Genomic DNA, 53,299 nt, shown 5'->3' on the forward strand with positions numbered 1-53,299 from the left:
TCGGCGTTGCCCTTCTCCACGCGAATGTCAGGGACGTTCATGGATTCAGTCTCCGTGAGAGAGGTTTCCGCAGGATTACTGCGGGGGGTTGCCGTGCTTACGGGACGGCAGGTCGGCGTGCTTGGTGTGCAGCATCGCCAGCGACTTGGCGAGCACCTCGCGGGTCTCGGCCGGGTCGATGACGTCGTCGACCAGGCCGCGCTCGGCCGCGTAGTAGGGGTGCATGAGCTCGGCCTTGTACTCCTTGACCATCTTCTGCCGCATGGCCTCGGGGTCCTCGGCGGCGGCGATCTGCCGACGGAAGATCACGTTGGCCGCGCCCTCCGCGCCCATGACCGCGATCTCGTTCGTCGGCCAGGCGTACGTCAGGTCGGCACCGATCGACTGGGAGTCCATGACGATGTAGGCACCTCCGTACGCCTTGCGCAGGATCAGTGAGATCCGGGGCACGGTCGCGTTGCAGTAGGCGTAGAGGAGCTTCGCGCCGTGGCGGATGATCCCGCCGTGTTCCTGGTCGACACCGGGGAGGAAGCCCGGTACGTCCAGGAAGGTGACGATCGGAACATTGAAAGCGTCACACATCTGAACAAAGCGCGCAGCTTTTTCACTCGCCTCGATGTCCAGGACGCCTGCCAGCACCTGCGGTTGGTTGGCGATGATGCCCACGACCTGGCCGTCGATCCGGGCCAGCGCGCAGATGATGTTCCGCGCCCAGCGCTCGTGGACCTCCAGGTACTCGCCGTCGTCGACGATCTCCTCGATCACCTTGGTCATGTCGTACGGCCGGTTGCCGTCGGCCGGGACCAAGTCCAGGAGGGCGTCGCCGCGGCGGTCCACGGGGTCCGTGGAATCGACCCGGGGCGGGTTCTCGCGGTTGTTCTGCGGGAGCAGCGAGAGGAGGTAGCGGACCTCCGCGATGCAGGTCTCCTCGTCGTCGTACGCGAAGTGACAGACGCCGGAGGTCTCCGCGTGCACGTCGGCGCCGCCGAGGCCGTTCTGGGTGATCTCCTCACCGGTGACCGCCTTGACGACGTCCGGGCCGGTGATGAACATCTGCGAGGTCTCGCGGACCATGAAGACGAAGTCCGTGAGGGCGGGGCTGTAGGCCGCGCCGCCGGCGCAGGGGCCGAGCATCACGGAGATCTGCGGGATGACACCGGACGCCTTGGTGTTGCGCTGGAAGATGCCGCCGTAGCCGGCGAGGGCGGAGACGCCCTCCTGGATACGGGCGCCGGCGCCGTCGTTCAGGGAGACCAGCGGGGCGCCGGCCGCGATGGCCATGTCCATGATCTTGTGGATCTTGGTGGCGTGGGCCTCGCCCAGCGCGCCGCCGAAGATCCGGAAGTCATGGGCGTACACGAAGACCGTACGGCCCTCGACCGTGCCCCAGCCGGTGATGACGCCGTCGGTGTAGGGTTTCTTGGCCTCCAGGCCGAAGCCGACCGCGCGGTGCCGGCGCAGCTGCTCGACCTCCTGGAAGGAATCCGGGTCCAGGAGCAGCTCGATACGCTCCCGGGCCGTCAGCTTGCCCTTGGCACGCTGCGCCTCGGTCGCCTTCTCGCTGGGCCCCGCCACGGCCGCCGCACGGATCTCGTGCAGCTCGGCGACCCGCCCGCGCGCGTCCGTCGGCTCGCCGGTGGGCTCACCCGTCGTCTCTTCCAAAACGGTCATGTAGCGACCTTACGAAGGACACCAAGGATTACGAGACGTCGACTCCGTACAGTCTCCGACCCGTTTTCCTGGAACCACTGAACAGAACCAGAGCGACATGCAGCCGTTCCGACTGCTCAGAGGGCTGTGGCGTTGTAGGGGTGCCACAAAGACGGGGCCTGAGACGCGCCTCACATTCATGGCCGGTCCATACCACCCCAGGGGTGACAGGGCCCCCGGACGGCGGTCCCCCCGCCCCTCCGACCCCACTCCCTTCCGAGCCTAACCGCACCCGCGCCATCCGCTCCCGTCGTGTCGCGATTCAGCCCGGACGGTATTACCGTGCGTAATGAGCGCGATACGCGAGCGGATGATGTTGAAGGTTGTACGGAATAGGGCTACGGTGGGCGTCGTTGAGTTCGTTGAACGTTAAACATCAACGGTCCGCGCCTACGGCATCCACCGCTCCTAGGCCGCGACCCGTCCCCCTCAAGGAGCACGTCATGGGTATCTTCGGCCGCAAGAACGACGAAACCGCCACCGTCCCCAGCGCCGACACGGCCGCGCTGACCGGCGACTACACGATCGACCCGGCGCACAGCACGCTCGGCTTCGTGGCCCGCCACGCGATGGTCACCAACGTCAAGGGCAGCTTCCAGCAGTTCGAGGGCTCGCTGCACCTGGACGGCTCGGACCCGGCGAAGTCCACCGCCACCCTCGACATCACGATGGAGAGCATCACCACGGGCAGCCCGGACCGTGACGGTCACCTGAAGTCGGCGGACTTCTTCAAGACGGACGAGTTCCCGACGATGACCTTCCGCTCCACCAAGGCGGAGGCCCTCGGCGGCGACGACTACCGCATCACCGGCGACCTCACCATCCTCGGTGTCTCCCGGCCGGTCACCATCGACCTGGAGTTCAACGGCGCCGCCAAGGACCCGTTCGGCAACGAGCGCGTCGGCTTCGAGGGCAAGGCCGAGATCAAGCGCTCCGACTGGGGCGTGACCTGGAACGCGGCGCTGGAGACCGGCGGCGTCCTGGTCTCCGACAAGATCAAGCTGAACTTCGACATCTCCGCGATCAAGAACGCGTGAGCCCGCGGCGCCGGACCGCCGGCCCCGATCACGCCCGCTGAGCGCCCGCCCTCGACTCCCCTGAGGGCGGGCGCTCGGCCGTGTCCGGATGTCCCGCGGTGTCCTAGTAGTCGATGGTCGGATACCAGTCGCCGCGCCCTTGCGGGGTCAGGTCGAGCAGGTGCCAGACGGGCGTCAGCAGGTCGATGCCGCGCTCCTGGATGTCGTCGGCCATGCGCGGATGGGCGGAGTAGGCGTGCCGGACCGTGCCGTCTCCGTCGCGGGTGAAGACGGAGACCGTGGAGTCCTGCTCGCCGTCCTCGTCCTCGCTGCCCAGGTCGTACTTGAACGTACTGTCACCACAGCTGAGCAGCCGCAGCCGGTGCCAGCCGCGGTCGCGGGCGTACCGGCGGAGGACGGGCGGGTCGGCGGCCGCGACGATGACGAAGTCCGCGTTCCGGGCCACGTGGTGGGCGATGCCGTTGTAGCCGTCGATCCACATCGTGCACATGGGACAGGCGCTGGTCTGGAGCTTGCCGTACATGAAGTGATAGACGATCAGCGGGCGTTCGGGGCCGGAGAACAGCTCGCTCAACGCGACCTCACGGACCGGGGTGTCACCGGCGCCGAGGTCGCCGGGCCCTTCGAGGAAGACGTAGTCGTCGACGGCCGGCCCCGGCGGAAGCGCCCGGCGCAGCGCCGCGACCTCCTCCCGGCGCCGCATCAGCTCGATCTCGGCCAGCCGCAGCTCCTCGCGGGCACCGAGATACTCGCCGGACTCCCCGACCAGCCTCGTCTGCCGCACCATCGCGTCCTCCTGGAGTGGGGCCCCTCCCGGGCCTCAAGTCTAGGCCGGTGACCTGGCTCACTCACCTGCGTAGAGACGCGCCAGGTCGACAGGCCCTCTCTCTCCCGAGGAGAGCGTGCGTCTCTTGAATGGACTGCCGCCACCTGGACCGCATTCCTCGGGCATACGACCAAGTGACCGTCTCCTGACTAGGCCTCGCTCGGCCGTACCTCGGGACGTGCCGTCGTCCTTCTGCGGGGTACCGGCAGCAGCCACCACGCCGAGGCCACCGAGAGGGTCGCGCCCACCGCGATGGCTGCCAGGCGGGTCGGCAGCAGGGATTCCGCGTTCTGGCCGAAGTAGCCGAGGAGCAGGGAGAGGGCCGTGGTCATGCCGGCTGCCCAGTACGCGTAGTTGAGAGGGCGCAACCACAGGGCGACGGCCAGGACGGCGAACATCAGGACCACGGCGGTGTGGCCCGTGACGCCCGCCTCCGCCACCGCCGTCGCCAGGACTGTGCCCACGCATGCCCCGGCCAGCCGTTCAACCCCCTTGCGCAGGACGTCGGTCCGGCCTCGGTTGCCGCTCGCCGCGACGTACGCGGTCAGGACGGCCCACGGCCAGTGGTCGTCGAAGAGGACACGGCCCAGTACGAAGGCGGTTGCGATGGCCGCCGCCATCTGGAGGGCCATGCGGGTGCTGGGGCGTGGGTGGAGGCGCGAGCGGCGTGGGGGCGGGTCGGGGGTCGGGGCCGCGTGCCAGGGGCTGTGGCGGTCGCCGAGTGCCTGCACCAGCCAGACCGAGCCGCATGCCAGCACCCCGATCAGCGCCGACCAGCCCCAGGTCACCAGGCCGCTCTGGGCCGCCGCCGGCAGCGCGGGGCCGGGGACCACCAGCAGGGCCACCAGGGGGAGGGCGATCAGCGTGCCCGCCTTGGTGGAGACCGGGCCGTACCGGCGGATCCAGATGGCCAGCGCCATCCCGGCCGTGTAGACGGCCGCGCCCGCCGCGTAGTGCGAGGCGAGCAGCCGGCCGACGAAGATCGAGGCGGCGGCGGTCACGGGCAGCAGCACCAGCGCCATCAGCCGCCTGCGGGTGTCGGCGGTGCGCTGGGTGGCGGCGAGGGTCAAGGTGAGGGCGACCGCGAGGACCAGCACATCGGTGTGCAGCCCGGCGGCCCCCTCCAGCCCCAGCGCGGCTCCCCAGGAGAGCAGCACGGCCGTCATCGTCAGCCCTGCTTCGTACGCGTTGCGTATGAGCGTGGTGGTCACTGGACTGAGAATACGGGCATAGCAGGGCCGTAGGTAGTAAGTAACCGCGTATGATCTGACCTATGGAGCACCTCCCCGAAGCCGCCCGCATCCGTCGTGCCGTCCTCCGGTTCAACCGTCGGCTGCGGCAGGAACGCGGGGACGGCAGCCTCAGTCCCAATCAGCTGTCGGTGCTCGGCCATCTGTACCGGCACGGGCCGTCCACGCCCGGCGAGGTCGCGGCCGCCGAGCGGCAGCGGCCGCAGTCGCTGACCCGCGTCTTCGCGGAGCTGGAGACGGAGGGGCTGGTCGGGCGGGCGCCGGACCCGTCCGACCGCCGGCAGTCCGTGCTGAGCCTGACCGGAGCCGGGCGGCGCGCGCTGGAGGCCGACATGGACCAGCGGGACGCCTGGCTGGCCGGGGCGTTCGGGACGCTGAGCGAGACCGAGCGCGGGGTGCTGTCGCTCGCGGCCGCCGTGCTGGAGCGGCTGGTGGACGCGGAGTAGGTCAGAAACCGCCGCCGAAGTCCCCGCTGTCCCCGCCCCCGCCGCCGAAGTCTCCGCCGCCGCCACCGAAGTCGCCGAAGTCCCCGGGGTCGAAGTCCGCGCCCGACAGGTCGCCGCCCTGGTAGCCGCCGGTGTCGAAGTCGCCGTATCCGGTGCCGTAGTCGGCCGCGTAGGCGGGGGCGGACATCCAGCCGCCCAGGGCCGTGCCGATGAGCAGGCCGGGGAGAAGGCCGCCGCCGAAGTAGCCGCCCGCCCAGGGGCCGTAGGCCGGGCCCGCGTCCCAGTAGGGGCGGCGGCCGTGGTCGGTGTCGACCTCGCGGATCGCCGGGTCGCGGCCGTCGGCCAGCCGGGTGGCGTCGGCCGCGCAGACCGGGACCTCGCGGGGCGAGCCGCCGGCCGGGGTCCAGGTGGCGTCCGTGACCGAGGGGCCGTGCCGGGGGTCGAAGAAGCACGGCGGCCGGCGCTCCGGGAGCGGGCGGCCCTCGCGGCGGGCGGCGAGCTGCGCCAGCGAGAAACGGCCGTCCTCCAGGGCCTGGGTGACGGACCGCACGTCCTCCGGTCTCCGGGCGTCGGCCATGTACTGCTTCGCCTGGTCGTAGGCGTTCAGCGCGCGCTCGTAGTCCGCGCGCATGGCGTCGTCGGCCCGGGGCTCGGCCGGGTGGAAGTCGAGGCGGTCCAGTTCCTCGCCGAAGGCGGTGATGTCCTCGTCCACGACCACCCGGAGCCGGTCCAGGGCGGCCCGCTGCTCCTCCTGGTGGCGCCGGCGGTTGCGGCGGACCAGGGTGTAGGCGCCCGCCCCGCCGGCCACGATCACCGCGCCGATCGCGATCAGCGCCGTACTGGAGACGCCGGAGCCGTCCGCGCTGCCGCCGCCCCAGCTCGCGGGCGCCTTGCCGCCCAGGTTGGTCAGGGCGCGGTTCGTGAAGTCGGTCAGCTGGGTGCTGGCGGTCTCGCCCTGGACGCTGGTGACCAGGTTCCGCACGGCCGTCCGGGGCAGCACCGAGGAGTCGGCGCGGGCGTCGAAGCGGTCGCCGAGCCGGACGGCGTACAGGCCGGTGACGCCGGTGGCGGTGCGCAGGTCCGTGAAGAGGTCCTGGGTGGGATAGCCGGTCGGCAGGACCGCGATGAACAGGGGTTTGTTCGCGTTCTTGATCTGCCGGGCCAGGGTGTCGGCCTCGGCCGTGGACAGCTGGGCGGCGGCCGCCGGGTCGACGTACACCGGGCTCTTGCGCAGGGCGTCGGCGATCGTCGAGACACCGGTGGCCGCCGTGGCCCGCGGAGCGAACGCCGTGAGGGCGATCACCAGCAGGGCCAGCAGCAGGCCTGGGAGGCTTCGGGTCCGGGTCCGCGGCACGGCCTTCATGTTCCGCAATTTACCCGAAACCCCCCATAACCTGTCATTTCTTATGCTGCTTTGTACGCCTCCGTCAGCTTCTCCACCGCCGCCTCGTACTTACCGGTCAGCAGCAGGTGGTCGGCGTCGGCGAAGGGCTTGGAGACGGCTGCCGTGATCGACTGTCCGATCTCAGCCTGCACCAGCAGTCGCGCCTTGGTGACCAGTTTCCGGCCGGCCGAGGCGGCGCCCGTCCGCTCCGCGGCCTTCGCCGCGACGCCGAGCGCCCGCAGGGTGGCCTCGCCGCCCTTCGACGGCTTGGCCAGGGTCGTCAGACCCCAGCCGTACGGGTACTGCGGGTCGTACGACGCGTCGCCCACGTTGATCGGCAGCTGGGCCTCGGACTTCGGCCAGGTGACCGGGAGCTGGCCGGTGAAGGCCTTCTTCCCGTAGAGCACGTCGGCCACGCCGTCGCCCTCGGTGCCCGGCAGCCAGGACGCCACCAGGGCGTCGATCTCCCCGAGCCGGTCCCCGATCAGCTGCGGGCGCCCGGAGACGATCAGCACCGCGCACTTCATGGCCGCGCACACCTTGTCCACGGCGGCCTGGTCGGCCGGGGTCAGCGCCAGGTCGTTGCCGTTGCCGACGTCTCCGACGCCCTCGGCGTACGGGGTCTCGCCGACGACGACCACACCCACGTCGTAGCCGCTCGTCGGCGCCGAGGCGTCCTTGGAGTACGTGACGTCTCCCCCGGCGTTCTTCATGCCCTGGAGGATGGTGGTGCCCGTGGTGTGGGTGCCGGAGGCGCCCTGCCAGGTGATGGTCCAGCCGCCGGTCTGGTTGCCGAGGTCGTCGGCGTTGGACCCGGCGACGTACACCTTCTGCGACTTCTTCAGGGGCAGGACGCTGTCGGAGTTCTTCAGCAGGACCTGCGACTCGGCGGCCGCCTGGCGGGCCACCGCCCGGTGCTTGGCGGAGCCGATCTTCGAGGCGCCGGAGGTGTCGGCGTACGGGTGCTCGAAGAGGCCAAGCCGGAACTTCTGGGTGAGGATGCGGGAGACCGCGTCGTCGATGCGCTGCTCACTGACCCGGCCTGCGTTCACCTCGTCGGTCAGGGTCTTGGTGAAGTCCTGGTAGCTGTAGGGGACCATCATCATGTCGACGCCGGCGTTGACCGACGTGCTGACGTGGGCCGCGTAGTCGCCGGGGAGCTGGTCGATTGCGTTCCAGTCGCTGATCACGAAGCCGTCGAAGCCCATCCGGCCCTTGAGTACCCCGTTGATCATGTCGGCGCGGGCGTGCATCTTCACCGGGCCCTGGCCGTCACCGAGGATGTCGAGCGAGGAGTACGAGGGCATGACCGTGCCGATGCCCCGGTCGACCGCGGTCTGGTACGGCGCCAGGTGGACCGCCTCCAGCTGCTGCCGGGTGACCTTGGTGACGCCCTGGTCGATGGTGTACGACCCGGTCGTGGAGGAGCCGTACTCGGTGCCGCCGTCGCCGACGAAGTGCTTGGCGGTGGCCAGGACCTTGTCGTCGTCCTTCAGGTCACGTCCGTCGGCCCGGCCCTGGAGGCCCTGGATCATGGTCTCCATGGACTTCACCAGGGCGGGGTCCTCGCCGAAGGACTCATAGGAGCGGCCCCAGCGCTCGTCGCGGGTGACGCAGAGGCAGGGGGCGAAGTCCCAGGGGATGCCGGTGGCGCGGACCTCGGCGGCGGTCACCGCGCCGGTGTCCTCGGCGAGCTGGGGATCGCGGGTCGCGCCGATGCCGATGTTGTGCGGCATGATCGTGGCGCCGGCCAGGTTGTTGTGGCCGTGCACCGCGTCGACGCCGTAGATCAGCGGGATCTGGAACCGCGTCGCCTGCGCGCGCAGTTGGAAGCCGTCGATCATCTTCGCCCAGGCCGCGGCGGTGTTGGGGGTGGGCGTGGAGCCGCCGCCGGAGAGCAGCGAGCCGAGGTCGTAGGCGGCGACGTCACCGCCGTTGCCCACGGCACCGCGCTCGGCCTGGGTCATCTGGCCCACCTTCTCGGCCAGGGACATCCGGGAGAGGAGGTCGGCGACCCGCTCCTTCACGGGCAACTTGCTGTCCAGATACGGCAGTCCGTGCGCGTCGATGACGACCTGCGGGGTCTCGGCGGGGGCCTTGGCGCCGGTGACGGTGAGCTTCAGCGGGACGGTCTCGGCCGACTCGCCGGAGTGGTCCTTCAGCGTGCGCACCTTGATGGTCTGCGTGGCCCCGGAGACCGTGCCGGCCGGGAAGGTGAGGGTGCCGGAGACCGGGGTGTAGTCCTTGCCGGAGGCGGCGGTTCCGGTCGTGGCCGTCTCGTAGGCGACGGTCACGGGCTCGTCGAGCGGGGCGGAGCCGGTGGTGCCGACGGAGACCTTCACCGCGGCCGTGCGGCCCTCCTGTACGGGGTAGACGGCCGCGTCCGTGGTGACGGAGGCGCGCAGGGCCTGGTCGGCCTTGCCGTACAACTCCACGTCGTCCATGGCGAACCGGCCCTGGAGCCCGACGGGCAGGGTGAGCGCGTAGCCCCACATCTGGGTCAGGCCGAGGACGTGGTCGATACCGCCGACGGGCTGGTAGTCGGTGCGGTAGACGAAGTCGCCGAAGGGGATCTCGACCTGCTTCCAGCCGGTGAAGTCGTCGGTGAAGGACGTCGTCCACAGCTCGGAGGCCTCGCCGCCCGCGCCGCCGTCCTTGATCTCGAAGTTGATCTTCTTGCCGTTGTCCTGGCCGTCCCACCAGAAGCGGATGCCCTTGTGGGCGGACCAGTCGTGGGCGGGCTCGGCGGCGGCGAAGTCGTGGGTGAAGCCGCCGTAGCCGCTGATGTCGTACGTCCCGGAGAGGACCTTGGCGCCCTCGGGGGCGTCCGCCCGGTCGGCGAGCTGGAGGGTGGGCGGGTCGTCGCTGTCGCCTCCCCAGGTGAAGATGCCCTCGGCGGGCTGGGAGGCGAAGGGGACCTCGCCTTCGAAGCGGTCGACGGGAGTGGGGGCTGGGTCGTCGACGGCGCGGGCCGCCGACAGGGGCATCAGGGCTGCGAGTAGGGCGGTGGAGACGAGCAGGGCGGCTCTTGGCATGGACCTTCCCTCGACTCTCTGGTTCACTCGGGGCTCTCACAGTTCACTCATGACTTAGATCACGACGTGAGTTAACTAACGGCTCGCACCCCCGTCAAGACATCCGTCAGGAAGGGCGATGTGTCCATGAGAACCACCCCCCACACGGTCCGGCTGCTCTTGGCCGGGCTGCTCACCGTGGCCGGCCTCAGCGCGGTCGCGCCGTCCGCGCACGCGGCCGGCGAGCAGGTCACCGCGTACCTCACCACCACCGACGACTCCGGCGGGCGCCATGTCACCCGCGGGCTCCAGGCGCAGACGCCGTTCGCCTTCCAGTCCGGGAGTGGCGGCAGCGGCGAGAACATCACCGTCGACGAGAACACCCGCTACCAGACCTTCACCGGCGGCGGCGCGTCCTTCACCGACACCGCGGCCTGGCTGATGAACAGCAGCGGGGCGCTGTCCCAGGCCACCCGGGACGCCACCATGAAGAAGCTGTTCTCCCCCACCGACGGGATCGGGCTGTCGTTCCTGCGCAATCCGATGGGCGCCTCGGACCTGGCTCGGTACGGGTACACGTACGACGACATACCCGCCGGGCAGACCGACCCGAACCTCAACAGCTTCTCCATCTCCCACGACCTCGCGGATGTCGTACCGCTCACCAAGCAGGCGCTCCAGCTGAACCCCTCTCTGACTGTCATGGCCTCGCCATGGACGGCGCCGGCCTGGATGAAGGACAGCGGCTCGCTCAACGGGGGCTGGCTGAAGTCGGAGGACTACGGGGCCTACGCCTCGTACTTCGTGAAGTACCTCCAGGCCTACCAGGCACAGGGCGTGAAGGTCTCGTACGTCACCCCGCAGAACGAGCCGACCTGCTGTTCCGGCTACCCGTCGATGAGCTGGAACGCCTCGGGCCTGCAGTACTTCCTCAAGAGCGAGCTGCTGCCGAAGCTCCAGGCCGCCGGGCTGTCCACCAAGGTCCTCGCGCACGACTGGAACTGGGACGTATACGACTCCTACGCGGCCGCGAGCGTCGACGACTCGGCGATCCGCAACCACCCCAACTTCGGCGGGATCGCCTGGCACGGCTACGGCGGTGACATCAACAAGCAGACCACCGTGCACAACCAGTACCCCACGCTGGACGCCTTCGGCACCGAGCACTCCGGCGGCACCTGGATCGCCAACCAGCAGCGCGAGGACATGAACAACATCATCGACTACACCCGCAACTGGGCGAAGTCGGTGACCAAGTGGTCGCTGGCCGTGGACCAGAACATGGGCCCGCACAACGGCGGTTGCGGCACCTGCACCGGGCTGATCACCGTGCACAACGGGGACGGGGCGAGCGGGACCGTCGACTACACGGTCGAGTACTACACGATGGGGCACCTGACGAAGTTCGTCCGGCCCGGTGCGCAGCGGATCGCCTCCACCGCGTCCACCGCCGTGCCGAACGTGGCCTGGCGCAACCCGGACGGCTCCAAGGCGCTGATCGCCTACAACGACTCGTCCGCCGCCAAGACCGTCACCATCAACTGGGGTTCCCAGCACGCCACTTACTCACTGCCCGGCAAGACCTCGGCGACCTTCACCTGGGCCGGCACCCAGTCGGGCGGCGGCAGCCAGACCGGCGCCTTCGTCGGGCTCGCCAGCAAGTGCCTCGACGTGGCGGGCGGTTCGAGCACCAACGGTACGGCCGTGCAGCTCTACGACTGCAACGGCAGCACGGCCCAGCAGTGGACCGTGCAGTCCGACGGGTCGGTGCGCGCGCTCGGCAAGTGCCTCGACGTCACCTCGGCCTCCACGGCGGACGGCGCGAAGGTCCAGTTGTACGACTGCAACGGCACCGGAGCACAGCAGTGGTCGTACAACGCCTCGACGGGTGACGTGGTGAACGCGGCGGCGAACAAGTGCCTGGACGTCACGGGCAACTCGTCGGCGAACGGGACACGGGCCCAGATCTGGACGTGCACGGGCGCCGCGAACCAGAAGTGGCACCTGCAGTAAGGCGGTACCGCGGAACGAGCCGGGGGCTGTGAGCCCAGCCCCCGGCTTCACCGCCGCTACTCCGCCGGCTCCACGCCCGCCCGCAGCAGGCCGTAGGTGTAGGCGTCCTCCAGGGCCTGCCAGGACGCGGCGATCACGTTCTCCCCGACGCCGACCGTGGACCATTCGCCGCTGCCGTCGGACGTGGAGATCAGCACGCGGGTGATGGACTCGGTGCCGTGCTTGCCCTCCAGGATGCGCACCTTGTAGTCGACCAGGTCGAGCTTGGCCAGCTGGGGGTAGATCTTCTCGAGGGCGACGCGCAGGGCGCGGTCGAGGGCGTTGACCGGGCCGTTGCCCTCCGCCGTGGCGACGATCCGCTCGCTCTTGGCCCAGAGCTTGACCGTGGCCTCGTTGGCGTGGGTGCCGTCGGGGCGGTCCTCGACGATGGCCCGCCAGGACTCGACACGGAAGTAGCTGCGCCGCTTGCCCTCCACCTCGGCGCGCAGGAGGAGTTCGAAGGAGGCGTCGGCGGCCTCGAAGGTGTAGCCCTTGAGTTCGTACTCCTTCACCCGCTCCACCACCCGGCCGACCAGTTCGCGGTCGCCGCCGAGGTCGATGCCGAGTTCCTTGCCCTTGAGCTCGACCGAGGCGCGGCCGGCCATGTCGGAGACCAGCATGCGCATGGTGTTGCCGACCAGCTCGGGGTCGATGTGCTGGTAGAGGTCCGGGTCGACCTTGATCGCGGAGGCGTGCAGGCCGGCCTTGTGGGCGAAGGCCGAGACGCCGACGTAGGGCTGATGGGTGGAGGGCGTGAGGTTGACGACCTCGGCGATGGCGTGGGAGATCCTCGTCATCTCGCGCAGGTGGCCGTCCGGCAGCACCTTCTTGCCGTACTTGAGCTCCAAGGCGGCCACCACCGGGAAGAGGTTGGCGTTGCCGACACGCTCGCCGTAGCCGTTGGCCGTGCACTGGACGTGGGTGGCTCCCGCGTCGACGGCGGCCAGGGTGTTGGCGACCGCGCAGCCGGTGTCGTCCTGCGTGTGGATGCCGAGCCGGGCGCCCGTGTCCGCGAGGACGGTGGAGACCACGGCGCTGATCTGGGCGGGGAGCATGCCGCCGTTGGTGTCGCAGAGGATGACCACGTCGGCGCCCGCCTCCGAGGCGGCCCGGACGACCGCCTTGGCGTACTCGGGGTTGGCGCGGTAGCCGTCGAAGAAGTGCTCGCAGTCGACGAAGACGCGGCGGCCCTGGTCCTTCAGGAAGGACACCGTGTCGCGGACCATCTCCAGGTTCTCGTCGAGGGTGGTCCGCAGCGCCAGTTCGACATGGCGGTCGTGGGACTTGGCGACCAGGGTGATCACCGGGGCGCCGGCCTCCAGCAGCGCCTTGACCTGCGGGTCCTCCGCCGCCTTGGCACCGGCCCGGCGGGTGGCGCCGAAGGCGACCAGCTGGGCGTGCTTGAAGTCGATCTCCTGCTGGGCGCGGGCGAAGAACTCGGTGTCCCGGGGGTTGGCGCCCGGCCAGCCGCCCTCGATGAAGCCCACGCCGAAGTCGTCCAGGTGCCGTGCGATGGCCAGCTTGTCCGCGACGGTGAGGTTGATGCCCTCGCGCTGCGCACCGTCGCGCAGCGTGGTGTCGAAGACGTGGAACGAGTCGTCCAGCTCGTTGGTTGCCGTCTCGGTCATGGTCACTTGGCTCCTGATGTCGAATCTCGGTCGTACCGGAATGACCGGCTCCACCGTCCCTCCAGGGTCCCTCGCGCTTGCCTTCCGGCTGAAGGTGGGCCGGAAAACGAAAAAACCCCTCGCGGGTGCGAGAGGTCTGCGCGCGGGTCGAGGACGACGATGGCCACCCGTACCTGGTCGTACGTGGTGGTCACTGCGGACCGGCGCGCCTGCTGCCAATAATCATGGCGAACGAGAGCACGGGGGCAGTCTGGCACAATCCACCCCCGGCCCACCGACCGTCTCAGGATGCGGTCGTCACGGTGGATGGATCCTGAGACCTCATCCGCGCCAGATCCAGGTCCTTCGTCTCCCGCATGGTGACGTACACCACAAGCGAGACGGCGGCACAGCCCGCTACGTACCAGTAGAAGCCGGACTCGATCCCGGCGTTCTTGAACCACAGGGCGATGTACTCCGCGGTCCCGCCGAACAGGGCGTTGGCGAGGGCGTAGGGCAGGGCCACGCCCAGGGCGCGGACGCCGGTCGGGAAGAGCTCGGCCTTCACGCAGGCGTTGATCGAGGTGTAGCCGGTGACCACGACGAGGGCCAGCAGGGAGAGGCCGAGGGCGGGCCAGTAACCGTTCGCGTGTTTGAGGAGGGTCAGGATCGGCACGGTGAGGACGGTGGAACCGACCGCGAAGGTGATCAGCAGGGGGCGGCGGCCGATGCGGTCGGAGAGGGCGCCGGCGAGCGGCTGGAGGCAGGCGAAGACGGTGAGCGCGGTGAAGGAGACCAGGGTGGCGGTCTCCTTGGACAGGCCCGCGGAGTTGGAGAGGTACTTCGTGAGGTACGTCGTGTACGTGTAGTAGGCGACCGTGCCGCCCATCGTCAGCGCGATGACCAGGAACGCCGCCCGCCGGTGCTGCCACAGTGCGCGCAGGGTGCCGCGCTCGGCGGTGTCCGAGGTGTCCTCCGCGTAGACCTCGGTCTCCAGCATGGTCCGGCGCAGGTAGAAGACCACGGCGGCACCGAGCGCGCCGACGACGAACGGGATGCGCCAGCCGTAGTCGTGCAGCGCGGTGTCGGAGAGGGTGTGCTGGAGGACGATCAGCAGGCCGAGGCCGGCGATCTGGCCGGCGGTCATCGACACGTACTGGAAGCTGGAGGCGAAGCCGCGCCGTCGCGGGTCGGAGGCCTCGGTGAGGTAGGTGGCGCTGGCCGCGTACTCGCCGCCCACCGACAGCCCTTGCAGGAGGCGGGCGACGAGCAGCACGAAGGCTCCGCCGTAGCCGGCCACGTCGTAGGTCGGGGCGACGGCGATGAGGAGCGCGGACACCGACATGAGGGTGACGGTGAGGGTCAGGGCGGCTTTGCGGCCCTTGCGGTCACCGACCCGGCCCAGCAGCCAGCCGCCCACCGGGCGCATGAAGAACCCGACGGCGAAGATGCCGGCGGTGTTCATCAGCTGCGCGGTGGGGTTTCCGCTCGGGAAGAACGCCCCGGCGAAGTAGGTGGCGAAGCTCGCGTACACGAACCAGTCGAACCACTCGACCATGTTGCCCGCCGAACCGACCCAGATCTTCTTCCAGTGTTGTCGTCCCATGGGCCGTTCCTGCCCGGCGGGGGAACATGGGATTCCTGGTCTGTCTGCGCACCACCGGGTGCGAAGGTCACGCGTCCGCGAGGAGATCCGCTTCCAGGAACTCGCGTACATGGCGGAGCACCTGTGCCCGGTCCGTGCCGCGCAGTCCGATCGCCACATGGATGGAGAAGCCGTCGAGCAGAGCGCGCAGCCGCGCGGCGAAGCGGTCGGCGTCGACGGGCCGGAACTCGCCCCGCGAGATGCCCTCCGCGAGCAGGGCCACCAGGTCGCGGTGCCAGGCGCCCTCGATGGCGGCCTGGCGGTCGCGGGCGGCCTCGTCGGCGTTCTGCGAGCGGTTCCAGACCTCCAGCCAGAGCGTCCAGTGCGGGTCACGGTGGCCGACGGGAACGTACAGGTCGACATAGGCGTCGAGGCGCTCGCGGGCGGTGCCGCGACGGGTGAGCAGCCGACCGCGCTCGGCGCCCAGCCGGCCCTCGCTCCACTCCAGCGTCTGGAGCAGCAGTTCGTCCTTGGAGCGGAAGTAGTAGAGGAGATGGCCGCTGCTCATGCCGACCTCATGGCCGAGCGCGGCCATGGTGAGTTTCTCCAGACCGCGCTCGGCGATCATGTCCATGGCGGCGGCGAGCACGTCCTCGCGGGGCGGGGCCTGTCTGCGCCCACCGGCCATGTGCTGCTCCTCGTACTGCTAGATCTTCGGCTGCTGCTGTGTGATGCAGTGGATGCCGCCACCGCCGGAGAAGATCGTACGGGCGTCCACCAGCGTCACCTTCCGCTCGGGGAAGAGACGGCCAAAGATCCCGGCGGCCCTCTCGTCACGCGGGTCGTCGAAGCCGCAGAGCACGACCCCGCCGTTGCAGAGGTAGTGGTTGATGTAGGAGTAGTCGGCCCAGTGGCCGTCCGCCTCCAGGACGGTCGGGGCCGGGACCTCGACGACCTCCAGGGCGCGGCCGCGCGCGTCCGTCTGGGACCGCAGCAGGCCGATGACCTCCTTGGTCACCTCGTGGTCCGGGTGCGCGGGGTCCGGCTGGGAGTGCGCGACCACGACTCCCGGGCGGGCGAAGGCGGCGACGATGTCGACGTGCCCGAGGGTCCCGAAGCCGTACGGCGGGTAGTCGCCGGTGAGGCCGCGGGGCAGCCAGATGGCCTTGCGGGTGCCGAGCATCCCGTGGATCTCCTCCTCGACCTCCTCGCGGGTCCAGTCCGGGTTGCGCTCGGGGCCGAGCTGCACGGTCTCGGTCAGCAGGACGGTCCCCTCGCCGTCGACGTGGATCGCACCGCCCTCGTTCACCAGCTTCGAGGCGTACGTCTTCGCGCCCGCGCGGTCCGAGACATAGCCGGCGATCTTCGCGTCGTGCTCCCAGCGGGCCCAGTGCTGGGCGCCCCAGCCGTTGAACGTCCAGTCCACGGCGGCCAGTTCACGCCCGTTGGTGAGGAACGTGGGCCCGATGTCCCGCATCCAGGCGTCGTCCAGTTCACGCTCGACGGTGTCGACGCCCGGGCCGAGCAGCACCTGGGCGCCCGCCGACTGACCGGGGCCGCAGACCATCGTCACCGGTTCGAAGCGCAGGATCGCGCGGGCCACCGACGCCCAGGCCATCCGGGAGGCGAGGAGGTCGTCCGGGTCGTCGAAGGTGGGGTTGGGGCCCGGCCACGCCATCCAGGTGCGCTCGTGCGGGGTCCACTCGGCGGGCATCCGGAAGCCGTCGGAGGCAGCAGACATCGGTGATCCTTACAGCTGTGGCATTCAGAGGAAATACAGGCGGTTGAGGGAGACGGAGTCGGCGGGCTCCGAGCGCAGCGGCTCGCCGTCGAGGGTGACCAGGCCGGTGCGCTGGTCCACGTCGACCGCTCCGGTACGGGAGTTGAGCCGCAGGTCGGCGGGGCCGATGCCGCGGGTGCCGCGGACCGCCACCCGGCGGCGCCGGGTGGGCATCGTGTCGTTGCCCTGGTGGAGCGCGGCCTGGGCGACGAAGGCCACCGAGATGTCGGCGGGGGTCGCCCCGTGGGCCCCGAACTGCGGTCCGAGGACCAGGGGTTCGCAGGTGTCGGTGGCCGCGTTCGGGTCGCCGGTCACGCCGTAGGCCGGGAAGCCGGACTTGAGGACGAGCTGCGGCTTGGCCCCGAAGTACTCGGGCGACCACAGCACGATGTCGGCCAGCTTGCCGACCTCGATGGAGCCGACCTCGTGCGCGAGCCCGTGGGCGATCGCCGGGTTGATGGTCAGCTTGGCCATGTACCGCAGCACGCGCTCGTTGTCGTGGCCGTCGTCCGGGGCGCCGAGTTCGGCCTTCATCTTGCCGGCCATGGCGAAGGTACGGCGGACGGTCTCGCCGGCCCGGCCCATGCCCTGGGCGTCGGACGAGGTGATGCCGATCGCGCCCAGGTCGTGCAGCACGTCCTCGGCGCCCATGGTCCCGGCGCGGATGCGGTCGCGGGCCATGGCCGCGTCGCCGGGCAGGTCGGTCTTCAGGTCGTGGACGGAGACGATCATGCCGTAGTGCTCGGCGACCGCGTCCCGCCCGAAGGGCAGGGTGGGGTTGGTGGAGGAGCCGATGACGTGGGGGACACCGGCCATCTTCAGGACGTTCGGTACGTGTCCGCCGCCGCAGCCCTCGATGTGGAAGGCGTGGATGGTACGGCCCTCCAGCACCCTGAGGGTGTCCTCGACCGACAGGCACTCGTTCAGCCCGTCGCTGTGCAGGGCGACCTGGACGTCGTGTTCCTCGGCGACCCGCAGGGCGGTGTCCAGCGCCCGGGTGTGGGCGCCCATGTCCTCGTGCACCTTGAAGCCGCAGGCGCCGCCCTCGGCGAGGGCCTCGATCAGCGGCGCCCGGTGCGAGGACGAACCCCGTCCGAGGAAGCCGATGTTGACCGGCCAGGCGTCGAAGGCGCTGAACGCGTGCTTCAGCGCCCAGGGCGAGTTGACGCCGACGCCCCACACCGGGCCGAACTCCTGCCCGATGATCGTGGTGACGCCGGAGGCCAGCGAGGCCTCCATGATGCGCGGCGACAGCAGGTGGACGTGGGTGTCGACGGCCCCGGCGGTGGCGATCAGCCCCTCGCCGGAGACGATCGAGGTACCGGTGCCGACCACGACGTCGACGCCGTCCAGCGTGTCGGGGTTCCCGGCCCGGCCGATCGCGCAGATCCGCCCCTCGCGGATGCCGATGGACACCTTCCGGATGCCCTGCACGGCGTCGATGACGACGACGTTGCTGATGACGACGTCACAGGTGTCGCGGACCGCGGCGGCCTTCAGATGCAGTCCGTCGCGGGCGGTCTTGCCGAAGCCGGCCAGGAACTCGTCGCCGTAGCGCTGGGAGTCGTCCTCGACGCGGATCACCAGCCCCGAGTCCCCGAGGCGGACCCGGTCGCCGGCCCGGGGGCCGTGGGTGGCCGCGTACTCGTACGGGGTGAGGCGGCGGGCCTCGGCCGGGTGGCCTCCGGGACGGCTCATCGGTCCCCCTCCTGGTCGCGGATGTCGTGAACGCCCAGGTAGCCGCAGGCGGCCGCGCGGCGCAGCGCCTCCTCGCGGGCCCCGGGCGCGTCCAGCGGCCCGTCGACCAGCCCGGCGAAGCCGATGGCGACCCGGGCGCCGCCGATCGGCACCAGGCCGACCTCCAGCGACTCCCCCGGCCCGAAGCGCACGGAGGACCCGGCGGGCACGGCGAGCCGCAGGCCGTAGGCGGCGGCGCGGTCGAAGTCGAGGCGCGGGTTGGCCTCGAAGAAGTGGAAGTGGGAGGTGACGGAGACGGGGACGGTCGCGGTGTTGGTCACGGGCAGCCGCACCACCGCCTCCGGGTCGCCGTGCTCGGGCCCCGGCAGCAGCGCACCCGGCCCCTCCTCGCCCAGCCCGCCGCCCCCGATCGGGTCGGTGACCACCGCGAGCCGTGAGCCGTCGTCGAAGACGGCCTCGACGTGCACCTCGGTGACGATGTCGGAGACACCGGGCAGCACGTCGGCCGGGCCGAGGACGGAGCGGGCCGCCTCGACGGCCTCGGCGAGCCGCCTGCCGTCCCGGGCGGCCTCGCACACGGTGTCCGCGATCAGCGCGGTGGCCTCCGGCACGTTGAGCCTGAGGCCCCGGGCGCGGCGGGCACGGGCCAGCTCGGCGGCTCCGAAGAGCAGCAGCCGGTCACGTTCCGTGGGGGTGAGTCGCACGTCCCGGTACCTCCTTCTCTTCCTGCGCTTAGAACGCCACTCTAAATGCCGGATTACGAGAAGGGAACCATTGACATCAACCGCCTGGTCACCCACATTGAACGTCGCTCTAACTCTCAGCCATACGTCTCAGATGGCCGTCGAAGGGGACCAGCCATGCCGATAGAACAGCGCGGAGTCGACACCATCCCGGACGAGGAACGCACCAGCGGGCCCAAGGACCTGGTCTCGATCCTGCTCGGCTCCAACCTCTGCCTCGGCGTGATCATCTTCGGCTGGCTGCCGCCGTCCTTCGGGCTCGGCTGGTGGGCGTCGGTGAGCGCGATCGTGGTGGGCACGCTGGTCGGCACGGTGTTCACGGCCCCGCTGGCCCTGGTCTCGCTGCGCACCGGCACCAACCTCTCCACCTCCTCCGGCGCCCAGTTCGGGGTGCGCGGGCGGCTGGTCGGCTCGGTGGTGGGCCTGCTGCTGGCCCTCGGCTACACCGCGCTGACCGTGTGGATCGGCGGCGACGTGATGGTGGGCGTGCTGAACCGGCTGTTCGGGCTGCCCGCGGACGGGGTGTCGTACGCGGTGGTCTACGGGGTGCTCGCGGCGGCGACGGTGGCGGGCGCGGTCTACGGCTATCGCGTCCTGCTCGCCATGTCCCGGGTGCTCGCCGTCGGGATGACCGCCCTGCTGGTCCTCGGGATCTTCGCCTACGCCCCGCACTTCACCACCTCTCCCCTGCCGGAGGCGGGCGGATATCTGCTGGGCGGCTTCTGGCCGACCTGGTGCCTGGCGGCGGTCGCGGCGGGACTGTCGGGCCCCGTCGCCTTCATCACCCTCCTCGGCGACTACACGCGCTACATCTCCCCCGCCCGCCACTCCTCCCGCCGGGTCCTGCACGCGACCTGGCTGGGCCTGATCCTGGGCCTGCTGGTGCCGCAGCTGTTCGGCACGTTCACCGCGTACGCGGCGCGGGCGGCGACGGACTACGCGGGCCCGCTGGTGTCGGCCTCCCCCGCCTGGTACCTGGTCCCGCTCCTGCTCTCCGCCTCCGCGGGCTCGGTCGGCAACGCGGGCCTGATGCTGTACTCGATGGGCCTGGACCTGGACGCGATCCTGCCCCGCGCGTCCCGCGCCCGTGCCACCTACACGGTCGCGATCGTCGCCACGGCCTGCGTCTTCGTCGGCCACTACGCCTGGAACGCGCAGTCCGCGATGACGTCCTTCGTGCTCCTGCTGACGGCGATCGGCACCCCCTGGGCGGTCATCACACTCATCGGCTTCGTCCGCTGCCGGGGCGTCTACGACGCGGACGCCCTCCAGGTCTTCAACCGCCGCTCGCACGGCGGGATCTACTGGTACCGGGCCGGCTGGAACATCCGGGCCGCGGTCTCCTGGACCCTGGGCGCGGGAGTCGGCCTGCTGGCGGTGTCCCTGCCGTCGTACGAGGGGCCGCTGCTGTCGCTGACGGGCGGGGTGGACTGCAGCTTCCTGCTGTCGGGCCTGGTGGGCGGCGTGATGTATCTACTGCTGCAGCCCCGGAGCGATGGCGGCCCCGTCCAGGTTCACCCGGCGCGTCCGGCCTTCGAGGAGGAGTCCGTCTAGTGCGTGACCGGTCCCTGATCCTCGCCCCGACGGAGCGGCCACCGTGAACGGGGCGGCCGGCACGCGCGATTCACGCTTCTTCCCCCGATCGCGCGCCACCGGCCACACCTCCCTCGGTTACGTCGAACGAAGGCACCACCGCCGATCATGTGGTCCACACGCGCGCACCACCCCGAGAAGCGGCCCCGTTCATCCCGTCGAGCGGCACCCCGGCCAGGCAGAGCCGACGACCGCCTCAGCATGGGCAACCCGCCTGGGAGGGCGCCAGGTCGAACCGGCGGTGGGGCCGGTCAGCCGAGCTCGTGCATCCAGCCGTGCTTGTCCGCCACCTTGCCGCGCTGGATGTCCAGGAGCGCCTCGCGGAGCTTCATGGTCACCTCGCCCGGCTCGCCGCCCGACTGCTGCCACTCGGCGCCGGTGCGCTTGACCGTGCCGACCGGGGTGATCACGGCCGCCGTGCCGCAGGCGAAGACCTCGGTGAGGGTGCCGTTCTCCGAGTCGCGCTGCCACTGCTCGATGGAGACCCGGGCCTCCTCGGACTCGTAGCCGAGGTCACGGGCGACGGTGAGGAGGGAGTCACGCGTGACGCCTTCGAGGATCGAACCGCTGAGGGTCGGCGTGACGATCTTGTCGCCGTACACGAAGTACAGGTTCATGCCGCCGAGTTCCTCGACCCACTTGTGCTCGACCGCGTCGAGGTAGCAGACCTGGTCGCAGCCCTGGGCGGCGGCCTCGGCCTGGGCGAGCAGGGAGGCGGCGTAGTTGCCGCCGGTCTTGGCGTCGCCCATGCCGCCGGGAACGGCGCGGACGCGGTCCTCGGAGGCCCAGATGGAGACCGGCTTGACCCCGCCGGGGAAGTAGGCGCCGGCCGGGGAGGCGATGACCAGGAAGAGGTACTCGTTGGCCGGCTTGACGCCCAGGCCCACCTCGGTGGCGATCATGAAGGGGCGCAGGTAGAGGGATTCCTCGCCGCCGTGCGCCGGGACCCAGTCCTTGTCCTGCTGGACGAGCAGGTCACAGGCCTCGATGAAGGTCTCCACCGGCAGCTCGGGCATGGCGAGCCGGCGGGCGGAGCGCTGGAAGCGCTTGGCGTTCTGGTCGGGGCGGAAGGTGGCGACCGAGCCGTCGGGGCGGCGGTAGGCCTTCAGGCCCTCGAAGATCTCCTGGGCGTAGTGCAGGACGTTGGTGGCCGGGTCGAGGGGGATCGGCGCGTACGGAACGAGCTGGCCGTCGTGCCAGCCACGGCCTTCGGTCCACTTGATCGTCACCATGTGGTCGGTGAAGTGGCGGCCGAATCCGGGGCTGGCCAGGATCGCCTCGCGCTCGGCGGCGGCGAGCGGGTGCGCGGACGGCTTGAGCTCGATCGTGGGCGTCGTCATGAGTAGGTGTCCTTCACCGGTTGTAGTGATGGGGCCGCGCTCACACCCTTGTCCTAGGACGTCCGAGCATTCCCTCACACCGCGGCTCCGCGTTCGATTATCGCGCGGGGGCCGGGAGGGAAGGAATCGGGGTGAACGCGAACCCGGGGTTGATGGTGGCACCCGGCCGCGGGCATGGGAAAGCCGCCGGGCGCGTGTGCGACCCGGCGGCTTCGAAGTCGATCGGCAGCCCGGCGGGTCAGCCGGCTACTCGTCCGGCGAGTGCGTCGCCGATGTCCGAGGTGGAGCGGGCGGGCTTGCCCCGGCGCTCGGCGAGGTCCGCGGTGACGGCCTCCTCGATCCGGGCCGCCTCCGCGTCGTAGCCGAGGTGGCGCAGCAGCAGGGCGACGGACAGGACCGTGGCCGTGGGGTCGGCCTTGCCCTGGCCGGCGATGTCGGGCGCGGAACCGTGGACCGGCTCGAACATCGAGGGGAACTCGCCGGACGGGTTGATGTTCCCGCTCGCGGCGACGCCGATACCGCCGGAGACGGCCGCGGCGAGGTCGGTGATGATGTCGCCGAAGAGGTTGTCGGTGACGATGACGTCGAACCGGCCGGGGTCGGTCACCAGGTAGATGGTGGCCGCGTCGACGTGGATGTAGTCCGTGGTGACCTCGGGGAACTCCTCGGCCACCTTGTTGAAGACGTTCGTCCACAGGTGCCCGGCGAAGGTCAGCACGTTGTTCTTGTGGACCAGCGTGAGCTTCTTGCGCGGGCGGGCCTGGGCGCGGGCGAAGGCGTCCCTGACGACACGCTCCACGCCGTAGGCCGTGTTGACGGACACCTCGGTGGCGACCTCGTGCTCGGTGCCCTTGCGGATGGTGCCGCCGTTGCCGGTGTACGGGCCCTCGGTGCCCTCGCGGACCACGACGAAGTCGATCTCCGGCTCGCCGGCCAGCGGGGTGGCTACCCCGGGGAGGAGCTTCGACGGACGCAGGTTGACGTGGTGGTCGAAGGCGAAGCGGAGCTTGAGCAGGAAGCCTCGCTCCAGGACGCCGGAGGGAACGCTGGGGTCGCCGATCGCGCCCAGCAGGATGACGTCGTGGTTCTTCAGCGCGTCGAGATCGGCGTCGGTGAGGGTCTCACCGGTGGCGTGGTAACGCTGGGCGCCGAAGTCGTACTCCTTGGTCTCCAGCTTCACGTCCTCCGGGAGGACGGCGGAGAGGACCTTGAGGCCTTCGGCCACGACTTCCTGCCCGATGCCGTCACCGGGGATCACTGCGAGATCGATGCTGCGAGACATGTCGGCACCCTACTCCTCGTCCCAGGGGATGACACGCACTGTCCGCCATACGGACACAACGGGGAGTCCCGTCAACGGGCGTTCACCCGTACGTGGGGCCGGTGTTGGCCTGGGCTGGGCATGTTCCCCGGTATGACTGCGCCTTCCAGGGGGACACCCCCCGGACCCTCCGTCCCCGACTTCGGCATCCCGCCGCAGCTCGCCGCCCGGATGAGCATGGCCGAGCAGTACGAGTATCTGCGCACCCGGCTGGTGAGCCGTCGCACCCTGGTGACGGGGGGTGCGGTGGCGGGCGGCGGGCTGCTGGCCGGGTGCGCGCGGAAGTCGGCGAGTCCGGCGCCGGCCACCTCGGCGATCCGCGGCGCGGCCGTGGTGCCGTTCGGCCGTCATCTCGCCTTCGGCGCCGATCCGAGGACGCGGATGCGGATCTCCTGGCAGGTGCCGTTCGCGGTGCGGAAGCCGTTCGTGCGGGTCGGGACGCGCCCCGACGACCTGGGCCGGCGGGTCGCCGCGGAGATCCGGCATCTCCACACGCCCGGGGTGCAGGGCGTGCGCCCGGTGGTCGAGCAGTACTACGTGCACGCGGCCCTGGACGGCCTCACGCCCGGTACGACGTACTACTACGGCGTCGGCCACGACGGCTGGGACCCGGCCGCCCCCCACCACCGCGCCACCATCACCCCCTTCCGCACCGCACCCGCGAGTCCGGAGAAGTTCGTGTTCACGGCCTTCGGCGACCAGGGCGTCAGCCAGGCCGGCAAGGCCAACGACAACGCACTGCTGAAGCAGAACCCGGCCTTCCACCTGCACGCCGGCGACATCTGCTACGCGGACGGCAACGGCTCCGGCCGCACCTCGGACGGCTACGACGCCCGGGAGTGGGACCGGTTCCTGCGGCAGAACGACCCGGTGGCGCGCTCGGTCCCGTGGATGGTGACGACCGGCAACCACGACATGGAGGCCTGGTACTCCCCCGACGGCTACGGCGGCCAGTACGCCCGCTTCGCCCTCCCCGACAACGGCTTCGACCCGCACGGGGCGCCGGGCGTGTACGCGTTCACCTACGGCAACGTCGGCTTCGTGGCGCTGGACGCCAACGACGTGTCGTACGAGATCCCCGCCAACCTCGGCTACAGCGGCGGCCGGCAGACGAAGTGGCTGGAGCAGCGGCTGAAGGAGCTGCGGGCGGCGCCGGACGTGGACTTCGTGGTCGTCTTCTTCCACCACTGCGCGTACTCGACGTCCGCACACGCCTCCGACGGCGGGATCCGGGCGGCCTGGCTGCCGCTGTTCACGAAGTACCAGGTGGACCTGGTCATCAACGGGCACAACCACGTCTACGAGCGCACGGACGCGGTGCGGGGCGGCGGGGTCGGCCGCGCGGTCCCGGTCGGCGGCTCGACCGACCCGACCCGGGACGGGATCGTGTACGTCACGGCGGGCGGCGGCGGGCGGGACCTGTACTCGTTCCCGTCCGGGGTCAAGGACAGTTACGAGGGGCACGTCACCCGGCACGGCGCGGTGCGCAGCTTCCACTGGACCGAGGGGCAGCACAACGTGGCGGAGACGGTGGAGTGGTCGCGGGTGCGGTACACCGGCTTCTCCTTCCTCAAGGTCGAGGCGGAGGCGGGTACCACCCCGAGGCTGAAGGTGTCCGCGCTGGCGCAGAGCGGGGCGCGGATCGACCACTTCGAGATACGGCGGGGCGGCTGACACGGGGGTACGTCCCGACGCACATCCCGGAGTACGGCGCGGCTGTCCCGGCCGCGCCGTACTCCGTGCGGGGGCGGCTCCCGGTCAAGGGTGTTACACGTGTTACCGGCGTTTCCCCGGTGGGCTCAGTGGCCGGTCTCGCCGCCGTTGTCGCGGCGATCGAGGGCGCGCTGGAGGGCGGCGGCGGCGTTCTTGCGCTCGGACTCGCTGGTCCGGGACACGTGGCGGACGCGGCGGCGGACGGTCGTCTCGGCCATGGGAATCGACTCCTTCGACATACATGGAGTACGGCAATGGGGGGTTACGAGACGCCGGAAGGGGCGGGGAGCGGTGCCGCAGGGGTTGCCTGCACGGGGCGCGGCTCACGACCGCCATTCGCTTGATCGAGCGAGACGTTCGGCTCCTACAAAAGTAAGGGAGCGACCCGCTTCTGTCTGCACAATTACTTGGGCTTCCTACTATCTGAGACGGGGCCCGGGGACAGACGGCTGTGACCTGGGCTTTTGGCAGGTGGAGCGGATGGGACTGCCAGGACGGATGTCACCCTGGATACAGACGGGTTACATGACGTCGCCGTCCCGCCAGTCGAAGACCAGCTCGTGGGCGGGGTCGAGGACGTCCCCGGCGAGGCCCGGCCACACGTACACGTCCCCCTCCTCGTCCGCCAGGCGCACGATCCCGCCCTCCGGGGAGGCGGCGCAGACCGGACCGGCCCAACGCCCCCAGCCCCGGGCGGTGTAGAGCCGGGCACCGTCCTCGCTGGCGGACAGCGCACCGAAGTCGTACGCCCGCTCGACGATCCCCTCGAGGGCCGCCAGCACCTGGCCGCCCAGGCCCCGGCGGCGGGCGTCGCGCCGGACGCCGACGGCCTCGACATAGCCGACGCGCAGCCAGCGGCCGCGGTGCCTGGCCCGGCGCATGACGACCGAGCCGTGGGCGGCGAGCCCCTCGTCGTCGTGGACGAGGGCGTGCAGGCCGCCCAGACCGTGCTCCCAGTCGCTGTCGGCGAAGTCCCCGCCGAACGCCTCGTGGAGCAGGCCGCGGGCGGCCCGGAGGTCGGCGGGACCGAGATCGGCGGTGTGAGCGACACGGAGAGACATGACCCAAGTGTCGTACGGGACGGCCGGTCGGCCGCGCATGGGAACGGGCCGGGAAGCCTGCTCGTGGGTCAGGCTTCCCGGCCCGGGCTCGGGCGGGCTGTGGGTCAGCCCATGTGCGGGTAGGAGTAGTCGGTCGGCGCGACCAGCGTCTCCTTGATCGCGCGGGTCAGCGTCCAGCGCAGCAGGTTCTGCGGGGCGCCGGCCTTGTCGTTGGTGCCGGAGGCGCGGCCGCCGCCGAAGGGCTGCTGGCCGACGACGGCGCCGGTCGACTTGTCGTTGATGTAGAAGTTGCCGGCCGCGTACCGCAGCTTCTCCATCGTGTACGCCGCCGCCGCGCGGTCGTTGGCGATGACCGAGCCGGTGAGTGCGTAGTCCGACACCGACTCCATCTGGGTCAGCATCTCGTCGTACCGGTCGTCCTCGTACACGTGCACGGCGAGGAACGGGCCGAAGTACTCGGTGCGGAAGACCTCGTTGTCCGGGTCGGCGCACTCGACGACGGTCGGGCGGACGAAGTAGCCGACCGAGTCGTCGTAGGAGCCGCCCGCGACGATCGTGCAGGCCGGGTCCTCCTTGGCGCGGTCGATCGCGGCCTTGTTCTTGGCGAAGGCACGCTCGTCGATCACGGCGCCGATGAAGTTCGACAGGTCGGTGACGTCACCCATGGTGAGGTGGTCGACCTCGGCGGCGAACTCCTCCTTGAAGCCGGAGTTCCAGATGGACGCCGGGATGTAGGCGCGCGAGGTCGCCGAGCACTTCTGGCCCTGGTACTCGAAGGCACCGCGGGTCAGCGCGGTCTTGAGCACCGCGCGGTCCGCCGACGGGTGGGCGACCAGGAAGTCCTTGCCGCCGGTCTCGCCGACCAGACGCGGGTAGGTGCGGTACTTCTCGATGTTGTTGCCGACCGTCTTCCACAGGTGCTGGAAGGTCTTGGTGGAGCCGGTGAAGTGGATGCCGGCGAGGTCGCGGTGCTCGAGGGCGACCTTGGAGACCTCGATGCCGTCACCGGTGACGAGGTTGATGACGCCCTTGGGGAGTCCCGCCTCCTCCAGCAGCTGCATCAGCAGGACGGCCGCGTGGGTCTGGGTCGGGGACGGCTTCCAGACCACCACGTTGCCCATGAGGGCGGGGGCGGTGGGCAGGTTGGCCGCGATCGCGCTGAAGTTGAACGGCGTGATCGCGTAGACGAAGCCCTCCAGGGGGCGGTGGTCCATCCGGTTCCAGACGCCCGGGGAGTTGGCCGGGGGCTGCTCGGCGAGGATCTGCCGGGCGTAGTGGACGTTGAACCGCCAGAAGTCGACGAGTTCGCAGGGGCTGTCGATCTCGGCCTGCTGGGCGGTCTTGGACTGGCCGAGCATGGTGGAGGCGGCGATGGTCTCGCGCCAGGGACCGGAGAGCAGCTCGGCGGCGCGCAGGATGATGGCGGCGCGGTCGTCGAAGGACATCGCGCGCCAGGCGGGCGCGGCGGCGATGGCCGCGTCGACGGCGTCCCGCGCGTCCTGCTGGGTGGCGTGCCGGCCGGTGCCGATGACGGCCTTGTGGTTGTGCGGCTGAACCACCTGGAAGGGTTCGCCGCCGCCGAGCCGGCGCTCGCCGCCGATGGTCATCGGCAGCTCGATCGGGTTCTCGGCGAGCTCCTTGAGCTTCGCCTCCAGCCGGGTGCGCTCGGCCGAGCCGGGGGCGTAGCCGTGCACCGGCTCGTTGACGGGGGTGGGGACCTGGGTCACAGCGTCCATGAGATCCGTAACTCCTTGTACGTGAGCGGGTGTGCCGGGCGGCGGGTGGGAGAGAGGCGTGCGGCGGGTGGGAGAGAGGCGTGCGGCGGGCGGGAGGGGTACGCCTCAGCCCTTGCTGAGCATGGAGCGGACGAAGAAGCGCAGGTTGGCCGGCTTCTCCGCGAGCCTCCGCATGAAGTAGCCGTACCAGTCGGTGCCGTAGGCGGTGTAGACCCGCATCCGGTGGCCCTCGGCGGCGAGGCGCAGGTGCTCATCGCTCCGGATGCCGTACAGCATCTGGAACTCGTACTCGTCCGGCTTGCGCCCGGCACGCCGGGCGAGTTCCTGGGCTATGGAGATGAGGCGCGGGTCGTGGGAGCCGACCATCGGGTACCCCTCGCCCTCCATGAGAGTCCTGAGAACCCGCACGTACGCCTTGTCGATCTCGTGCTTCTGCTGGTAGGCGACCTCGGCGGGCTCCTTGTAGGCACCCTTGACCAGGCGCACCCGGCTGCCGGCCTCGGCGAGGCGGCGGGCGTCGGCCTCGGTACGGAAGAGGTAGGCCTGGATGACGCAGCCGGTCCCCGGGAAGTCCTTCCGCAGCTCCTCGTGGATGGCGAACATCGAGTCGAGGGTGGTGTGGTCCTCGGCGTCGAGGGTGACGGTCGTACCGATGGCGGCGGCCGCCTCGACGACCGGCCGGACGTTGGCGAGGGCCAGCTCGTGGCCGCCCTCCAGCGCCTGGCCGAACATCGACAGCTTCACCGACATCTCGACGCGCTCGCCGAGGCCCAGCCCGCGCAGCCGGTCGACGAGCGCCAGGTAGGCGTCCCGGGCGGCGGTGGCCTGCTCCGGGCTGGTGATGTCCTCGCCGACGACGTCCATGGTCAGCTCCAGGCCGCGGCCGGTGAGCTCCTCGACGATCGGGACGATGTCGTCGACCGACTCACCGGGGATGAAGCGGTCGACGACCTGCTTCGTCACCGGGGCCGCCGAGATAAGGCGTCGCATCCGGTCGCTGCGCGACGCGGCGAGAATCACGGGACCCAGCACGGGGCACCTCCACAACACATGCCAGAACGGCCGCGATCCGACGATGTGGATACGGCACGGAGAACCACCGTGAAAGTTAGGGATCTCTCCGATCGTGAGCCATCGACAGCTGTCACGCATCCGTGCCGCAGATCTCAGACAGATGTATGAAGGCGTCCGTGAATTGCGGGAGAATGCCCGGGTGACGTCGGAATTCAAGGGTGACTACCAGGAGCTGGTCGACGAGATCTCCGAGCTGCTGGGCGTCCCGGCGACCCTGGAGAACCGCGACTTCGAGCTGCTCGCCTTCGGGGCCTACGACAGTGAGGGCGACCTCGATCCGTCGGCGCTGGATCCGGTCCGGACCCGCTCGATCCTGACCCGGCGCTCCACGGCGGCGGTCCGCACCTGGTTCGAGGGCTTCGGCATCACCCGGGCCACCGGACCGGTCCGTATCCCGCCGACCCCGGAGGCGGGGGTGTACCGGGGCAGGATCTGTCTGCCGGTACGCCATCGGGGTGTCGTCCTCGGCTATGTCTGGCTCCTCGACGACGATCCGGGTCCGACGGACACCCAGCTGGCCGCCGCCATGGGAGTGGCGGGGCGGATCGGCGCACTGCTCGCGGACGAGGCGCAGGCGGGGGCGGATCTTGGCCGGGAGCTGCGGGCGGTGCTGGTCGCGGAGCGGGGCTGGCAGCGGGACATGGCGGTGGCCGAGTTCCGTACCGCCCTCGGCGCCCGTGCCGACGGTCCGCACACGATGGTCTGTGTCGCCCCTTGGCCGTCCGCCGACCCGGACGACGCCCCGTCCCCGCGTACGGTCCCGCACGCCACCGCGCTGTGCACGCTGCCGTGGGGGGCGACGGGGCACAGCCTGGCGGTCCTGGTCCGGCTGCGCAGCACGGACACGGCCACCCCTGCCCTGACGGCCGCCACGCGGTTGCTCAAGGAGGCGGAGGAGGCCCGGTCGGCCCGGCCGGCGTCGGCACGCGGGGCCGGGGCGCGCACGGCCGCCGCCGTCGCCGCGGGGTTCGGCGGCGCGGCCGCGGCGGCGCAGGGCTGTGCCGCGGGGGTGGGCGAGGCCCGGGCCGGCCTTGCCGAACTGGGCACCGTCTGGCAGGAGGCCGCCGCGGCCACCCGCGCCGCGCTGGCCGAGCCGCGGTTCGGGCCGGTCGCCGAGTGGGCGCACATCGGCCCGTACCGGCTGCTGACCGCGCTGCCACCGGAGGCCTCCCGCGACCCGGCGGTGGCCGTCCTGCTCACCCCGGCCCACCGTGAACTGGCCCGCACCGCCGAGGCGTACCTGGACTGCGCGGGCCAGGCGGGCCGCACGGCCGCGGTCCTGGGCATCCACCGGCAGACCCTGTACTACCGCCTGTCCCGCGTGGAACAGCTCACCGGCCTCGACCTGGACGACGGGGAGGACCGGCTGCTGCTGCACATGGCGTTGAAGGGGGCGCGACTGTAACCGCACGCCTACGTGCGGTCCTTGCCCTTCCCCGTGGCCTTGCTGTAGCCGCTGACCCCGTCCTGGTAGGGGGCCGCCCCGGCCTGCCGGGCGGCCGTCGGCATCGCCACGTCGTCCACGTTGCGGACCAGTTTGATCTTGCCGAACAGCTCCTCGGGGACGACGAGCTCGTCGGAGCCGTGGAAGGTCATCACCGGCTCGCCGCTCGCCGAGCCGTCGCTCTCGAAGGCGAACCCGTCCTCCGTTTCGTCGTGGTGCTCCCCGACCGGGACATCGTCGGCGACATAGACGGCGACCAGGAACTTCCCCCACATCCTGGCTTCCTTCTTCGCTCCGGAGGTGCCGGGGGACTTCCCGCCGGGCGGTCCGACGACCGGGGCGACATAGAAGCCGCGGCCCTTGCCGATGCCGTGGCCGGTGGCGATCCGGGCCACGTCCGGGCCGTCGACGATCAGGCCGCCGACGTTCTCCGCGTTGGTGCCGTGAAAGCCCACCAGCCGGTAGCCGGACAGCGCCTGGCTCAGCGCCCGCTGCTGTTCGGCGATGTCGGCGGCGGGCATCTCGCGCCGGAACTCCGCGGGCTCGGGCGCGCCGTACTCGTCCGTGTCCCAGTGCCCCGTGTCCCAGCCGTCGCCCGTCTGCGACGCGGTCTCCGACTCCGAGTCGCTGCTGCTGTCGCTGTCCGGCCGGGTCGGGCGGGAACGGAAGAACCCGCCCTCGTCGTCGCTGCCGCTCTCGCTGCTACTGCTGACGGCCGTCCCCACCCGGGTGACGATCTCGCGCACCGCGGACCAGACCGCCGCGGGTCCGACGGTCCCGCCGGAGCTCTCCAGCCGGGCCAGGACGCGGCGCAGGGTGTCGGGTTCGGCATAGTTCCTCGGCGCCGGACGCGTCGGATGGCTCATCAGCCAGACCAGCAGGTCGGAGGCGGAGCGGACGGTCGTGGGGCCGTCGTCACCCTGGATGACCAGTTGCTTCCCGTCCGTCTGGCGCTGCACGGACGGCCCGTCCGGACCGGCGGACCGCCCGCTCCGGCGGAGCGACTCGACGACGGCGGCGTTGCCGGCGGTGCTCATGAACTGCAGCGGACCGGGCGACGGCGACCGGCCCTGCCGGCCCGGCGGCCGTGCCTGCGAGTTCTCCTTCCCGATCTCTCGCGCACCGATGTCGCCGTGAACGTGCATGGGGTACCTTCCGCCAGGAATCAGAAAAACGATTCTCCTGATGGAGATAGCTGCCGACGCCACCCGGCACCAGATCCCGCAGGGCAGGAAAGGGTGCACGATCAGGCATCGGGCCGGGGCCCGGTGACCCGCGATCCGCGCCAAGGGCGTCAACAGGGGGTGGCGATGGCCGATGCCGCGGGAACCCGCCTCGGCTGACGCCCGGTCAGCCGCGCGTCGCGGCCTCGACGATCTGACGCAGGCCCTCGGTGAGCGCGTCGCCGTCGGGCGCGGTCTTCGGGTCGAAGGTCCACTGCGAGATGAGGCCGGACATCAGGGTCATGTAGAAGCGGCCCAGGGTGTCGGCGGTCTCGTCGGAGACCTCCTCCTCCGGTACGCCCATCAGCAGCGAGGTCAGCCCCCGGCCGCCCTCGCGCTGGGCGCGCGCCAACTGGTCGCGCACCTCCGGCAGCTGATCGCCCATCGTCACGATCTCCACGCTGAGCCGCCACAGCGAGCCGGGCCCGCGCATGCTGTCGACGATGTTCGACCACACCTCACGGAACCGCTCGAGCGAGCCGGGCGCGCCGGTGAGCCCGCCGTCGCCGCCCTCGAAGGACATCTCCTCCACCAGCGCGATGTAGGCCTGGGCGAGCAGCGTGCCCTTGGAGCCGTAGTGATAGCCGATCGAAGCGAGGTTGGTCCCCGACTCCTTGACGATGTCGCGCGCCGTCGTCCGCGCGAACCCCTTCTCCAGCAGGCAGCGCTTGGCGCCTTGCAGCAGATCCTCACGGTGTCCCATGCGGATCAGCCTACCCCGGGATCCATACAACCGTCCTAGACGCATGAATTATACAATCGTTCTAGACAAGCGTTTAAGACGCCCGTACATTCCTTGGCATGACCAACCCGACGAGCACGACCACGAGCACATCCGAGACCAACTCCCTTGCCGGGCGCCGCGAATGGACCGCGCTCGGTGTGCTGATGCTTCCGCTGCTGCTGGTCTCGATGGACGTCTCGGTCCTCTACTTCGCCCTCCCGGCGATCGGCGCGGACCTCCACCCGAGCGGCACCCAGCAGCTGTGGATCCTGGACATCTACGGCTTCGTCCTGGCCGGCCTGCTGATGACGATGGGCGCGCTGGGCGACCGCATCGGGCGTCGGCGGCTGCTGCTGATCGGCGCCGCGGCCTTCGGCGGCGCCTCGCTGCTCGCCGCGTACGCCGACAGCGCCGGGACCCTGATCGCCGCCCGCGCGATCCTCGGCATCGGCGGCGCGACCCTGATGCCGTCGACGATGGCCCTGCTGCGCACGATGTTCACCGACCCCGGCCAGCGCGCGAAGGCGATCGGCCTGTGGTCCGGCGTGATGACCGGTGGCATCGCACTCGGCTCGGTGATGAGCGGGATCCTCGTGGAGCACTTCTGGTGGGGCTCGGTCTTCCTGGTCAACCTGCCGGCGATGGTGATGCTGCTGGTGCTCGGCCCGATCCTGCTCCCGGAGTCCCGGAACCCCTCCCCCGGCCGCTTCGACTGGTTGAGCGTCCCGCTGTCGATGGCGGCCGTTCTCCCCGTGGTCTACGGCCTGAAGGAGATCCCGTCCGAGGGCTGGCACCCGCTGTACGTCGTCTCGACCACCGTCGGCCTGCTCTTCGCCGCGCTCTTCGTCCACCGTCAGCGCACCACCGGTTCCCCGCTGATCCCGCCGGCCCTGCTGAAGGGCCGTGGCTTCACCCCGGCACTGGTCCTGAACCTCGTCGCCTCGCTCGCCATGATGGGTTCGGCGATCTTCACCACGCAGTACCTGCAGGCCGTGCTCGGCAAGGGCCCCCTGGAGGCCGCGCTGTGGAGCCTGCTGCCCTCGGTCTTCATCGGGGCCGCCGGTCCGCTCACGGCACAGCTGGTCCAGCGGGGTGTCGACCGGGGCTATGTGGTCGCGGGCGGCTTCACGGCCATGGCGGGCGGGTTCGTCCTGCTCGCCCTCGTCGGCACCGACTCACTGTGGCTGGTGCTGACCGGGGCCGGTGTCCTCGCCTGCGGGATGGTCGCGATCATGTCCCAGCTGACCGACCTCGCGATGACCGGCGCGCCGGTGGAACGGGCGGGCACGGCCTCCTCGCTGCTGGAGACCAGCGCGGAGTTCGGCGGGGCGCTCGGCATGGCGGTACTGGGCTCGATCGGTACGGCGGTCTACCGCCATCAGATGCCGGCCACGGCCCCCGCGGAGGCCCGCGAGACGCTGGGCGGCGCGCTGGCCACGGCGAGCCGGCTGCCGGGGCCCGCGGGAGGGACCCTGCTGCGGACCGCGCGGGAGGCGTTCACCAGCGGGATGCAGGGGGCGGCGATCGCGGGCGCGGTGCTGCTGGTGCTGGCGGCGGTGGGGGCGGGGGTGACGCTGCGGAGGAGGTGACCATGCGAAACGCCGGACGGGCTGACAAGGTCAGCCCGTCCGGCGTTCGAGTACGAACGACTCCCACCCTCCGACCGACCGAGTCGGTGGGGGTGGGCGAAACATCAGACGAGGTTCACCGAACGAGCCGAGGTCGCCCCGATCTCCGCCTCGACCTCGGCCAGCACACCGGAGGTCACCGTGTCGTCGACGGTCAGGACGGCCAGTGCCTCGCCGCCCGCGATCGACCGCGCGACCTGCATGCCGGCGATGTTGATGCCCGCCTCGCCGAGGATGCGGCCGACGGTGCCGACGACGCCCGGCCGGTCCTCGTAGCGCAGCACGAGCAGGTGGTCGGCGATCGCGAGGTCGACGTCGAAGTCGCCGACCGCGACGATCTTCTGGAGGTTCTTCGGGCCCGCCAGCGTGCCGGAGACCGAGACCTCCTCGCCGCTGCCGAGGGTGCCGCGCACGGTGACGACGTTACGGTGGTCGGCCGACTCGGAGCTGGTGGTGAGGCGGACCTCGACACCGCGCTCCTGCGCGAACAGGGGGGCGTTGACGTAGGAGACGGTCTCGGCGACGACGTCCTCGAAGACACCCTTGAGCGCGGAGAGCTCCAGCACCTTCACGTCGTGCTGGGTGATCTCGCCGTAGACCTCGACGTCGAGGCGGACCGCGACCTCACCGGCGAGCGCGGTGAAGATACGGCCGAGGCGCTCGGCCAGCGGCAGGCCCGGCTTGACGTCCTCGGCGATGACCCCGCCCTGGACGTTCACCGCGTCCGGGACCAGCTCGCCGGCGAGGGCCAGGCGGACCGACCTGGCGACCGCGATGCCCGCCTTCTCCTGGGCCTCGTCGGTGGAGGCACCGAGGTGCGGGGTGCAGACGACCTGGTCCAGCTCGAAGAGCGGGGAGTCGGTGCACGGCTCCTTCGTGTACACGTCGAGGCCGGCGCCGGCGACCCGGCCCTCCTTGAGCGCCGCGTACAGCGCCTCCTCGTCGACGATGCCACCGCGCGCCGCGTTCACGATCCGCACCGCCGGCTTGACCTTGCGCAGCGCCTCGTCGCCGATCAGACCGACCGTCTCGGGGGTCTTCGGCAGGTGCACGGTGATGAAGTCGGAGACTTCGAGCAACTCGTCCAGCGACAGCACCTTGACGCCCATCTGCGCGGCCCGGGCAGGCTGGACGTAGGGGTCGTAGGCGACGACCTTCATGCCGAAGGCGGACATCCGCTGGGCGACCAGGGCGCCGATGCGGCCGAGGCCGACGACACCGAGGGTCTTCTCGGCGAGCTCGACACCGGTGTACTTGCTGCGCTTCCACTCGCCGTTCTTCAGCGCCGAGTTGGCCTGCGGGATGTTGCGGGCGGTGGCGAGCAGCAGGCCGCAGGCGAGTTCGGCGGCGGTCACGATGTTGGAGGTCGGTGCGTTGACGACCATCACGCCGGCCTTGGTGGCGGCGGAGACGTCGACGTTGTCCAGGCCGACGCCGGCTCGTGCGACGACCTTCAGCTTCCTCGCCGCGGCGATCGCCTCGGCGTCGACCTTGGTGGCGGAGCGGATCAGGATCGCGTCCACGTCTTCGATGGCCGGGAGCAGCTCGGCTCGGTCTGCTCCGTTGGTGTGCCGGATCTCGAAGTCCGGGCCCAGCGCGTCGACGGTGGCGGGCGACAGCTCTTCAGCGATGAGTACGACAGGTTTCGAGCTCACGTGAGTCCTCACATGTCCAATGCGGACGGCCGTCCCGACGGCCGCTGGCGGTGGAGGGGGGAGCGGCGCCGGGAAATGTGCGGTGCGGTCCCGCGCCCGCCGCGGCAGCGGCTGTGTGGACAGCCGGTGCGTGCTCTCGGTGTGCCGGACGAAGGTCCTCGTAGCGGAGCTACTGGGGCCTTTGACCGGTGCGGCGAGAGTGCGTGCCGGGCGGCGTGGGTCTGTGCCGCACATTTCTCGGTGTCGCTTAGCCGCGTGGAGACGCACGACGCTGTGGGCCTGACGCGTATGTAGTACGGCAGTGTAGTGGCGTGGTGGTGGTCGTCCTGCGCCTCTGCGGAAGGATCACCCGTCCGAGATTCGACGGGGCGGACAACGGGGCCGGAGCATTCCGCTCCGGCCCTGTCACCTGGGGCTCACGCGTCTTCGTTGACCCAGGACATCAGCTTGCGCAGCTGCTTGCCGGTGGTCTCCAGCAGGTGCTCGGAGTCCTGCTTCTTGTACTCGTTGTACTTCTTCAGACCGCCGTGGTACTCGTCCATCCAGTTGTTGGCGAAGGTGCCGTCCTGGATCTCGGCGAGGACCTGCTTCATCTCGGCCTTGGTGGCGTCGGTGATGATCCGCGGGCCGGTGACGTAGTCGCCCCACTCGGCGGTCTCGGAGACCGACCAGCGCATCTTCTCCAGGCCGCCCTCGTACATGAGGTCCACGATCAGCTTCAGCTCGTGCAGGCACTCGAAGTAGGCGATCTCCGGCTGGTAGCCGGCCTCGACCAGGGTCTCGAAACCGGCCTTGACCAGGGCGGCCGTACCACCGCACAGGACGGCCTGCTCACCGAACAGGTCGGTCTCGGTCTCCTCGGTGAAGGTCGTCTTGATGACGCCGGCGCGGGTGCCGCCGATGCCCTTCGCGTACGACAGAGCCAGCGCGAAGCCGTTGCCGGTGGCGTCCTGCTCGACGGCCACGATGCAGGGGACGCCGCGACCCTCCTCGTACTGACGGCGCACCAGGTGGCCCGGGCCCTTCGGGGCGACCATGCAGACGTCGACGCCGGCCGGGGGCTTGATGAAGCCGAAGCGGATGTTCAGGCCGTGGCCGAAGAACAGGGCGTCGCCGTCGTTCAGGTTCGGGGCGATGTGCTCCTCGTAGACCTGGGCCTGGATCGGGTCCGGGACGAGGATCATGATGACGTCGGCCTCGGCGGCGGCCTCGGCCGGGGTCACCACGCGCAGGCCCTGCTCCTCGGCCTTGGCCTTGGACTTGGAGCCCTCGTGCAGACCGACACGCACGTCGACACCGGAGTCACGCAGCGACAGGGCGTGGGCGTGGCCCTGGCTGCCGTAGCCGATGACCGCGACCTTGCGGCCCTGGATGATGGACAGGTCGGCGTCAGCGTCGTAGAACAGCTCGGCCACTTTGGGTTCTCTCCTTGGTGTGCGGATGGTGCGTCCCACCGTATGACGGCGGGCGGAAGGGAAGTCTCGCGGTCTCGGTATACGGGCGGCCGACGGCCGTCGGCCGCCCGTTTCCAGCGTTACGCAGATCGGTCGAGTGCGCGCAGCGACCGGTCCGTGATCGAACGCGCGCCACGGCCGATCGCGATCGTGCCGGACTGCACCAGTTCCTTGATGCCGAACGGTTCCAGCATCTTGAGCATGGCGGTCAGCTTCTCGCTGCTGCCGGTGGCCTCGACGGTGACGGCCTCCGGGGAGACGTCGACGGTCTTGGCACGGAACAGCTGGACGATCTCGACGATCTGGGAGCGCGTCTCGTTGTCGGCGCGCACCTTCACCAGAACGAGTTCCCGCTGAACGGCCGAACCCGGCTCCAGTTCGACGATCTTGAGCACCTCGACGAGCTTGTTGAGCTGCTTGGTGACCTGCTCCAGCGGCAGGGCTTCGACACTCACCACGATCGTGATGCGGGAGATGTCGGGGTGCTCGGTGACACCGACGGCCAGCGAGTCGATGTTGAAGCCCCGCCGGGAGAACAGCGCGGCGATCCGGGCCAGGATGCCCGGCTTGTTCTCCACCAGAACGGAGAGCGTGTGCTTGGACATGGTCTTTTACGTCTCTCTCGCTCAGTCGTCTTCGTTGTCGCCGAAGTCGGGGCGGACGTCCCGGGCGGCCATGATCTCGTCGTTGGAGGTGCCGGCGGCGACCATCGGCCACACCATCGCGTCCTCGTGGACGATGAAGTCGACGACGACCGGGCGGTCGTTGATGGAGTTCGCCTCTTCGATGACCTTGTCGAGGTCGTCCGGGGACTCGCAGCGGATGGAGTAGCAGCCCATGGCCTCCGACAGCTTGACGAAGTCGGGGACGCGGGTGCCGCGGGCGTCCGGGTTGACGTCGTCGGGCCCGGAGTGCAGGACCGTGTTGGAGTACCGCTGGTTGTAGAAGAGGGTCTGCCACTGGCGGACCATCCCGAGGGCGCCGTTGTTGATGATGGCGACCTTGATCGGGATGTTGTTCAGGGCGCAGGTGGTGAGCTCCTGATTGGTCATCTGGAAGCAGCCGTCGCCGTCGATCGCCCAGACGGTCCTTCCGGGCTGTCCGGCCTTGGCGCCCATCGCGGCCGGGACCGCATAGCCCATGGTTCCGGCGCCGCCGGAGTTCAGCCAGGTGGCGGGCTTCTCGTACTGCACGTAGTGCGCGGCCCACATCTGGTGCTGACCGACGCCCGCCGTGAAGATCGTGCCCTCGGGAGCGAGCTGCCCGACGCGCTCGATGACCTGCTGCGGGGAGAGCGAGCCGTTGTCGGGCAGGTCATAGCCCAGCGGGTAGGTCTCGCGCCAGCGGTTGAGGTCCTTCCACCAGGCGGTGTAGTCGCCCTGGTGGCCCTCGCTGTGCTCCTTCTGCACCGCCTGGATCAGGTCGGCGATGACCTCGCGGGCGTCCCCGACGATCGGCACGTCGGCGGCGCGGTTCTTGCCGATCTCCGCGGGGTCGATGTCGGCGTGGACGATCTTCGCGTGCGGGGCGAAGCTGTCCAGCTTGCCGGTGACGCGGTCGTCGAAACGGGTGCCGAGGGCGACGATCAGGTCGGCCTTCTGCAGCGCGGTGACGGCGGTGACCGCACCGTGCATGCCCGGCATTCCCACGTGCAGCGGGTGGCTGTCGGGGAATGCGCCGAGCGCCATCAGGGTGGTGGTGACGGGCGCTCCGGTGAGTTCGGCGAGGACCTTCAGCTCGGCGGTGGCGCCGGCCTTGATGACACCTCCGCCGACGTAGAGGACGGGCCGCTTCGCGGAGGTGATCAGCTTGGCGCCCTCGCGGATCTGCTTGGCGTGCGGCTTGGTCACCGGGCGGTAGCCGGGCAGGTCCATGACCGGCGGCCAGGAGAAGGTGGTCTTCGCCTGGAGGGCGTCCTTGGCGATGTCGACCAGCACCGGGCCGGGACGGCCGGTGGAGGCGATGTGGAACGCCTGGGCGATGGTCCGGGGGATGTCCTCGGCCTTGGTGACCAGGAAGTTGTGCTTGGTGATCGGCATGGTGATGCCGACGATGTCCGCCTCCTGGAAGGCGTCCGTGCCGATCGAGGAGGACGCGACCTGGCCGGTGATCGCCACGAGCGGCACCGAGTCCATGTGCGCGTCCGCGATCGGCGTCACCAGGTTGGTGGCGCCCGGCCCCGAGGTGGCCATGCAGACGCCGACCTTGCCGGTGGCCTGCGCGTAGCCGGTGGCCGCGTGGCCGGCGCCCTGCTCGTGCCGGCACAGGACGTGGCGCACCCGGGTGGAGTCCATCAGCGGGTCGTAGGCCGGCAGGATCGCGCCGCCGGGGATGCCGAATACCGTGTCAGCGCCGACCTCCTCGAGGGAGCGGATGAGGGACTTCGCACCCGTGACGTGCTCGACGGGCGCGGACTGCTGTCCTCCGGAACGGGGCCGCGGCTGCGGATGGTGGGCCCCCGGGGCCTGCTCGGTCATCGGCATTCTCTTCTCGATGCTGAGGGTTTTTGCGAGGTTCGTACGGATTTCTGCCGCCGTACGTCTGGTGCTGGTGCAACAAAAAACCCCTCGTGCCAAAAGGCAAGCGAGGGGAGCGCGCCGGTGTGGTCGCTGGGGTTCCGGATCCTTCTCCGGTGGGTCCCAGCTCAGCCGACGCGCTGTCCAAGTACGAGAATTCGGGTGCGCATGGAACTGACCCTCCCTCTGACGCGCACCACGTGTCAAGTGGGTGGGACGGGAGTCTCATTATGTGAGCGAAGGGCGCTGCCGCCTCCGAACACCGCGGGTACACCACCGGTGTACACCCCCGCACCCCTCTCCATGGCTCGTTCGCCTCCGGCGGCGCCGGCGAACGCCGGCTCGGCCGGTGCGTGCGGCACCGGATAGTGGCCGGAGCCGAGGGCCCGGCGCAGCCGGTACTCGTCCACCGGGCCGGAGAAGGCCATGCCCATCCCGTGTGTGCACCCCATCGCGCGCAGCGCCGTGACCTGCTCGGGCAGGTCCACGCCCTCGGCCACCGACTGGAGCCCGAGATCGCCGGCGATCCGCAGCAGCCCGCTGGTGATCTTGTGCAGCCGGGGCGACTCGACCACCCCCTCGACGAGACTGCGGTCGAGCTTGAGCATGTCGACGGGGAGCTTCCGCAGGGCCGTGATCGCCGCGTAGCCGCTGCCGAAGCCGTCCAGCGCGATCCGGACACCGTGCCGGCTGAGCGCGGTCAGACGCCGCTCCAGCTCGTCCAGCGGAACCCTGGGGTCGGTGTCGGACAGCTCCAGGACCAGCGCCCCCGAGGGCAGCCCGTGCCGGGTGAGCAGGGCCTCCACGGAGCCGAGCGGCGAGGACCGGTCGAGCAGCCGCCGGGCACACGTCCGGACGGCGACCGGCACCACGAGCCCGTTGGCGGCCCGCTCGGCGGCCTGTTCGACCGCCTCCTGGAGGATCCAGCGGTCCAGTTCGGAGGTCTTGTCGCTGTCCTCGGCGACCCGCAGGAACTCGGCCGGCGTGAACAGCACCCCCTGCGAGGAGCGCCAGCGCGCCTGTGCGGAGACCGAGTCGATCCGGCCGCTCTCCAGGCAGACCACGGGCTGGTGCAGCAGCGCGAACTCGCCGTCGTGCAGCGCGGCCCGCAGCCGGGTGGCCAGTTCCGCCTTGCGTACGACGTCCTGCTGCATCTGTGGCTTGTACAGCTCGACGCGGCCCTTTCCGGCCGACTTGGCGCGGTACATCGCGAGGTCGGCGTTGCGCAGCAACTCCCCGGCGCCGAGACCCGGTTCGGCGAAGGCGACACCGATGGACGCGTTGACACGGACATCGTTGCCGTCAATGGCGTACGGCTGCGAGAGGGTCGCCCTGAGGCGGTCGGCGAGCTCCAGGATGTGCCGCTCTCGGGCACTGCGGTCACGGGTGCCGTCACCGACGATCAGCGCCGCGAACTCGTCGCCGCCCAGCCGGGAGGCGGTGTCGCCGTGGCGGACCGCGTCCTGGAGTCTGCGCGCGGCCTGGACGAGCAGTTCGTCGCCGGCCTGGTGCCCGATCGTGTCGTTGACGGCCTTGAACCCGTCCAGGTCGATGAAGAGCACGGCCGTGTTCCGCAGGGCGGGGCCCCGGTCCGAGGAACGGCGGCCGGACAGGGCCTGCTGCACCCGCCGGGTGAACAGGGCGCGGTTGGGCAGGTCGGTGAGGGGGTCGTGCTCGGCGTTGTGCTGGAGCTGCGCCTGCAGCCGCACTCTTTCGGTCACGTCCCGGCTGTTGAAGATGAGGCCGCCGTGGTGCCGGTTGACGGTGGACTCGACGTTGAGCCAGCCGCCCTCGCCGGACCGGAAGCGGCACTCGATGCGGGTGGTGGGTTCCTCCAGGGGCCTGGCGGCGAGGAAGCGGCGCACCTCGTGCACCACGCAGCCCAGGTCCTCCGGGTGGATGAGGTTGGCCAGCTCCGAGCCCACCAGGTCCTCGGCGGGCCGTCCGTAGACTCCGGCGGCGGCCGGGGAGACGTACCGGAGGATGCCGTTGGGCGCGGCGATCATGATGACGTCGCTGGAGCCCTGTACCAGGGAGCGGAAGTGGTTCTCCTGCTGCGCCAGTTCCTGGGTGAGGGTGATGTTGTCGAGCAGCATGATGCCCTGGCGCACCACGAGGGCGAGGACCACACAGCCGGCGGTGATCAGGACGACGTGGTCCGGGCTGCGGCCGTTGAGCACGTTGTAGAGGATTCCCAGCGTGCACACGGCGGCGGCCAGGTAGGGGGTGAGCGCGGCCAGCGAGCCGGTCAGGGGGCGGCCCACCGGGTACCGGCTGATCTCACCGCCCGGGGCGGACGCCTGCTTGGGTGCCGTGGCCCGTCCGCCGGGCACGTGCTCGTGGACCACGCGCGTGTGCCCCTCGGGCTCCCCCGCGGACCGGGGCGCGGCCCACGGGGCGTACGCCAGCAGCAGCGAGCCGGCGAACCAGCCCGCGTCCAGCAGCTGGCCGGAGCGGTAGCTGCTGTGCAGCAGCGGCGAGGTGAACAGGGCGTCGCACATCACGGTCAGGGCCAGCGCGCCGATCGCGGTGTTCACCGCGGTGCGGTTGCCCGGCGAGCGCCGGAAGTGCAGCGCGAGCACCATGCTGACCAGGGCGATGTCCAGCAGCGGATACGCCAGCGAGAGCGCGGTGTGCGCGACGCTGGGCCCGTCGAGCCGGGCGGCCTGGGCGAGCGCGAGGCTCCACGACAGGGTGAGCAGCGAGCCGCCGATCAGCCAGGCGTCCAGCGCCAGGCAGATCCAGCCGGCCTTGGTCATCGGCCGCTTGGCCAGTACCAGCAGACCGACGATGGCGGGCGGCGCGAAGCACAGGAAGAACAGGTCGGCGTAGCTGGGGCTGGGCACGGGCCGCTGGAGCACGACCTCGTACCACCCCCAGACCGCGTTGCCCAGGGCGGCCATCGCCGAGGAGAGGGCGAACAGCAGCCACGCGGGACGGAAGCGGACCCGCGGGGAGCGGGCGTAGCAGAAGCACGACACGGCGGCGGCACCGGCGGCCGCGGTCAGACCGAAGTCACCCATGAACAGGGCGATTTGGTTCGAGCCCCAGTCGAACGCGGAACCGACGGCGTATCCCGCGCAGAGCAGGGCCAGGACGAGTTGGCGGACCATGCCGGTCCCGCCGCCGGGGGCCGGCGGCCGGGAGTGCGGCATCCCCGCCGGAGGCTGTGCCCGCAGCGCTCCGGGGAGGGTGGTCGTCACAGGCGTCGGCGCTGTCACCGGATGCTCCCGGTCTGCGCCGCTCCCGAGTCCCTCGGGTCCCGGTGCGCTGGGTGGGCGTGCCTCCGGCGTCCGCTGTGCTTGTGGTGGTGGTGATGGCTGGTGTGGTGGCCGCGTCTGCGCGCAGCTGTGCGCCAGGGTCGCCGCCGGCGGCTCCGCCGCGTCGGATCGTTCGTCCATAGGCCGTGCATCGCCCGTCGCCCCCCTCACAAATCTGAAATGTCCATCCCCGGCGCCGAACGGTGAGCGGCGCAGCCCCTGTCGGGACGATACACCAGTCTCGTCACTCAGGGACATAGCTTCTCTACGCTCCGTGACGATCAACGGCTATGTGCGTACCCAGCGCGCCCGGAAGGTCGCGGACCGTACCGGAAGCGGATTACACGCGTGTTGCTGCGATTGTCAGTTGTCGGTGGATCCCGTCGTAAGGATCACGTTTCGCAACGGCTCCCGGTTCACGAAACGGCTCAACTGCTCGACGACGACCCGCTTGGCACGCGGCAGGAAGGCCGAGGTGGGGCCGCCGACATGGGGGCTGATCAGCACTCCGGGCGCCTGCCACAAGGGATGTCCGGCCGGCAGCGGCTCGGGGTCGGTGACGTCCAGGGCGGCGGTGAGGCGGCCGCTCTCCAGCTCGGCGAGGAGCGCCTTGGTGTCGACGACGGCCCCGCGCGCGATGTTCACGAGCAGTGCGCCGTCCTTCATCCGCGCGAGGAACTCCTCGTTGACCAGGCCACGCGTGGTGTCCGTGAGCGGCGTGGCGAGGATGACGACATCGGCTTCCGGAAGCAGTTGGGGCAGTTCGGTGAGCGGATGCACGGGACCGCGCGCCGAGGCGCGCCCGGAGCGCGCGACGCGCGCCACCCGCGCAACCTCGAACGGCACGAGCCGGTCCTCGATGGCCGAACCGATGGCGCCGTAGCCGACGATGAGGACGGTCTTGTCGGCGAGGGCGGGGTGGAAGCCGCTCTGCCAGTGCTCCTGCTGCTGGGCGCGCACGAACCCCGGGACGCCGCGCAGGGACGCCAGGGTCAGGGTGAGCGCGAGCTCGGCGGTGCTCGCGTCGTGCACCCCGCGCGCGTTGCACAGCTGCACGCCGGGGACGATGCGGTCGAGGGCCGCGATCATGTCGTCGACACCGGCGGTGAGGGTCTGGATGAGCCGGACGTTCCGCATCCGCTCCAGCGGCAGCACCTTCACGTTCTGCCGCTTCATGTAGGGGACGACATACACGGCGCAGTCGGCTGGATCGCCCGGAAAGTCCTGGTCCCCGTCCCAGAAGAGGTAATTGAGCCCGTCTGGGAGCCCCTGGAACTCCTTCAGCGGGATGGGGAGCCATGCGTCTTGGGTCATGTCAGGAGGCTATGTCAGGGAGGTGTGGGCGCAGAGGTTAGGTTGGGGGTTCTAGAAGGAGGTTCACGGGCTGGTGGAGCGCAGGACGATCGGCGCGGGGGCGCTCGCGGTGGGGGCCGTCGGACTCGGGTGCATGCCGATGAGCTGGGCCTACAGCGGGTCGCGGCAGCGCGGTGACGAGTCGGTGAGGGCGGTGCACCGGGCGCTGGACCTAGGCGTGACGCTGCTGGACACCGCGGACATGTACGGCCCCTTCACCAATGAGCTGCTGCTGGGGCGGGTGCTCAAGGAGCGGCGCGCCGAGGCCTTCGTGTCGACCAAGGTGGGCCTGCTGGTCGGCGACCAGCACATCGTGGCGAACGGCCGGCCCGGCTATGTGCGGCGCGCCTGCGACGCGTCCCTGCGGCGGCTCCAGACCGACGTCATCGACCTCTACCAACTGCACCGCGCCGACCCCGAGGTCCCCATCGAGGAGACCTGGGGCGCGATGGCAGAGCTGGTGCAGGCGGGCAAGGTGCGCGCGCTGGGGCTGTGCGCCCTGGGGGCGCGCGGGGGGCGCAGGTCCGGCGCGCGGCTGCACGACGCGACCCTGCGCCAGTTGCAGCGGGTGCAGCAGGTGTTTCCGGTGAGCGCGGTGCAGGCGGAGCTGTCGGTGTGGTCGCCGGAGGCGCTGGAGGCGCTGCTGCCGTGGTGCGAGGCGCGGGGTGTGGGCTTCCTGGCGGCGATGCCGCTCGGCAACGGCTTCCTGACCGGGACGCTCACGCCGGGTGAGGGGTTCGAGCCCGACGATCTGCGGGCACGGCACCCTCGCTTCACCGCGGAGATGATGGCGGCGAACCAGCCGATCGTGGCGGGGCTGCGGAGGGTTGCGGGCCGACAGGGGGGCGACGGCGTCACCGCGGCTCAGGTGGCGCTGGCGTGGGTGCTGGCGCAGGGGCGGCATGTGGTGCCGGTGCCGGGGGCGAAGCAGGGGCGGTGGGTGGCCGAGAACGCCGGCTCGGTGGATGTTCGGCTGACCGCGGAGGATGTGGTCGAGCTGAGCGGGCTGCCTGCCGCGCAGGGCTCTTGGGACTGAGTGGCGACGGACGCGCCACCATCTGGCGTCTGTTCGGTGCGGCAACGTCGTGGCTGGTCGCGCCCACGTGGCGGAGCCGCATATCGGCACAGTCCCGCGCCCCTGACGGGGCGCTGCACTAACGTCGGCAGTGAGGAGCCGTCGAAGGGACCATGATCGTGCAACGTCGAGGTGTGGCCGCCGTGTTGGCCGTGGCCGGGGTCCTGGTGGTGGCCGGGTGCTCCTCCGGGGACAGTGGTGGGGGGCTGCCCACGCCGTCCTTGGCCGGGGGGTCGTCGGCGGGTTCCGCCGGTTCGTCCGCGTCCGCCGGGGCGAGCGAGTCGGCCGCGCCCGCGGAGGGCTCGGTGAAGGTGGTGCGCACGGTCGCCGAGGGCCTGAAGTCGCCGTGGGGGCTCGCGCCGCTGCCGGACGGTTCCGGGCTGCTCGTCTCCGACCGCGACGACGGGACGATCAGCAAGGTCGACGAGAGGACCGGGAAGAAGACCGAGCTGGGCACCGTCTCCGGGGTGTCCGCGGCCGGTGAGGGGGGTCTGCTGGGCATCGCCCTCTCCCCCGACTTCGCCTCGGACCACATGATCTACGCGTACTTCACCTCGGCCTCCGACAACCGCGTCGTGCGCATGCTCTGGGACCAGGGCAAGCCGGCCGGGGAGCAACTGGGTGCCCCCGACACGATCTTCAAAGGCATCCCCAAGGGGTTCATCCACAACGGCGGCCGGATCGCCTTCGGCCCGGACGGCATGCTCTACGCCGGCACCGGCGAGAGCGGGCAGCGGGGCCTCGCCCAGGACAAGGAGTCCCTCGGCGGCAAGATCCTGCGGCTCACCCCGGAGGGCGAACCGGCTCCCGGCAACCCCTTCCCCGACTCTCCCGTCTACACCTACGGCCACCGCAATGTGCAGGGCCTGGCCTGGGACGACGACCAGCGGCTGTTCGCCTCGGAGTTCGGCCAGGACACCTGGGACGAGCTGAACGCCATCAAGCCCGGCGGCGACTACGGCTGGCCGAACGCGGAGGGCCGGTCCTCCGACGCCAAGTACGTGAACCCGATCGCCCAGTGGCCCACCGACGACGCCTCCCCCAGCGGCATCGCCTACGTCGACGGCGTGATCTGGATGGCCGGGCTCAAAGGCCAGCGGCTGTGGCGCATCCCGCTGAAGGGCACGGTCGCGGGCGCCGAACCCCAGGCCTTTCTCACCGGCGAGTACGGCCGACTGCGCACGGTCGTCGCGGCGGGCGGCGACAAGGTGTGGCTGGTGACCAGCAACACCGACGGGCGCGGGAAGCCGAAGCCGGGCGACGACCGGATCCTGGAGCTTCAGGTGCGCTGACCGGCGGTGGCGCCGCGGTCCGTGCGGTCGGGCGGGAACAGCTCCAGGCGGTGGGCCACCGCCGCCGCCTCTCCGCGCCCCGAGACGCCGAGCTTGCCCAGGATGTTGGAGACGTGGACGCTGGCGGTCTTCGGGGAGATGAAGAGCTCCTCGGCTATCTGGCGGTTGGTGCGGCCCGCCGAGACCAGCCGCAGGACGTCCCGCTCCCGGCTGGTGAGGCCGAGGCTCTCGGCGGGGTCCAGGGACCGACGCGGGCTGCCGGTGGTGAGGCTGAGACGGGCACGCTGGGCGAGCAGGGCGACGGCTTCGGCGAGCGGGCGGGCGCCCAGGTGGCCGGCGACCGCCCCGGCCAGCCGGAGCAGTTCGGTCGCCCGGTCACGTTCGTCGTCGCCGGACGCCTCTTCGAGCAGGACCTGGGCGAGGCGGCGGCGGACCCGGGCGAGGTCGTAGGGACGGTCCAGGCGCTCGAAGTCGGTGACCACGTCGGACCAGATCGCGGCGGTGTCGGTACCCCGGGCGCGGTGCAGTTCGGCCCGGGTCCAGCGTTCGTACGCCAGCCAGAGGGGCGCACCGGTGGTGAGTTTGCGGACGGCCTCGGCGAGCCGGTCGAGGTACTCGGCGCGGCCGTCGGCGACCGCGGGCAGGGCGCGGGCGTCGGCCTCGGCAGCGGCGGCGGCCAGCAGCAGGGGCCAGCCGTAGCGCTGGGTGCCCGGCGGGAAGCCGCGCCCCAGAGCGCGGTCCAGCTCGGCGCGGGCGTCGAGGAACCGGCCCTCCTCGGCGGCGACGCCGATCGCGATCCGGGCGACGGGCAGCAGCGCCTGGGGCATCGGATCGTGGGTGCCGTAGTGCTCGTGGGCGATGGCGAGTTGGCGGGCGGCCTCGGCGGCGTCTCCACGGGCGAGGGCGATTTTCGCGAGACGCAGGGCGCCGGCGCCCCGGGGCTTGGCGCTGGCGGCCGAGCCGAGGGCGCCCGCCGCGGCTTCGGCGGCCTCGTCCCAGTGACCGAGCGCGTACAGCGAGTCGGAGAGGTTGCCCCAGATCCACACCTCGGAGTCCAGCAGGCCGTACCTGCGGGCGAAGACGAGGCCCTCCCGCAGGATGGGCACCGCCTCCGCGCTGCGGCCGACCGAGTCCAGCTCGGAGGGCAGGTTCACGTAGGCGCGGCCCGCGACACCGGCCGCGCCCTCCCGGAGGGCGGCCTCCTTGACCCGGCGCAGTTCCGCCATCCCGTTCTCGACATCGCCCGCGTCGACCATGAGGCAGCCCACGGTGATGCGGGCGTTCAGCTCGATCTCCCGGGCGCCCACCATCCGCGCGTACTCCACGGCCCGTTCGGCGGCGGCGAAGGCCTCGGGGCCGGGTTCGTGGAGCATGCACCAGTTGGCGACGTTGGCCAGCACATCGGCGTGCACCTCGGAAGGCGGCAGGCCGCGCACCAGCTCCTGGGCGGTGCCGAGCTCCTGCCAGCCGTCGCCCCGGGCCAGGTCCTGGACCAGGCGGGAGCGCTGCACCCAGAACCAGGCCGCGCGCAGGGGGTCCCCCTCGACCTCGACCATCCGCAGCGCCCTCTTGGTGATCTTCAGGGCGCGTTCGCGCTCCCCGCAGAAGCGGCCCGCGACCGCCGCCTCCGCCATCAGGTCGAGATAGCGCAGCGGTGTCGTGGCCGGATCGCAGCCGCAGGGAGGGTAGACGTCGGTGTAGTCGACGGGGCGCAGGGCGGCGCGGATCTCCTCGGGGGCCGGGTCCCACAGCTCCATCGCCCGCTCAAGGAGCCGCAGTTGCTCGCTGTAGGCGTGCCGGCGGCGGGCCACGACGGAGGCACCGAGGACGGCGGGCAGGGCCTTGGCCGGGTCGTGGGCCTGGTACCAGTAGCTGGCCAGCCGGGTCACCCGCGCGTCGGCCGGCACCAGCCCCGGGTCGGACTCCAGGGCCTCGGCGTAGCGCCGGTTGAGGCGGGAGCGTTCGCCGGGCAGCAGGTCGTCGGCGACGGCCTCGCGGACCAGGGAGTGCCGGAAGCGGTAGCCGTCGCCCGCGGGCGTGGCGGTGAGGATGTTGGCGCCGACGGCGGCCCGCAGTGCCTCGATGAGGTCGTCCTCGGCGAGCTGGGCGACGGCGGCGAGGAGCCGGTACTCGACGGTGGAGCCGCCCTCGGCGACGATCCTGGCGACCCGCTGGGCGCTTTCGGGCAGCGCCTCGACCCGTACCAGCAGCAGATCGCGCAGTGAGTCGGTGAGCCCGGTGCAGCAGCCCTCGGCCCAGGCGACGGCGAGTTCCTCGACGAAGAAGGCGTTGCCGTCGGAGCGCTCGAAGATCTCGTCGACCTGGGCGGGGTCGGGTTCGGCGGCGAGGATGCCGGCGATCTGGCGGCCGACCTCCTCCCGGTTGAAACGGGCGAGTTCGACACGGCGGACGGTGCGCAGCCGGTCGAGTTCGGCGAGGAGCGGGCGCATCGGGTGGCGGCGGTGGATGTCGTCGGAGCGGTAGGTGGCGAGGACGACGAGCCGGCCGGTGCGCAGGGTGCGCAGCAGATAGGAGAGGAGGTGACGGGTGGAGGCGTCGGCCCAGTGCAGGTCCTCCAGGGCGACGACCACCGTGCGCTCGGCGGCGACCCGTTCCAGCAGTCGTGCGGTGAGCTCGAACAGGCGGGCCATGCCCTGCTCGTCGTGGCGGCCGGCGGAGGCCTCGCCGAACTCCGGCAGCAGCCGGGCCAGCTCGTCCTCCTGCCCGGCGGCGGCCGCGGCCAGCTCGTCGGGCAGCGCGGCCCGCAGCGCGCGCAGCGCGGTGGAGAAGGGGGCGAACGGCAGGCCGTCGGCGCCGATCTCCACGCAGCCGCCGAGCGCGACGACCGCACCCCGGCGGCAGGCGGCCGCGGCGAACTCCTCGACCAGCCGGGTCTTGCCGACCCCGGCCTCGCCGCCGAGCAGCAGCGCCTGCGGCTCGGCGGCCTCGGCACGGGCCAGCGCGTCGTTCAACGTCCCCAACTCGTCGCTGCGGCCTACGAACACGGGACTCACGGACCTGGTTTCCACAGGCCAGAGCATCGCATGCGGCTCGGAGCGGACGGCAGCGGTTTTCCACAGCCCCGGTGCGCTTGTCATACGACCCCGCGGGGAGCCGCCCAACGGTGACCGGTCCAACGGCACACCCTCCAACGGCATCCCGCCCGGCGGCACAAGCCCCAACGGCATCCCACCCGGCGGCACAAGGCCCGACGGCCCGCGGCTCGACGGCCCGCCACCCACCGGCACACGACCGGACAGCGTCCCGCTCACCGGCACACGGCCCGAAGGCGCAGGAGCCGAAGGCGTACGACCCGAAGGCAGTCCCGCAGACCGGTGGCCAACCCCCGTACGGCCACCGGTCTCCGGGTCCTCGGCCGGGCCCCCGGCCGGGTTCCGGGTCGCCGGGCGGTCGGTGCCGCCCGACCCCCGGTTCACACCGTGCCCGGGAGCCGACGTCGGCTGCGGCGGCCGGTATGGACTTCGTTCGGCACGGCGGCCTGACGGGCCGCCTGCTCGCTGCGGGCGGCCCGGCGGGAGCGGACGGCCTCGCGGACCAGGCGGGCGGCCTCGGCCTGCCGGCGCAGTTCGGCGGCACGGACCTCGTGGAGTTCGAACTCGAGCATGGTGTTCCCCTTGTGAGAGACGGTGGTCGGGCTTCGCTTCTCGCGATGCCTCCACCTTCGTCCCCCAGGGGGGTGCGCCACATCGGGAGAGTTCCGCATCTTCGGGCGGCCGCCGGAGTCCGGACACGCGTAAGGGGCCTCAGGTCGTCCATAAGGTGCTTACGGACGTCCTAAGGCCCCTTCCGACCTGGGCTGTCTCAGCTGGTCGAGGGCAGTCCGAGGAGCGCGTCGGAGTACTTGAGGACGGCAAGCAGCAGGCCGATGACGCCGAGGGCGACACCCGCCCAGGCGACCGACTTGATCCACGGCGCCTGCGGCTTGCCGGGGGCACCGAAGGCGGGCCGGGCGAGCACCACGACGCCGGTGATCAGCGCCACCAGCGCGAACGCGCCGGCCCACAGCGCGGTGGTCTGCCAGGCGTCGCCGTAGACCTCCTTGACCTGCGTGGCGACGCTCGCGCTCGACGAGGTCTGGAGCTGGCCGACGAGGGTCTCGCGGGCGGCGGCCACGGTACCGATCCAGCCGCCCGTGAGGGAGACCAGGCCGAGCACGACGGAGACGACGGCGGCGGCGCCCTGGCCGACACCGGTCGGGCCCTCGGCGCGGTCCTCGGCCGGCTCTCCGGCGAGGTCGGCGTCGTCCTCCAGGTCCTCCGCGTCGAGGTCGGCGTCCGCATCGGCGGCCCCGGTCCCGGCGGCCGCCGCCTCCGGCTCCGCCCCGGCCTCCGTCTTGGACTCCGTCACGTCGTCGGCGTTCTTGGTGACGCTCACCTTCTCCTCGTCGGTCGTGGCCTCGGTGCCCGTCTCGGCACCGGTCTCGTCAGCTGTCTTGGTTCCCATGTCCGGCACCGTACGGATCCTGTCTGAGAGGCGTCTTAATGATCGTTCTGTACGGCACGCGCGCGTGCTTCACGCCATTCCGGGGCGAGGATCGACCACACCTCCAGGTCGTGCCGTAGGCCACCATAGGGGTGCGCCTGGCGGCGTACGCCATCGCGGGTCATCCCCAGCCGCCGGGCCACGTTCAGGCTGGGCTCGTTGCCCGAGGCGGCGACCCACTCGATCCGGTGGATGCCGCGCTGCTCGACGGCGAAGTCGATCAGTACCCGCATCGCGCGCGTGACGAGTCCGCGTCCGGTGCCGGCCGGCTCCAGCCAGCAGCCGACCTCGCAGTTCCCGGTCTCCGCGTCGAAGTTCAGGAAGAGCACCCCACCGACGAGCGTGCCGTTCAGCCACAGGCCGTGCAGCGAGCCGGTGTCGGCGGCGCGCAGGTCGGCGTACCGCTGGAGCATCGCCCGGGCGGAGGGCACGTCCGTCTCCCGGGAGCCGAAGGAGATGAACCGTCCGATGAACTCCCGCCCGCGTTCCAGGTGGGCCAGGAACTCCTCGGCGTGCCAGGGCTCCAGCGGGCGCAGTTCGGCGCCGTCGTCACCCAGGGATATCGCGTACATCGTGCTTCTCCAGTTCCACCGCGTCTTCGACCAGCGCGTCGAGCCTCTCATGCGCGGCGCGACGTTCGGGCGGTTCGATGCTGCTCCGGGGCAGCCGGGGGTCCCGTGCGCGCGGCAGCCACCAAGAGCAGGCGGAACCGATCGTTCTACGCGGTGCAGGGGCCGGTGCGTGTGCGACCGGGAGCCAGGTCACAGGCCAGTAGTGGCGACTCTGTCGCCCCGGCGGGCACGTCAGTCGAACTGGTCCCCGAGAGCCATGATCATGACCCCCAGGATCATCAGCCAAAGAGCTCTGCGGGTACGGCCCCGGGCCCCGAGCGCCCCCGCGGCCACACACACGGCGGAGCCCGCCGCATAGGCGGCCGGGACCAGTGCGGGTACGCCGCCGCCCAGTCTCATCAGGGAGGCGGTCAGGCCCATCAGGGTCAGCAGGGCCCCGGTCACGGTGGCGGTCCAGCGGGCCCGACGGGCGTCCTCGTAAGGATCCTCGTCGTCCTCCGCGGCCTCCACCTCGGTTATCTCGGGTTCGGTGTCGGATTCCGCGTATCCGGTCATGGCGGGCGAGCGTAGTACCCGCACCTGAGAAAACCTGCTGCGGATGATGTCGACAAATGCTAGCTTCCGCTGGTCAGCCTTGATCGGCCCCTCGCCGACGACCGAAGCGGGTGCATTGTTTGCCGGTCCGAATGAGCTCCTACGCATCGCCTTCCACTACGAAGATCACAAGGAGCCCGTTCACCCATGTCCGACACCAGGACCGGGGGCGACCGCCTCACTGACCGCCTGACCCACCCCCGTTACCCGCTCAGCAACGCCTACGACCCCCGCTGGGTGGTCGACAACCAGATGGGCCCGCACGCCCTGTGGCTGCTGGAATGGCTGGCCCCCGCCCTCGGTCTGGACGCCCTGCGCCCCTGCGCGCGCGTGCTCGACCTCGGCTGCGGCCGGGCGATGACGTCCGTCTTCCTGGCCCGGGAGTTCCACGCCCAGGTCACCGCCGCCGACCTCTGGATCAAGGCCGACGACAACGCCCGGCGCATCGCGGAGGCGGGGTTCGCCGACCGGGTGCAGCCCGTGCATGCCGAGGCACATGACCTGCCGTTCGCCGAGGACGGCTTCGACGCGATCGTGAGCATCGACGCCTACCAGTACTTCGGCACCGACGATCTCTATCTCCCCACGCTCGCCCGTCTGTTGCGGCCCGGCGGCCGGATCGGCGTGGTCGTACCGGCGCTGCGGGAGGAGCCCGCGGGGGTCGAACCGCCGGAGCACCTCAGGCCCTGGTGGGAGCCCGACTACTGGTGCTTCCACTCGGCCGACTGGTGGCGCCGGCACTGGACCCGCAGCGGGGCGGTCGAGGTCGAGGCCGCCGACTGGCAGCCGGACGGCTGGCGGGACTGGCTGCTGTGGTGCGGGGTGGTCGCCGAGGAGAGCCCGGAGGAGTTCCACCGCACGATGGCCAGCCGGGTCGCCGAGATGCTGCGGGCCGACGAGGGCCGCGCCCTGGGATTCGTCCGCGTGGTCGCGCGCCGCAGCTAGTAGGGCTTGGTCAGGTCCGTATTGGTGTTGGTATGTCGCGGTGGCAGGTGGGGCAGGCGCCGGTCCAGAGGGCGAGGAGTGTCTGCAGCTC

At 70.9% G+C, this 53,299-nt stretch carries 41 protein-coding genes (1 of these 41 only partly in view); 10 read left to right on the forward strand and 31 right to left on the reverse strand.

What is annotated here, in order from left to right; all coding sequences use genetic code 11:
* Both AB0N16_RS35595 and AB0N16_RS35600 read right to left on the reverse strand, forming a co-directional pair.
* Positions 1-41, reverse strand: the beginning of a protein-coding gene (locus tag AB0N16_RS35595) for an acyl-CoA carboxylase subunit epsilon (RefSeq protein WP_089098553.1). 157 nt of this gene lie to the left of the window's left edge; 41 of the gene's 198 nt are visible here — the first part of the coding sequence; its start codon is at positions 39-41; its stop codon lies off the left edge, out of view.
* A 34-nt stretch (positions 42-75) separates the two neighbouring features.
* Positions 76-1,671, reverse strand: coding sequence for an acyl-CoA carboxylase subunit beta (locus tag AB0N16_RS35600; protein WP_365804090.1), 1,596 nt, complete (start codon positions 1,669-1,671; stop codon positions 76-78).
* Between the two features lie 482 nt (positions 1,672-2,153).
* Here AB0N16_RS35600 and AB0N16_RS35605 point away from each other — a divergent pair, with 482 nt between their 5' ends.
* Positions 2,154-2,747, forward strand: a complete 594-nt coding sequence (locus tag AB0N16_RS35605) for a YceI family protein (RefSeq protein ID WP_365804092.1) — start codon at positions 2,154-2,156, stop codon at positions 2,745-2,747.
* Between the two features lie 103 nt (positions 2,748-2,850).
* Here AB0N16_RS35605 and AB0N16_RS35610 read toward each other — a convergent pair whose 3' ends face one another.
* Positions 2,851-3,534: a DUF899 family protein gene (locus AB0N16_RS35610; protein WP_365804094.1), complete on the reverse strand. Its 684-nt coding sequence runs from the start codon at positions 3,532-3,534 to the stop codon at positions 2,851-2,853.
* Positions 3,535-3,722: 188 nt separating this feature from the next.
* Positions 3,723-4,784, reverse strand: coding sequence for an FUSC family protein (locus tag AB0N16_RS35615; RefSeq protein WP_365804096.1), 1,062 nt, complete (start codon positions 4,782-4,784; stop codon positions 3,723-3,725).
* Positions 4,785-4,846: 62 nt separating this feature from the next.
* Between AB0N16_RS35615 and AB0N16_RS35620 the strand changes: the two genes are divergently transcribed.
* Positions 4,847-5,269 carry a MarR family transcriptional regulator gene (locus tag AB0N16_RS35620; RefSeq protein ID WP_365804098.1) on the forward strand — a complete coding sequence of 141 codons (423 nt, stop codon included), beginning with the start codon at positions 4,847-4,849 and terminating at the stop codon, positions 5,267-5,269.
* 1 nt (position 5,270) lies between these two features.
* Here AB0N16_RS35620 and AB0N16_RS35625 read toward each other — a convergent pair whose 3' ends face one another.
* Together AB0N16_RS35625 and AB0N16_RS35630 are read right to left on the reverse strand one after the other, a co-directional pair.
* Positions 5,271-6,632, reverse strand: coding sequence for a hypothetical protein (locus AB0N16_RS35625; protein ID WP_365804100.1), 1,362 nt, complete (start codon positions 6,630-6,632; stop codon positions 5,271-5,273).
* A 41-nt stretch (positions 6,633-6,673) separates the two neighbouring features.
* A complete protein-coding gene (locus AB0N16_RS35630) occupies positions 6,674-9,688 on the reverse strand; it encodes a glycoside hydrolase family 3 N-terminal domain-containing protein (RefSeq protein WP_365804102.1) in 3,015 nt (1,004 codons plus the stop codon).
* 126 nt (positions 9,689-9,814) lie between these two features.
* On the opposite strand from AB0N16_RS35630, the gene AB0N16_RS35635 reads away from it, so the two are divergent.
* Positions 9,815-11,680, forward strand: coding sequence for a ricin-type beta-trefoil lectin domain protein (locus AB0N16_RS35635; RefSeq protein ID WP_365804104.1), 1,866 nt, complete (start codon positions 9,815-9,817; stop codon positions 11,678-11,680).
* Positions 11,681-11,736: 56 nt separating this feature from the next.
* Here AB0N16_RS35635 and cimA read toward each other — a convergent pair whose 3' ends face one another.
* The 6 genes from cimA to ureA form a co-directional block, all read right to left on the reverse strand.
* Positions 11,737-13,347 carry a citramalate synthase gene (gene cimA, locus AB0N16_RS35640; RefSeq protein ID WP_365804106.1) on the reverse strand — a complete coding sequence of 537 codons (1,611 nt, stop codon included), beginning with the start codon at positions 13,345-13,347 and terminating at the stop codon, positions 11,737-11,739.
* A 283-nt stretch (positions 13,348-13,630) separates the two neighbouring features.
* Positions 13,631-14,932: an MFS transporter gene (locus AB0N16_RS35645; protein ID WP_365804108.1), complete on the reverse strand. Its 1,302-nt coding sequence runs from the start codon at positions 14,930-14,932 to the stop codon at positions 13,631-13,633.
* A gap of 67 nt (positions 14,933-14,999) precedes the next feature.
* A complete protein-coding gene (locus tag AB0N16_RS35650) occupies positions 15,000-15,599 on the reverse strand; it encodes a TetR/AcrR family transcriptional regulator (protein WP_365804110.1) in 600 nt (199 codons plus the stop codon).
* 18 nt (positions 15,600-15,617) lie between these two features.
* Positions 15,618-16,652, reverse strand: coding sequence for an agmatine deiminase family protein (locus AB0N16_RS35655; protein ID WP_365804112.1), 1,035 nt, complete (start codon positions 16,650-16,652; stop codon positions 15,618-15,620).
* Between the two features lie 24 nt (positions 16,653-16,676).
* Positions 16,677-18,389, reverse strand: coding sequence for an urease subunit alpha (locus tag AB0N16_RS35660; RefSeq protein WP_365804114.1), 1,713 nt, complete (start codon positions 18,387-18,389; stop codon positions 16,677-16,679).
* On the reverse strand, positions 18,386-19,093 hold the full coding sequence (ureA, locus tag AB0N16_RS35665) for an urease subunit gamma (protein ID WP_365804116.1): 708 nt from the start codon (positions 19,091-19,093) through the stop codon (positions 18,386-18,388). Before ureA ends, AB0N16_RS35660 begins: the two co-directional genes overlap by 4 nt.
* Positions 19,094-19,249: 156 nt before the next feature.
* Between ureA and AB0N16_RS35670 the strand changes: the two genes are divergently transcribed.
* Positions 19,250-20,686, forward strand: coding sequence for a cytosine permease (locus tag AB0N16_RS35670; protein ID WP_365804118.1), 1,437 nt, complete (start codon positions 19,250-19,252; stop codon positions 20,684-20,686).
* 290 nt (positions 20,687-20,976) lie between these two features.
* Here the strand turns inward: AB0N16_RS35670 and AB0N16_RS35675 are convergent, their stop codons facing one another.
* Positions 20,977-22,065, reverse strand: coding sequence for a branched-chain amino acid aminotransferase (locus AB0N16_RS35675; RefSeq protein WP_365804120.1), 1,089 nt, complete (start codon positions 22,063-22,065; stop codon positions 20,977-20,979).
* Between the two features lie 238 nt (positions 22,066-22,303).
* Complete coding sequence (locus AB0N16_RS35680) at positions 22,304-23,347, reverse strand: 3-isopropylmalate dehydrogenase (protein WP_365804122.1); 1,044 nt, start codon at positions 23,345-23,347, stop codon at positions 22,304-22,306.
* 132 nt (positions 23,348-23,479) lie between these two features.
* Between AB0N16_RS35680 and AB0N16_RS35685 the strand changes: the two genes are divergently transcribed.
* Positions 23,480-25,060, forward strand: coding sequence for a metallophosphoesterase family protein (locus AB0N16_RS35685; RefSeq protein WP_365804124.1), 1,581 nt, complete (start codon positions 23,480-23,482; stop codon positions 25,058-25,060).
* Between the two features lie 125 nt (positions 25,061-25,185).
* Here the strand turns inward: AB0N16_RS35685 and AB0N16_RS35690 are convergent, their stop codons facing one another.
* The 4 genes from AB0N16_RS35690 to AB0N16_RS35705 all read right to left on the reverse strand — a co-directional run bounded on the left by AB0N16_RS35690 (position 25,186) and on the right by AB0N16_RS35705 (position 28,928).
* The gene (locus AB0N16_RS35690; protein WP_089098576.1) at positions 25,186-25,317 is read right to left on the reverse strand and encodes a hypothetical protein; all 132 of its coding nucleotides are present in this window, start codon (positions 25,315-25,317) and stop codon (positions 25,186-25,188) included.
* Between the two features lie 303 nt (positions 25,318-25,620).
* Entirely contained in the window at positions 25,621-26,160 is a 540-nt protein-coding gene (locus AB0N16_RS35695; RefSeq protein ID WP_365804127.1) for a GNAT family N-acetyltransferase, read from the reverse strand.
* A gap of 104 nt (positions 26,161-26,264) precedes the next feature.
* Positions 26,265-27,896 (reverse strand): L-glutamate gamma-semialdehyde dehydrogenase, encoded by a 1,632-nt coding sequence (gene pruA / locus AB0N16_RS35700; RefSeq protein WP_365804129.1) that lies wholly within the window; start codon positions 27,894-27,896, stop codon positions 26,265-26,267.
* A 105-nt stretch (positions 27,897-28,001) separates the two neighbouring features.
* Entirely contained in the window at positions 28,002-28,928 is a 927-nt protein-coding gene (locus AB0N16_RS35705) for a proline dehydrogenase family protein (protein WP_365804131.1), read from the reverse strand.
* Positions 28,929-29,109: 181 nt separating this feature from the next.
* On the opposite strand from AB0N16_RS35705, the gene AB0N16_RS35710 reads away from it, so the two are divergent.
* Positions 29,110-30,375: a helix-turn-helix domain-containing protein gene (locus tag AB0N16_RS35710; protein ID WP_365804132.1), complete on the forward strand. Its 1,266-nt coding sequence runs from the start codon at positions 29,110-29,112 to the stop codon at positions 30,373-30,375.
* An 8-nt stretch (positions 30,376-30,383) separates the two neighbouring features.
* On the opposite strand, the gene AB0N16_RS35715 is transcribed toward AB0N16_RS35710, so the two are convergent.
* Together AB0N16_RS35715 and AB0N16_RS35720 are read right to left on the reverse strand one after the other, a co-directional pair.
* A complete protein-coding gene (locus tag AB0N16_RS35715) occupies positions 30,384-31,559 on the reverse strand; it encodes a hypothetical protein (protein WP_365804134.1) in 1,176 nt (391 codons plus the stop codon).
* Positions 31,560-31,764: 205 nt separating this feature from the next.
* Positions 31,765-32,340, reverse strand: coding sequence for a TetR/AcrR family transcriptional regulator (locus tag AB0N16_RS35720; RefSeq protein ID WP_365804136.1), 576 nt, complete (start codon positions 32,338-32,340; stop codon positions 31,765-31,767).
* A gap of 98 nt (positions 32,341-32,438) precedes the next feature.
* Between AB0N16_RS35720 and AB0N16_RS35725 the strand changes: the two genes are divergently transcribed.
* Positions 32,439-33,950 (forward strand): MFS transporter, encoded by a 1,512-nt coding sequence (locus AB0N16_RS35725; protein ID WP_365804138.1) that lies wholly within the window; start codon positions 32,439-32,441, stop codon positions 33,948-33,950.
* A 104-nt stretch (positions 33,951-34,054) separates the two neighbouring features.
* Here the strand turns inward: AB0N16_RS35725 and serA are convergent, their stop codons facing one another.
* From serA to AB0N16_RS35755, 6 genes are all read right to left on the reverse strand, one after another.
* Entirely contained in the window at positions 34,055-35,644 is a 1,590-nt protein-coding gene (gene serA / locus AB0N16_RS35730) for a phosphoglycerate dehydrogenase (RefSeq protein ID WP_365804140.1), read from the reverse strand.
* Positions 35,645-36,060: 416 nt separating this feature from the next.
* On the reverse strand, positions 36,061-37,059 hold the full coding sequence (gene ilvC / locus AB0N16_RS35735) for a ketol-acid reductoisomerase (protein ID WP_365804142.1): 999 nt from the start codon (positions 37,057-37,059) through the stop codon (positions 36,061-36,063).
* A 119-nt stretch (positions 37,060-37,178) separates the two neighbouring features.
* Positions 37,179-37,703, reverse strand: coding sequence for an acetolactate synthase small subunit (gene ilvN, locus AB0N16_RS35740; RefSeq protein WP_123973946.1), 525 nt, complete (start codon positions 37,701-37,703; stop codon positions 37,179-37,181).
* Between the two features lie 21 nt (positions 37,704-37,724).
* Positions 37,725-39,575 carry an acetolactate synthase large subunit gene (locus AB0N16_RS35745; protein WP_365804144.1) on the reverse strand — a complete coding sequence of 617 codons (1,851 nt, stop codon included), beginning with the start codon at positions 39,573-39,575 and terminating at the stop codon, positions 37,725-37,727.
* Positions 39,576-39,817: 242 nt separating this feature from the next.
* Entirely contained in the window at positions 39,818-42,835 is a 3,018-nt protein-coding gene (locus AB0N16_RS35750) for an EAL domain-containing protein (protein WP_365804146.1), read from the reverse strand.
* Positions 42,836-43,237: 402 nt separating this feature from the next.
* The gene (locus AB0N16_RS35755) at positions 43,238-44,188 is read right to left on the reverse strand and encodes a 2-hydroxyacid dehydrogenase (RefSeq protein WP_365804148.1); all 951 of its coding nucleotides are present in this window, start codon (positions 44,186-44,188) and stop codon (positions 43,238-43,240) included.
* 73 nt (positions 44,189-44,261) lie between these two features.
* Here AB0N16_RS35755 and AB0N16_RS35760 point away from each other — a divergent pair, with 73 nt between their 5' ends.
* Positions 44,262-45,263, forward strand: coding sequence for an aldo/keto reductase (locus tag AB0N16_RS35760; RefSeq protein ID WP_365804150.1), 1,002 nt, complete (start codon positions 44,262-44,264; stop codon positions 45,261-45,263).
* A gap of 152 nt (positions 45,264-45,415) precedes the next feature.
* Positions 45,416-46,594 carry a PQQ-dependent sugar dehydrogenase gene (locus AB0N16_RS35765; protein ID WP_365804152.1) on the forward strand — a complete coding sequence of 393 codons (1,179 nt, stop codon included), beginning with the start codon at positions 45,416-45,418 and terminating at the stop codon, positions 46,592-46,594.
* On the opposite strand, the gene AB0N16_RS35770 is transcribed toward AB0N16_RS35765, so the two are convergent.
* From AB0N16_RS35770 to AB0N16_RS35790, 5 genes are all read right to left on the reverse strand, one after another.
* Entirely contained in the window at positions 46,582-49,635 is a 3,054-nt protein-coding gene (locus AB0N16_RS35770; RefSeq protein WP_365804154.1) for an AAA family ATPase, read from the reverse strand. The two genes, AB0N16_RS35765 and AB0N16_RS35770, sit on opposite strands and share 13 nt — an antisense overlap.
* Positions 49,636-50,027: 392 nt before the next feature.
* Positions 50,028-50,219, reverse strand: coding sequence for a hypothetical protein (locus AB0N16_RS35775; RefSeq protein ID WP_365804156.1), 192 nt, complete (start codon positions 50,217-50,219; stop codon positions 50,028-50,030).
* A 197-nt stretch (positions 50,220-50,416) separates the two neighbouring features.
* A complete protein-coding gene (locus tag AB0N16_RS35780; RefSeq protein ID WP_365804158.1) occupies positions 50,417-51,058 on the reverse strand; it encodes a hypothetical protein in 642 nt (213 codons plus the stop codon).
* 35 nt (positions 51,059-51,093) lie between these two features.
* Positions 51,094-51,669, reverse strand: coding sequence for a GNAT family protein (locus tag AB0N16_RS35785; protein WP_365804160.1), 576 nt, complete (start codon positions 51,667-51,669; stop codon positions 51,094-51,096).
* A 231-nt stretch (positions 51,670-51,900) separates the two neighbouring features.
* Entirely contained in the window at positions 51,901-52,224 is a 324-nt protein-coding gene (locus AB0N16_RS35790) for a hypothetical protein (RefSeq protein ID WP_365804162.1), read from the reverse strand.
* A 186-nt stretch (positions 52,225-52,410) separates the two neighbouring features.
* On the opposite strand from AB0N16_RS35790, the gene AB0N16_RS35795 reads away from it, so the two are divergent.
* Positions 52,411-53,208 (forward strand): methyltransferase domain-containing protein, encoded by a 798-nt coding sequence (locus tag AB0N16_RS35795; RefSeq protein ID WP_365804164.1) that lies wholly within the window; start codon positions 52,411-52,413, stop codon positions 53,206-53,208.
* Positions 53,209-53,299 lie beyond the last annotated feature (91 nt).

The sequence above is a fragment of the Streptomyces sp. NPDC051105 genome (assembly GCF_040682795.1).
In the GTDB taxonomy this organism is placed as follows: Bacteria; Actinomycetota; Actinomycetes; order Streptomycetales; family Streptomycetaceae; genus Streptomyces.

What these genes read in the sequence shown, in the direction of transcription:
- AB0N16_RS35715 (WP_365804134.1), bottom strand. Translation starts at nt 31,559, where the DNA reads ATGCACGTTCACGGCGACATCGGTGCGCGAGAGATCGGGAAGGAGAAC.
- AB0N16_RS35780 (WP_365804158.1), bottom strand. Translation starts at nt 51,058, where the DNA reads ATGGGAACCAAGACAGCTGACGAGACCGGTGCCGAGACGGGCACCGAG.
- AB0N16_RS35655 (WP_365804112.1), bottom strand. Translation starts at nt 16,652, where the DNA reads ATGTCTGCTGCCTCCGACGGCTTCCGGATGCCCGCCGAGTGGACCCCG.
- AB0N16_RS35770 (WP_365804154.1), bottom strand. Translation starts at nt 49,635, where the DNA reads ATGCTCTGGCCTGTGGAAACCAGGTCCGTGAGTCCCGTGTTCGTAGGC.
- AB0N16_RS35695 (WP_365804127.1), bottom strand. Translation starts at nt 26,160, where the DNA reads ATGTCTCTCCGTGTCGCTCACACCGCCGATCTCGGTCCCGCCGACCTC.
- AB0N16_RS35610 (WP_365804094.1), bottom strand. Translation starts at nt 3,534, where the DNA reads ATGGTGCGGCAGACGAGGCTGGTCGGGGAGTCCGGCGAGTATCTCGGT.
- AB0N16_RS35600 (WP_365804090.1), bottom strand. Translation starts at nt 1,671, where the DNA reads ATGACCGTTTTGGAAGAGACGACGGGTGAGCCCACCGGCGAGCCGACG.
- AB0N16_RS35670 (WP_365804118.1), top strand. Translation starts at nt 19,250, where the DNA reads ATGCCGATAGAACAGCGCGGAGTCGACACCATCCCGGACGAGGAACGC.
- AB0N16_RS35745 (WP_365804144.1), bottom strand. Translation starts at nt 39,575, where the DNA reads ATGACCGAGCAGGCCCCGGGGGCCCACCATCCGCAGCCGCGGCCCCGT.
- AB0N16_RS35605 (WP_365804092.1), top strand. Translation starts at nt 2,154, where the DNA reads ATGGGTATCTTCGGCCGCAAGAACGACGAAACCGCCACCGTCCCCAGC.
- ilvN (WP_123973946.1), bottom strand. Translation starts at nt 37,703, where the DNA reads ATGTCCAAGCACACGCTCTCCGTTCTGGTGGAGAACAAGCCGGGCATC.
- AB0N16_RS35635 (WP_365804104.1), top strand. Translation starts at nt 9,815, where the DNA reads ATGAGAACCACCCCCCACACGGTCCGGCTGCTCTTGGCCGGGCTGCTC.
- pruA (WP_365804129.1), bottom strand. Translation starts at nt 27,896, where the DNA reads ATGGACGCTGTGACCCAGGTCCCCACCCCCGTCAACGAGCCGGTGCAC.
- AB0N16_RS35765 (WP_365804152.1), top strand. Translation starts at nt 45,416, where the DNA reads ATGATCGTGCAACGTCGAGGTGTGGCCGCCGTGTTGGCCGTGGCCGGG.
- AB0N16_RS35690 (WP_089098576.1), bottom strand. Translation starts at nt 25,317, where the DNA reads ATGGCCGAGACGACCGTCCGCCGCCGCGTCCGCCACGTGTCCCGGACC.
- AB0N16_RS35685 (WP_365804124.1), top strand. Translation starts at nt 23,480, where the DNA reads ATGACTGCGCCTTCCAGGGGGACACCCCCCGGACCCTCCGTCCCCGAC.
- AB0N16_RS35630 (WP_365804102.1), bottom strand. Translation starts at nt 9,688, where the DNA reads ATGCCAAGAGCCGCCCTGCTCGTCTCCACCGCCCTACTCGCAGCCCTG.
- cimA (WP_365804106.1), bottom strand. Translation starts at nt 13,347, where the DNA reads ATGACCGAGACGGCAACCAACGAGCTGGACGACTCGTTCCACGTCTTC.
- AB0N16_RS35625 (WP_365804100.1), bottom strand. Translation starts at nt 6,632, where the DNA reads ATGAAGGCCGTGCCGCGGACCCGGACCCGAAGCCTCCCAGGCCTGCTG.
- AB0N16_RS35725 (WP_365804138.1), top strand. Translation starts at nt 32,439, where the DNA reads ATGACCAACCCGACGAGCACGACCACGAGCACATCCGAGACCAACTCC.
- AB0N16_RS35675 (WP_365804120.1), bottom strand. Translation starts at nt 22,065, where the DNA reads ATGACGACGCCCACGATCGAGCTCAAGCCGTCCGCGCACCCGCTCGCC.
- AB0N16_RS35720 (WP_365804136.1), bottom strand. Translation starts at nt 32,340, where the DNA reads ATGGGACACCGTGAGGATCTGCTGCAAGGCGCCAAGCGCTGCCTGCTG.
- AB0N16_RS35755 (WP_365804148.1), bottom strand. Translation starts at nt 44,188, where the DNA reads ATGACCCAAGACGCATGGCTCCCCATCCCGCTGAAGGAGTTCCAGGGG.
- AB0N16_RS35790 (WP_365804162.1), bottom strand. Translation starts at nt 52,224, where the DNA reads ATGACCGGATACGCGGAATCCGACACCGAACCCGAGATAACCGAGGTG.
- AB0N16_RS35775 (WP_365804156.1), bottom strand. Translation starts at nt 50,219, where the DNA reads ATGCTCGAGTTCGAACTCCACGAGGTCCGTGCCGCCGAACTGCGCCGG.
- AB0N16_RS35620 (WP_365804098.1), top strand. Translation starts at nt 4,847, where the DNA reads ATGGAGCACCTCCCCGAAGCCGCCCGCATCCGTCGTGCCGTCCTCCGG.
- AB0N16_RS35645 (WP_365804108.1), bottom strand. Translation starts at nt 14,932, where the DNA reads ATGGGACGACAACACTGGAAGAAGATCTGGGTCGGTTCGGCGGGCAAC.
- AB0N16_RS35660 (WP_365804114.1), bottom strand. Translation starts at nt 18,389, where the DNA reads ATGAGCCGTCCCGGAGGCCACCCGGCCGAGGCCCGCCGCCTCACCCCG.
- AB0N16_RS35795 (WP_365804164.1), top strand. Translation starts at nt 52,411, where the DNA reads ATGTCCGACACCAGGACCGGGGGCGACCGCCTCACTGACCGCCTGACC.
- AB0N16_RS35680 (WP_365804122.1), bottom strand. Translation starts at nt 23,347, where the DNA reads ATGTCTCGCAGCATCGATCTCGCAGTGATCCCCGGTGACGGCATCGGG.
- AB0N16_RS35785 (WP_365804160.1), bottom strand. Translation starts at nt 51,669, where the DNA reads ATGTACGCGATATCCCTGGGTGACGACGGCGCCGAACTGCGCCCGCTG.
- AB0N16_RS35650 (WP_365804110.1), bottom strand. Translation starts at nt 15,599, where the DNA reads ATGGCCGGTGGGCGCAGACAGGCCCCGCCCCGCGAGGACGTGCTCGCC.